The sequence below is a fragment of the Hymenobacter ruricola genome (genome assembly GCF_015694525.1).
Taxonomy (GTDB): Bacteria; Bacteroidota; Bacteroidia; order Cytophagales; family Hymenobacteraceae; genus Hymenobacter; species Hymenobacter ruricola.
The window spans coordinates 57,672-112,121 of sequence record NZ_JADQDM010000001.1 but is presented as its reverse complement, the minus strand read 5'-3'; the positions used below and the strand labels follow the sequence as shown (position 1 = coordinate 112,121).

The window sequence follows — 54,450 nt, the reverse complement described above, 5'->3', positions numbered from 1 at the left end:
CCTCGCCGTTTTTGTCGCCTTCTTCCACGCCAGTTTTGCCTTCGGCGATGAGCTTGCGGGCCTGCACGAGGTAGTTCTGCACCACTTTCTTCTGCTCGTCCACCAGGCGCTGAATGCGCGGCTTGAGCTGGTAGAACTCGTGCACGTCGCCGCGGGGCACCGGACCGGAGATGATGAGCGGCGTGCGCGCATCGTCAATCAGCACGGAGTCCACTTCGTCGACCATGGCGAAGTGGTGCTTGCGCTGCACCAGCTCCTCGGGGTCGCGCGCCATGTTGTCGCGCAGGTAGTCGAAGCCGAATTCGTTGTTGGTGCCGTAGGTGATGTCGGCTTGATACGCAGCGCGGCGCTCCGGCGTATTCGGCTGGTGTTTATCAATGCAATCCACGGTGATGCCGTGGAACTCAAATAGCGGCGCGTTCCACTCGGAGTCTCGCTTGGCCAGGTAATCGTTGACGGTAACCAAGTGCACCCCACGCTTCGACAGCGCATTCAGGAACGACGGCAGGGTCGAAACCAGCGTTTTGCCCTCACCCGTGGCCATTTCGGCAATTTTGCCCTGGTGCAGCACCACGCCGCCGATGAGCTGCACGTCGTAGTGCACCATGTCCCAGGTGATTTCGGCACCGGCCGCGGTCCACTTGTTGTACCAGGTGGCCTGGTCGCCTTCAATCACGCAGTTGGGGTGCGTGGCGGCGTATTCACGGTCGCGGGCGTTGGCGGTTACCACCAGCTGGCCGTTTTCCTTGTAGCGGCGGGCGGTTTCCTTCACGATGGCGAAGGCGTTGGGCAGCACCTCCAGCAGCACGGCTTCGAGGTCTTTGTTGCGCTGCTTTTCCAGCGCGTCAATCTGCTCAAACAGGCCTTCTTTCACGGCCACGTCGAGCTGGGGCTGGGAGTCGATTTGCTGGTGCAAACCGGCAATCTGCCCATCAATGCCGGCGAGGCGCTCGGCAATGCGGGCTCGCACCACATCGGTCTGCTCACGCAACTGGTCGTCGGTCAAGCCGGCCAGTTTGGCATATTCGGCATTAATCAGCGCCACGTAGGGCACGATTTCCTTTAAATCGCGCTCCGACTTGGAGCCAAATATTTTGGCGACGGTCTTGCCTAGGAATTCAAACATCAGGTAGTTTTTTAGCGAGTAGCGCCGTGGCGCACCCCAAATTTACGGAGCCTTCCGCTAAAACCGTCCCAAAAAGGAAATTGTGCCATGCTGGCAGCACGGACCGCGCGCAGTAACGCGGACTTTGTAGTCCGCGTCGCCGGCGAAAACCCGAACGACCACCAAACGGCGCGGGAACGCGGACTACAAAGTCCGCGCTACTACGCCGGCTAGGCAAAGTACCGCTCCAGTTCGCCTACGCAGCGGCCCAAGGCATCTTCCAGCGAAGGCAGCACCATACCTCGCTCACTCACCAGCACGCTTTGCAAGGGCCTGGCAGCGGGCAAACCAAAATCCGCCATCGGCCGCGGCACCACAAAATCGGGCGAGCGCCCGGCGTGCTCGGCGGCCATATGGGCCAGCTCGGCCCAGGTGCAGGCACCGTCGTTAGTCACGTGCCAGATGCCGTTAGCTTCATCCAGCAGCAAATCGAGCGACGCATTAACCAAATCGGGCACGTAAGTCGGCGAGATGCGGACATCATCAGCCGCCTCAAAATCCTGGCCGGAGCGCGCGGCCTGCAAGGCGAAATGCACGAAGTTGAACTCATCCCAGGCGCTGAAAAAGGCGCTGGTGCGCACCACCAGTGCCTGCGGGTGCACGGCCAACACGCGCTGCTCGGCGGCCAGCTTACTGCGGCCGTACACGTTCAACGGATTTGCCTTTGATGATTCCACGTAGGGCTCATCTTGTTGCCCATCAAATACCAAGTCCGAAGAGAAAGTGAGAAAGGGCAAATTCCGCGCGGCGCAGGCGGTGGCCAGCACGGAGGGGCCGGTGGCATTCTCGCGGAAGCAGTCGCCGGCGTTGCTTTCGGCTTCGTCGACGCGCACGTAGCCGGCGGCATTCACCACGGCCCAGGGGCGCAAGGCATCGAGGGTTTTCTCAACGCTGACCAGGCTGGTTATGTCCAGCCCGGCACGGCCCAATTCCGCCACCACGAGGCCCCGGGTGTGGCAAATGCGGCCAAAGGCGCGGCCCAACGTGCCGTGCGCACCGGCAATGAGCAAGGGCCGGATATCCTGGTCGGCGATGTGGGCGGGAACGAAATCAGGCCGCATACTTCAGTTTTTCTTTGGCGGCTGAGCGCACGGCTTTCTGGAGTTTCATGCGGCGGGGCTCGATGGATTTATCGGGGGCGGTACTGGGCTGGAATTGCAAGCGAACGGGCCGTTGCCACCAGCCCAGGCTTTGCAGCACGGGGTGGCTGAAGGGCTGGCCGTGGGCGAGGGCACGCACCTGTTTGGCCAGCAGCGTGGGCCGCAATTGCCCGCTGCGCACGTCAAACACACCGGTTTCGTAGTGGCCCGCGTCGCGGGTGAGCAGATTCACCCAATCGTAGGCCCCAAACACCGACCACACCGTGACGGCACGCACGTCGGCGCCCTGCTCGCGGGCAGCCTGGGCCGATTCCCACACGTATTGCAGCCAGCGCACCTGTTCCTCGCGGGTGCAGTTGAGGTGGGCTTCGGTGATGGCTGCGGGAATGTTGTAGCGCTGCCAGGCCTGCAGGAGCAGGCTCGTGACACCAGCCAGCTGCACGCGGCTCACGCGCACGGCCTCCACGTCGGCGTAGCGTTGGCGGGTGTTGTCGGCGCCGTGGCAGGGCCAGTAGTTTTCTACGGCCTCGTCCAGAAACCGCTCGCTGGTGAGGTAGTGGTTCAAACCCAGCACGTCGGGCGGGCAAGGGTTGGCTACCCATTCTTGCAGCTCTTCCTCGGTGGCCCCGTTTTCGGTCAGGTAGTTCCAGAAAAAGTGCGCAGGCGTGACTTTGCCGCATAAAATATCGAAGCTGAGCCAGCGCCGATGATTCTCAAAATCAGCCTGGTAGCGCATAGCGGGCGTGCTGTGAATCTGAGCCAAATCCTCCGTTTGCACCAGTTGGGCATACGGGATGACTTCCCGAATAGCCCGCATGGCTTGGCGCGTGGCATCGAGCTGGTTGAGCAGGGCGCGCACGAAAGTGCGGTCATCAGTGGTGTGGGGGTACCAGTGGCCGTAGAGGGTGCTGAAGCGGGCGGTGGTCAGCGGTTCGTTCACGGGCGTGAAGTGGGTGAGCCAGGGGTAGCGCCGGGCCACGTTGCCGGCGTGGCGGGCCAGGCCTTCTGCAAAATTGTCCTCGTGCAGGGCGGTGTAGCGCGGGCCGCTGCCGTGGTGCACCAGCCCGATGATGGGGTTGATGCCGAGCTCGCGCAGGCGGGGCAGACGCTCGTCGGCCCAGGTCCAGTCGCAGGTATCGGGGTTGTCGGGGCAGGTATGCTCCCAGAGCACGGGGTAGCGCAGGGTTTTCAGTCCCAACTCGGCCAGCGCGTCCAGGTCAGAAACGCGGTGGCGGTGGCCGCTGCGCGTCATCTGGTCCGAGTAATGGTCGCCCACGCGGCAGTGGCTGCACTCGACGCCGCCCCAAAGTTCTAGTTCTGATTGGTTCATAGCTGCGGGAATAGGTAGAACAATGGCCCGGAGTAGCGCTGAGCTTGGTCCAGGCTTTAAATCAAACTGCCACCCCAACACGTGCGTGCGGGGTGGCAGCTGAACTTAGAAATGCGGTTTTGTTACTCTTGCTTGGGCGAGCGGCTCACCAGTTTCTCCACCAGGGCGGTGCTGCCCGAAATGGCCGGGCGGGCGGGCTTGGCGGCGTTTTCCTTTTCCGTCAGCTTCTTGTAGAGCGTCAGGGCCTGGGCCACTACCTGGTCCATGTTGTAGTACTTGTAGGTGGCGAGGCGGCCCACGAAGTGCACGTTGGGCGTTTCATCGGCCAGCTTCTTGTACTTGTTGTACAGCTCGGCGTTTTCCGGCATCGGAATGGGGTAGTACGGGTCGCCTTCGGCCTGCGGGTACTCGTACACAATGGCCGTTTTGGGGTGGTCCTGGCCGGTGAGGGCCTTGAACTCCGTGATGCGGGTGTAGGGGTGCTCGTTGGGGTAGTTCACCACGGGCGCGGCCAGGTGCTTTTCCTTGTTCAGCGTCTCGTGCTTGAATTCGAGCGAGCGGTAGGGCAGCTTGCCGAATTTGTAGTCAAAATACTCGTCTACCGGGCCGGTGAAGATGATTTCCTTGTAGGGAATGAAGTCGATTACCTCGTGGTAATCGGTGTTCAGCATCACCTTGATGTTGGGGTGGTCGAGCATTTTCTCAAACATCCGGGTGTAGCCGTGCAGGGGCATGGCCTGGTAAGTGTCGGTGAAGTACCGGTCGTCGCGGTTGGTGCGGGTAGGCACGCGCGAGGTCACCGATTTGTCGAGCTGCGAGGGGTCGAGGCCCCACTGCTTGTTGGTGTAGTTCTTGAAGAATTTGTTGTAGAGCTCGCGGCCGACTTTGCTCACCACCACGTCTTCCGACGTTTTGATGACGTCCACTTTCTCGGCCATCGACTCGAAGAACTGTTCTACTTCGAAGCTGGTCAGGTTCAGGCCGTAGAGCTTGTTGATGGTGTCGAGGTTGATGGGCATCGGCACCATTTGGCCGTCGACGGAGGCCAGCACGCGGTGCTCGTAGGGGCGCCACTCGGTGAAGTTGCCGAGGTAGTCGAACACGTCCTTCGAGTTGGTGTGGAAAATGTGCGGGCCGTACTTGTGCACCAGGATGCCGTCCTCGTTGTAATGGTCGTAAGCATTGCCCGCAATGTGGCTGCGCTTGTCGATGATGAGGACCTTCTTATTGCTGCGGGTGGCCAGCCGTTCGGCGAGCACGCTGCCGGCAAAACCGGCCCCAACGATGAGGTAATCGAACATGGTGCGTAGGGTATGGAAGTTTGTTTAGAAGGGACTGCTTGAATAGAAGGCAAAAGAATTAGTTGGCCTGGGCCGGCGGCAGTGTCACTTCCGACACTTTGGTTTCGACCTGCGGCGCGCTGGCCTGAGTCGTGGTGGCCGCGTCGGGCGTTTTGGCGGCGAGGCGCTGCTGCATGAGGTCCACCATGGCCTGCCAGGTTTGGTCCCAGGAGATGGTGGCCAGGTAAGCGTCGGTGCGCTGGCGCCAGTCGGCGTCGTCGCGCTGGGTGAGGGCCGTTGAGATGGCCTTGCCGAAATCGGCGGCGTTGTCGGCAATCTGAACGAGGTTCAAATCGCCGTAGGGGCGCACCACGTCGCGAATTGGGGTGCTTACTACGGGGTTGCCGGCGGCCAGATATTCTGGAGTTTTGGTCGGCGAGATAAACTTGGTGCTCTCGTTATCGGCAAATAGCAGCGTGGCTACATCCCAACCTTTCAAATAGGAAGGCAGTTCCTTGTAGTCCTTACCGCCGAGGTAATGGACGTTGGGCGTGCGGGGCAAAACGGCCGGGTCAATCTTCACCACGGGGCCGATGATGACGAATTGCCACTCCGGGTGCTGCTGCGACAATTCACGCAGCAGCTCGATGTCCAGCCGCTCGTCCACCACGCCGAAGAAACCGATGCGCGGGTGCGCAATGCCGGCCTGGTCGGCGGGCTCGGCCAGCGGGCCACGGGCCTGGCCGAAGTGGTCCTTGTCGATGCTGCTGGGGAAGGCGTGGGCATCGGGGTGCTGCTCGCGTTTGGCTTCGTAGAGCGTATGGCCGCCGGTGAACACGAGGTCGGCTTTCTGGAAAAGCTCCTGCTCGCGCTTTTTCAGCTCCGGCGGAGCGAATTTGAACGCAGCCAATTCGTCCATGCAATCGTACACGGTGAGCACGGGCTGGAAGTGACGCGACTTGCCCAAAGCCATGGGCGTGTAGTACCAAAAAACGTATTTTGTAAGAGCTTGCTCGTTAAAAAACTGGCTTAAAACTTCAAACTGGGCTTGGTCGGCGGCGTTTTCGTCCTGGCGCAGGCGCTGGGGCAAATGCACCACCACCACTTTCAATTCATTTTGCCGCTCTTTGATTTCAACGTGCGGCTCAATGAGGTCGTCGTTGTGGTAAAAGGCATCTTCCACGTAAAACACCCGGCCGTGCTGGGCAAAGCGGGAAAGCAAATGCTGGGGCCGCTGCCACACAAAGTCCCAATGCAAATGCGCAAAGCAGACGAGGTCGGGCAAGGCGTAGGGAGCAGAAGTTTCGGCGGCTGATGCGCTGGGCCGGGCAGCGGTGGCGGAGGCACGCAAAGGCGCTTCCACCGTCGATGAAGGGGGCATGAAGAAAGCAGGAAGATTGGGTTTCGCGCCGGGCCGGAATAACAGCGGGATAGAGCGGCCGGGGCGCTTGCCAACGTATACGGGACCGCCCGGCGGAAGGATATGGTTCAGCTTAGTCGGCTAAATATTTCATCAGCAACAATAGCAACCGGCATATATCCGAACAACCCGGTGCTTAGGCGCTGGTTTGGTGACTTAGCAGGTACTGCCACTCCACGGCATCTTGCCAGCCGCTGGCCGTGCGCAGCCACGCCCGCCGCGTGCCCACCCGCCGGAACCCCGCCGCACGAAACAGCCTCATACTGGCCAAATTAGTAGCCCCAACGGTAGCATAGATTTGGTGCAGCCGCAGTACGTCGCGGGCGTATTCCTTGAGCAGTTCGAGGGCCTGCCGGGCGTAGCCGTGGCGCCGCTCGCTGGCCAGAATGGTGATGCCCACGCCGGCCCGCTGGTGCAGTGCGTCGTACTCAAAGAGGTCGACCACGCCCACCGCAACGCCGCTAATTTCAGTAGTAACCACCTGCCGCAACTGCCGCACTACGTATATATCCGTAGTGGCATGGGTGAGGTACTCACGCAGCGCCTGGCGCGACAAGGGAGCCAGCGTATCCGAGACGCCCCAGATGTCCCGGTCATTCTCCAGGGTGTAGAGAAAGTCGAGGTCGTCGGGTTCGAGGGCGCGGAGGTGGACCATGGGTGGTAACGGGGATGCTGGATTACAAGAACGTCATGCAGAGCGGAGCGGAGCGAAGCATCTTTACCGCCACCACTAACTGATTGCGTTGTGCGGTAAAGATGCTTCGCTCCGCTCTGCATGACGTTCGGGTTCGTTCTTTTCTATTCCGCTCTCCTACTCCATTTCCCCGCTGAACACCTGCACCGCCGGCCCGCTCAGCCACACGTTGGTGAAGCCGCCATCCGGCCGCTGCTCAAACGACACTTCCAGCTCGCCGCCCGGCGTGCGCAGGCGCACCGGCGACACGGCCCCCCGCTGCGAGGCGGCCAGCGCCACGGCCGTCACGCCGGTGCCGCAGGAGAAGGTTTCGTCTTCCACGCCACGCTCGTAAGTGCGCACGGGCCAGGGCAGGGCAGGGTCGGCGGGCACTTCCACGAAGTTGACGTTGGTGCCGGCGGGGTCGTAGGCCTGGTCGTAGCGGATATCATGACCGGCGGCGAAGACGTTGAACTCGGCCAGGTTCGGGTGTTCGGTGGGGTCGAGGAAGTGGACGTGGTGGGGCGAGCCGGTGTGCAGAAACACGTCGCCCTCCTCCCCTACTTCGGTTTCCTGCGGCGCGGCCACGTCTATCATGCGCAGGCGCACGGTGCCATTGGGTTCCACGCGGGCGTCGTGCGGGCCGTCTACGGCCAGGAAATGGGCCTGGTCCTGAATGACACCAAGGAACCGGGCAAAGGCTACCAGGCAGCGGCCGCCGTTGCCGCACATGGAGCTGGGGCGGCCATCGGCGTTGAAGTACACCATCTCGAAGTCGTAGCCTTCTCTCTCTCGCAGCAGCATCAACCCATCGGCCCCGATGCCGAAGCGGCGGTGGCAGAGGTGGGCAATGTGGGCCTGGTCAGTTTCATCGAATTGGCGGGCGCGGTCGTCGATGATGACAAAGTCGTTGCCGGTGCCCTGGTATTTATAGAATTGCATGGCTGGGTGCCTTCTGTTCATTTAACGGAACGTCCTGCGGAGCGCAGTCGAAGTCTCTCTACCGCAGAAGTATTCATGTACTCTTGCACGCGAGGTGCTTCGACTGCGCTCCGCAGGACGGGCTACAAAGAAACTGCCGCCACGGCTTTCCGTTTCTCAATGGCCCTGCTCTGCCAGGTCTCCGCAGCGCAGCCAGTTTTCCCAGCGCTTACGCTTCGGGGCGATTTTGCCGCGCAGGTATTTTTCCATAATCAACGCTGCGCACGGGGCGGCGGAGAGGCCGCCAAAGCCCGCGTTTTCGATATACACGGCCACCACAATTTTCGGCTTTTCGACCGGGGCAAAGCCGGCGAAGGTGGCGTGGTCGTCGCCTTCGTCGTTTTGCACGGTGCCGGTTTTGCCAGCCACGCCGATGCCCACATCGTCCAGATTGGCCAGACCGGCGGTGCCGTTGCGGCTCATGGCCGCCACCAGGCCCGGAATGAGCGCGGCAAAATGCACGCTATCGACCAAGGTCCGGTGCTGTTCCCGAAACTTGGGCAGCGGGCCGCTGCGGCCCACGCTGCGCACGAAATGCGGCGTGTAGTACCAGCCACGGTTGGCAATGATGGCCAGCATGTTGGCCGTTTGCAGACCGGTGAGGTTGATTTCGCCCTGCCCGATGCTGAGCGAGTAAATGCTGCCGTAAGTCCAGCCGCAACGGCCGCGGCGGCGGTCATAATACGCCGGCGTCGGAATGAAACCCGGCCGCTCCTGGGGCAAGTCCACGCCCAGCAGGGTGTCAAGGCCAAAAGACTTTACGTGCCGCGTCCAGGCAGCCAGGTTGAGGTGGCGTTGGGCGCAAGTGTCGACGGGCTGCACCAGCGAATCGGGCACGTGGTCGACCACGGATTGCAGCACGCGGTAGAAATAAGGGTTGCAGCTGTACTTCAGCGCCATGGTCAGGTTGCGGGCGTTGGGGTGGTCGTGCACGCAGTTGATGAGCGACTGGTCGCAGCGAAACGCGGCGTCCGGCGTGATGCCGCCCAGTTGCAGGGCCACGGCCGCATTCACCAGCTTAAACACCGAGCCGGGCGGGTTGGCCTGCATGGCGGGCCGGTTGAGCAGCGGCAGGTCGGGGTTGAGCAGCAGTTCGCTTCGGTCGCGGCCGCGCAAGGGGTTGGTGAGCGCAGCCGGGTCGTAGGTCGGGGCCGAAACGTAGCACAGGATTTCGCCGGTGGCAGGCTCCAGGGCCACAATGTAGCCCTTGCGCTCGCGCATGATGCGCTCGGCGTAGGCCTGCAGCTCGGTATCGAGGCTGAGGTGCAGGTCCTGGCCGGGATGGTAGATGGTATCGGCGGCCCAGGTGCCGTGGCGCTGGCCCAGGGCGTCCAGCAGCGGGTGGTAGGCGCCGAAAGAACCTTTCAGCAGGCCGTTGTAGTAGCTTTCCAGGCCGCCGTTGCGCAGGCGGTAGAAGCGGCCGCGGGCCAGCCGTTGCGCCTGGTACAGAAACGATTGGGCATTCGCGTAAGCATAGCCGAGCACCGGCGCGGCCACACGCACCTTGTAGTTGCGGGCGGTGTACTCGCGCACCGTGAGCTTGGGCCACTCGCCTTGGTGGCGACGCAGGATGTCGTATTCAGCTTTGGTAATATCGAGCTGAAAGGGCAGCTCGCGGCGGCGCAGGTCGCGGCTGCGGTACTCAAAGGCGCTATCGGGCCAGCCCAGCAGGCGGTTGAGGCAGGTGGAATCGAGCCGGCCCCAGCGCGGCAGCAGGAGCAGGTAGCGCGGCCCGGTGAAGGCCAGCAGCGAGTCGCGGCGGTCAAGAATCCGGCCCCGGTGCGGCGTGAAGGCATCCCGGCGCGGCATGTAGGTGTCGTGGGGCAAAATGGTGCCCACGCCCGGCACCGCCACGGGCACGCGCTGCCACCACAGCACCAGGGCCAGCCCGGCCAGCAGCAGGAGAACGAATAAGGCAGCTAACTTCTTGCGGTTGGCAGGCAGCATCCGGCAAAGCTAGTGTGCTGCTACCCGGCAAATAGGCGGGCTTCGATGAACCCGGCCCGTTACCACATAAACGGAGCCACCGAACGGAAATACGCCGGCATAGCCACGGGCCCGATTGCCGCAACCAACTACCCCAGCAGCTTGCGCAGCAGCACCACTTGCCCGGCGTGATAGAGGTAGTGCTGGGCCACGCCGTGCAGCATCTGGTAAGCCGTGTAGCTGTCGCCCTGCGGCGGCTCAAACGTGGCGCCGATGGTGCGGTCCAGTTCGGCCTCGCCAAGGGTTTTGATGAAAGCCAGCAGCTGTTCCTGGGCCGTGCGCAGTTCGGTTAAGGCTGCCTGCCAGCTGGCTTCATTCAAGTCGTTGGGCAGAGCGGGCCAGTCTTCGGCATCTCCAAGCCGCAGCGGCTTGTTGTCGGCAAGGCGGCGGCGCACGATGGCTGTCCAGCCGGCCACGTGAATCACCATTTCCCAGATGCTGTGGGCATTTTCGATGGGATGCTGAGCCGCTTGGGCAGCGGTGACGCCTTCCAGATTGGTGAGCAGCGACGGGCCGCACCACGGGTCGCCGTCGAAAGCGCGGCGGAGCTGGTCGAGCAAGCGGGGAATTTCGGGCATGAGAAACGGAGTGATGGGTGGAAAAGCAGCGAATGACTTGCTTCTGCTTACGGCCGTTCCGGCGAAAAGGCTTGCCCGGGCCACTTCGCCCAAACCCCTCGCCCCTACCTTTGCGGGCTCTATGTACGATTTCCTGACCACCTCGCCCTGGCCCGATTACGAGCTCATCGACAGCGGCAACTTTCAGAAGCTGGAGCGTTTCGGCAAGTACGTGCTGGCCCGGCCCGAGCCGCAGGCCATCTGGGACCCGCACCTGCCGCTCAAGGAATGGGAAAAGGCCGATGCCGCCTTCGCCCGCGCCCCCGGCTCCACCGAAAAAGGCCAGTGGCGCCTCAAGCCCACCATGCCCGAGCAGTGGGTCATCGCTTACGAGCGGCCCGACGGGCTGCGGCTGAAATTCCGCCTCGGCCTCTCGTCGTTCAAGCACGTGGGCCTGTTTCCGGAGCAGGACCCCAACTGGCAGTTCATCTTCAACCAGACCAAAAAGCGCCGCGCCAGGCTGCCGCGCGTGCTCAACCTCTTCGCCTACACCGGCGCCGCCACGCTGGCCGCTCGCGCCGCCGGGGCCGACGTCACCCACCTCGACTCCGTGAAGCAGGTCAACTTTTGGGCCCGCGACAACATGGACGCCAGCCAGCTCGACGGCGTGCGCTGGCTGGTGGAAGACGCCATGAAGTACGTGCGGCGCGAAGTGAAGCGCGGCAGCAAGTACCAGGGCCTCATCCTCGACCCGCCCGCCTACGGCCGCGGCCCCAACGGCGAGAAGTGGCAGCTCGAAGACGAGCTCAACGAAATGCTCAAGCTCAGCCAGCAGCTCCTCGACCCGGAGGACCATTTTTTCGTGGTGAACCTGTACTCGCTGGGCTTCTCGGCCCTGATTCTCGACAACCTGACGACGGCCATTTTTCCCGGCTCAACGACCGTGCGCGAGCTGGGCGAGATTTATTTGCACGACGCCGGCCAGCGCAAGCTGCCGCTGGGCACGTTCTGCCGCTTCGCTAACTAATTCATTGAGTCCGTCATCCTGAGCATTCTGCGAAAGCAGAGACGAAGGACCTTCTCGCGCCTGAACCATTCGTTCCAACGTGAAAAAGTCCTTCGTCTCTGCTTTAATCGCAGAATGCTCAGGATGACAGACGTTTTGTAAATACACTCACATGCACACGCCGCACGCCCATCGCCGCCTGGCGCTCATTGATTTGGGCACCAACACCTTCCACCTGCTCATCGTGGAGATGCCCACCACACCCGGCGAAAAGCCGCTCGTGCTGCTGCGCACCAAAGCCGGCGTGCGCCTCGGCGAAGGCGGCATCAGCCAGGGCATTATTTCCCCCGCAGCCTACGCGCGGGCGCTCCACACGCTGGCCGGCTTCAAGGAGGAAATTGAGCTGCACGAGGCGGAAGAAGTGCGCGCCACGGCCACCAGCGCCATGCGCGTCACCCGCAACGGGCCGGATTTGGTGCGCGACATCTTCGAGCAAACCGGCATCCGCGTCGAGGTCATTCCCGGCGAGCGGGAGGCCGAGCTCATTTGCCAGGGCGTGCGCCAGGCGGTGGATTTGGGCACCGAGCCGCACCTGATTATGGACATCGGCGGGGGCTCGGTCGAGTTCATCATCGCCAATCAGGCCACTATTTTCTGGAAGCGCAGCTTCGAAATCGGCGCCCAGCGCCTGCTGGACAAGTTTTTCCCGGACCCCAGCGGCGTGTTTCCCGCCGCGGCCGTCGCAGCCGAGCAGCAATACCTCAGCACCGTGCTGGAGCCGCTCATCGAAGCCCTGCAACAGTACCGACCAGTGAGCCTGGTGGGCGCCTCGGGCAGCTTCGACAGCCTCGCCGACATGCAACTGGGCCAGCTGCGCACCGAGTCGCAGCTGCCGCCCCACACTGAGCTGGCCCCGGGCAGCTTCCAGGAAAGCTACCGCCACCTGCTCAGCGGCAACCACGAGCAGCGCCTGGCCATCCCCGGCATCCTGCCCATGCGGGCCGACATGCTGGTGGTGGCCGCCGTGCTGATTGATTACGTGCTGGGCGTTTCGGGCATCACGCGCATTCAAACGTCGGCGTATGCCCTCAAGGAAGGCTTGTTGGCGGAAATGCTGGCCATTTAACCCTCTTACTAAATAAAAAGAACGTCATGCCGAGCGCAGCGAAGCATCTTGCCCGCAGTCACTAATTCATTCGATTTGATTGCCTTGTGCGGTAAAGATGCTTCGCTGGCGCTCGGCATGACGTTCAGTTTCCATCTTTTGCCGACTGCACCGCCTTTTATGCCCACCTTCTCCTACTCCCAGCTTTTCACCTTCACCGAAGCCATTTTCCGCAGCATCGGCTGCCCCGAAGCGGACGCTACGCTGGCCACCGAAACGCTGCTGTCGGCCGATTTGCGCGGCATCGACTCGCACGGCGTGGCCCGGCTGGTGGGCTACGTGCGCCTCTGGGAAGCCGGCCGCATCAACGCCACGCCCCGCGTGGGCGTGACCTACGAAACGCCCAGCACCGCCGTGGTGGACGGCGACGGCGGCCTGGGCCTGGTGGTGGGCCCAAGGGCCATGCGCGTGGCCATCGAAAAGGCCCGGCAAGTGGGCACCGGCTGGGTTTCGGTGAAAAATTCCAACCACTTCGGCATTGCCGGCTACCACGCCATGCTGGCCCTGGCCCACGACATGATTGGCGTGGCCATGACCAACGCCTCGCCCCTGGTAGCGCCCACGTACTCGCTGGACAGGCTACTGGGCACCAACCCCATCGCCGTGGCCGTGCCCGCCGGCGAGCAGCCCGATTTTGTGCTGGACATGGCCACCACCACCGCGGCCAACGGCAAGCTGGAAATTGCCCAACGCAAAAACCTGCCCATTCCCACCGGCTGGGCCCAGGACGCCGCCGGCCGCACCTCCACCGACGCCAACGCCGTGAAGAACGGCGGGGCGCTGCAGCCGCTGGGCGGCGAAACGGGCTCGCACAAAGGCTACGGCCTCGGCGCGGTGGTCGACATTTTTTCGGCCGTGCTTTCGGGCGCCAACTACGGGCCCTGGGTGCCGCCCTTCGTGGCCTTCCTGCAGCCTTCGGCCAACCCCGTGGGCCAGGGCCTGGGCCATTTCTTCGGCGCCATGCGCGTCGATGCGTTTCGGCCCGCCGACGAGTTCAAGGGCCACATGGACAATTGGATTTCCACCTTCCGCAGCGCGCAGGCCGTGGAAGGCAAAAAGGTCCTCATTCCCGGCGACCCGGAACGCGAAATGGCCGCCCATCGGCTGCTCGACGGCATTCCGCTGCTCGACGCGGTGGTGAAGGACCTGGAAAGCGTGGGCGCGAAGTTTGGGGTGAAGCTGTAGCTTGGCGCTTAGTTCAGCCGGGCCAGCTCGGTCCGCAACTCAGCCATCGTGACGGGATGAAAGCTAAAGCCACTCAGCGCGGAAAGGCCCACCACGCTGCGGCGGGCCGAGAGGTAGGTAATGCCTTTTTCCCGGCGCATGGCCAGTACCGTCACCACGTTTCCCACGGGCACATTTCTGAATACGAACCGGGCCGGCGTGAGCTGTTCGCCGCCCATCAGGCTCCGAATGCCCCGAAAGAGCAGCGTGACGACGGCCCCCGTCTGGCCGGTGTTGACGTTGTACGTAATGAGCGGACCGGGCCCCAGGTATCGGTCGCAGTTTATCCACCCCAGGCCCTGCGTGCTGAGTTCGTTGTAGAACCCGCGTTGGGTAATGGCCGCCCGGGAAGTGTCCGTAAACTGGGCACGCAGCCGGGCCAAATCGGCGGCGGCCCGCACCTGTTGCAACGAGTCGTAATAGCGCGGCCGCGCGGCGTACATGGAATCGGTGAAGCCGCGCTCGGCGAAGTATTTGGCCAGCAATTGGCGGCGCGTCTGGTGGGCAAAGCGGTTGGTGCGCTGGTGGGCCGTCTTGGTCAGGTCCCAGTCTTTCGCCACCACTATCACCCGGCCCGATTCGCCAAAGTAGAACTCCAGCGGGCGCGTTGCCTCGCCCGGCGTGATAGAGTCGGTCACGCCAGCGGTCGAGAACAGGGCCGGTTCCCACGGCGGCAACTGCTGCAGGGCAGCACTAATGGACTTTGCCAACTCCGCATCGGTCCTGGCCGGTATTTCGGCATGGGAAGCGCCGGTGGAGTCGAGGTCAAAATTGACGTGCACGATGCGCAGAATGCGCTCTTTGTATTCCTCCGAAGCCAGGCGCAAGGCCGTGTGCTCGGTCTTGCTCATGCGCCGGCCGCGCCGCAACCGGGCGCGCGTGGCGTCTGGGTAGTCAATGGTGGCCGCCAGGGATTTGCGAAATCCTTTTTCACCGGATACGTATTCGGGCTCCGTCGCTTCCATCCACCCCTTGCCCGTTTTCACCCGCCGCTTTTTGTATTTTCGGGCCCGCGCATTCCACCGGGCGCGTAGCTCTTTGCGGCTGGCCGGCCGGCTCGCCACGGCCACCACGGCCGGCCTGGGAGGAGGCGGCGTGCGTTGTGGCACTGGCACCTGCCAGTCGACGGCTTGGTTAGGCCCCTTCTTCACCCCTGCAAACAGCCGCATGCCCGGTTTTGGCTCTTGGGCGGGCATGCGCAGGTGCACAAACGCGCCCGGCCGCAGCCCCACCGGCCGCCCATTGGCCGTGGCAGTGAGGTACAACATGCCCCCGGTTTCCAGCAATTGCGGCCCGGCCGTGGTGCTCAGGCCGGCCAATATCATGTCGGCCGGGCGATAAAACTCCTGAAGCCTCAACTCTACCACAGCGTTGCTGTCAGCCGCTGGCAGGTCCCAGATATTGGCCGGTATGAGGAGTTGGGTGCCCTGTGCGCCCGTCAGTACAGTGTCGCGCCCGGGCTGGATGGTAAACGGTTGCGCGGCGGGCAGTCCCGTTAGCAGAAAGCGTCGCAGCTCACCCGTGGCGGCCGAATCCGCGGCCATTGCGGCTGGGCTTAGGTCCGCCGTTTCATCGGGCACATCGGTTAATACCGTAGCACCCCGCTTGGTGCGCGGGACGGGCAGCACGCCGGGCGCTGCTGCCCCTTTGGCAGCTTCTGGGCGAGTGGCGGGACCGACGACGGCCGAATCGGCGGAAACAACGGCGGATAAAGGTGTTGAGGCGCGGCTTACGCTGTCGGCTGCCACGGGAGCAGTGGCACCGGTAGCGGCTTCCTGGCTTTTGCGCTCGCGGCTACAGCCGACCGCTAGCAAACCAATTAGTACAAACAGAAGCGAGTATTTTTTCAGCATAGGCCCGAACAAAACCGCGAACGGCGCGCCAACCAAAGTTAGCGCGCCGTTCGCGTTTCATCTTAATATCTCCCTGGAGCTTAAGAAGTATGATTGGGCGTGGCGGATACCAGCGCTGCAATGGCCACGTCCTGGTTCAGGTACTGCGACGAATACCCGGCATCCGACTTGTTCAGAAACAAACACGTCCCACCGTTTACCGTGTCGATGATGGCGTCTTTCATGTCCATGGGCAGCGCGGGGCAGCCCAGGCTGCGGCCCAGGCGGCCGTTTTGCTTAATGAAATCTTCGCTTACGTAGTCGGCACCGTGCATCACGATGGAACGAGCTTCGGCGTTGGTGTTGAAGCCCTCGTCCATGCCTTCCAGCTTCAGCGAGCGGCCGTGCTTGCCCGTGTACTCGCCGGCCGTGGCGTAGAAACCCAGGCTGCTCATGTTGCTCTGGTCGGTGTTGGAGAAGTTGGTGGCTTCGTTTTCGCCGGAGTTGTGGCCGTGGGCCACGAGGGTGTGGAACAGGATTTCGTTGTTGGCCAAATCGAGCACCCACAAGCGTTTTTCGGTGCTGGGCAGGTCAAAGTCGACCACCGTCAGCAGCTGCTTGTTCTCGGCCAGCTTGCCGGCCTGGCGCAGGTTGAGGTAGCCGGTCATGGCTTTGGCGAAGGTTTCGTAGCGCAGGCCTTCCTGCGCGGCGCCGAGGGCCGCGTAGGTAGCGTGCAGCTGCTGGTCGAACCGGGCCTGGGGCGAGAAATCGGCTCTGGGCAGGCGCAATTCGCTGCTCGCGCCGCCAGCCATCGACTTGGTTACGGGGCCCGCCATGGGCGTGGCCAAAAACAACGAAGCCAGGAACGGCAGCACTCGCCGTGCGAGGCGCTGGCGCCGCAATACCTTCCGTTTGCGCTGAACTATGCTGGTCTGGTTCATGATTGCGAAAGAATAGCTGATAATGAGGCAACTCCCCGGCCCACAAAAGGCCAACGGGTCTATACCTTATACGAGAGCTTCGCCCTGAAGGGCGACTTGTAAACCATTATTGCCCCCGAATAATTCCAAACCGCTATTTTCAGCACTCGCCTTACCGCCAGCCGCGCTTGAGAAAGCGCCGCCCGGCGGCCGGACCGTCGAGCCAGCGCGAGGCCAGGCCGGGGCCGCTCAGCAGCATCAGGCTGCCCACCCGCATGGTGGCGATGATGGCCTTGAACTGCTCGGGCGGCAGGGCCGGGCAGCCGCGGCTGTAGCCCAGGTGGCCGTGCTGCTCAATGTATTTCGGGCTGGCGTAATCGGCGGCGTGCAGCACCACGTAGCGGTCGAAGGCATTGGTGTTCTGGCCCTTGTCCAACCCCTCGATGCGGCGCGAGTAGCCGTGGATGCCGTCGTAGGTGCCGGCCGTGCGGTAGAAGCCCAGGGAGGTGCAGGCCGACTTTTCCTCGTTGGAAAACCGCCGGGCGCGCAGGTGGCCGGAGCCTTCGCCGTGGGCCACGAGGCTGCGGTGCAGCACCTGGGCCTTTTGCAGGTCGATGACCCAGAGGCGCTCGGTGGTGTTGGGCAGGTCCATGTCGGCCACGGCCAGGAGGCCGGCCCGCTCAATGCGGCCGGTGGGGTGCAGCGTGAGGTAGCCCACGCAGGCTTGCTCCAGCACTTCGGGACGCAGCTGGGCGGCGGCGGGGCCGAGGGCAGCGTGCAACTGCCGGATGGCCTGGCGCAGGGTATCGGGCACGTTGGGCAACGAGGGCAGCGGCGTGAGGGCCAGCGAGTCGGTAGCAGGGTCCATGGCACTGCTGTCGCGCGTCGGCTGGGTAGTGGCTGCCGCTGCGGGCGTGGCTACCATTCGCGGCGCGGCGGTGCTTCGCAGCTCATCGGCCTGCAACTGGCACCCGGCCAGCAACAGCGCCAGTGCTGCCGATAGAATCCAGGGACTTCGCAAGCTCATTTCGAGTGTCAGGTTTCGCTTCGCTTTGTTCACCCCAATGCTGTCTTATGGAACCATTAAACGCTGGGTGGACTGGCCGCAGCGCAACAGGTACACGCCGGTTGGCAGCCCGCTCACAGGCAGCTTGACGCTGGGTGCACCCGCGGCCAAGTGCACCTCCCGCAGCAGCTGGCCGCGCACGTCCAGCAGTTGGACGCGCCGGGGCTTATCCGTTGGCGGCAGGGAAAAGGTGACTTGTTCCGACGCGGGATTGGGACACAGGCTGACGGCTGCCGGCAAGGCAGCGCCTGTGGCGGCGGTAGGCGAGCTTGGGTCGTAGATGCCGAAGCTGTTCAGGACCTTGTTTTCGTCGCCCACTGCAGTAAAAGCGCCACCGGCGTATAATTGACTGCCAAGGGCAGCCAGGGCGTACACTGCATTGTTTGCGCCGGTGCCGAGGCTGCTCCAGCTGCTGCCGTTCCACTTGGCCAGGTTTTGAGTGGCTGCCCCGCCAGCCTGGTTGAAGTAACCGCCCACGTACAGGTCGGAGCCGGCAACGGCCAGGGCCTGCACATAGCCCGGGCTCGTCAGGCCGTTGGCCGGGCCGGTGCCCAAGCTGCTCCACGTCGTGCCATCCCACCGGGCCACCTGATTGGCCGGCGCCCCGCCGGCCTGGTTGAAGTAGCCGCCCGCATAGACCGTGGGGCCTGCCACCGCCAACGCCAATACCGACCCGTTGACCCCACTGCCGACCCCGCTCCAGGTGGTGCCGTTCCAGCGCGCGATGTTGCTGACGGTGGTTGCTCCGGCCCGATTGAAGTAACCGCCCACGTACAGGTCGGGGCCTACCACGGCCAGTGCCTGCACGGCGGCGGCGAAGGGACTGCCGATACCGACGCCGTTGGCGCTACCCTGGCCCAGGCTGCTCCAGCTGGTGCCGCTCCATTTGGCAATGTAGCTGGCCGGGTTGCCCCCGGCCTGGGTGAAGCCCCCCCCGACGTACACGTCGCTGCCAATTACTGCCAGCGCATACACGAAGCCGTTGACGCCGTTGCTGGCGCCGCTGCCCAGGCTGCTCCAACTGCTGCCGTTCCACTTGGCCACGTAATTGGCCGGAACTGCGCCGACATTATAAAAGATGCCCCCCACGTACACGTCATTGCCGGCCACCGCAATGGCCCGTACCTGCATTCCGCCGGAGAAGACTCCACTGGTCAAGCTGCTCCACCCCGAACCGTTCCAACGGGCGATGCCTTCGGCAGCGATGCCGCCGGCCTGCTGGAAAAGGCCGCCCGCGTACACGGTGTTGTTGCTGGTCACGGCCAAGGAAAAAACAATGCCATCCAGCCCATTGGCAATGGGGGTGTTCGGTGCCAGGCTGTTCCAGGCGTTGCCGTCCCACCGGGCAATGTTATCGGCACGACGGCCGCCGGCGGTGATAAACTTGCCTCCCACATACACCTCGTTGCCAACGGCCAGCACGGCATATGCCACCGCGCTGAAATCCCCGCTCAGGCCCGTGCCCACGCCGCGCCACGTGGTGCCATCCCAGCGGGCCATGTAGCTGGCCACGGCACCGGCCGATTGGCTGAAAGCCCCGGAAATGTAGAGCTCAGTGCCCACGAAAGCTAGGCCCGTGACAATGCCGTTGCTGTTGCCGTTGGCAAAGCCGGCGCCGCCCACCCGGCTCCAGTTGCTGCCGTTCCATTTGGCCAGGCAATCAACCGTGACCCCACCCGCCACGGTGAAACCGCCGCCCACGTAGAGGTCGGTCCCGACCGGCAGCAAGGCCCATACGCCGCCATTGGTTAGGGTGCCAATGCCCGAACCCAGGGCACTCCAGGTAGAGCCGTCCCATTTGGCAATTCTACTGGCCGCAACTCCGCCCGCCGCGTTGAAACTGCCGCCCACGTACAGGTTGGTTCCTATCACGGCCAGGGCATCAACGTCTGGGATGCTCCCGCTCACGCCGTTGTTGAGGCCCGAGCCCAGCCCGCTCCACGCGTTGCCATCCCATTTTGCCACGCTGTTGGCCGAAACACTGCCGGCCAGGGTGAAGTTGCCGCCCACGTACAAGTCAGGCCCGAGCATGGCCAATGCCTGCACCCGCGAGGGCTGGGAGCTGTTGCTGTCAATGCCAGCCCCCAAGCCACTCCAGCTGGTGCCGTTCCATTTGGCCACGCTGCGCGCGCTTATGCCACCGGCCTGGGTAAAACGGCCGCCAACGTACAGGTCCGAACCCGCCACCACCAGGGCGTAAACCGGCCCATTGGCGCCATTGGCGGCGCCGGTGCCCAGGCTGCTCCAACTAGTACCGTCCCACTGGGCCACATTGCGCGCCACCACATTGCCGACGGACGAGAATTCGCCTCCTACGTAAATATTTGTTCCCGAGCGCACCACGGTACGCACCGTAGTGTTGGTGCCGGCCATGCCGAAACCGGACTGCCAGTATTCGTCGCCCGCACCGGTAGTCGACAGCGGCCGAAAGAAAGGCTTTCCGTTCGGCGCTGTAAACATCCGAAACTGCTGGGCATCAAACGAACCTTGGGCACCGGGCCGAAGCGTCCCGTCGGGGTTTAGGGCACTGGCCAATGAAGGAGCCGGGCCAGCCGGTGGGGCTGCTATTGCCCGCGCAGCCGCCAACAGCACTACTGAGGTTATTAGCAGCACCCACTGCCCTAAACGTGGCTTGTACATGAAGCAAACAGAAAGTAGCTTTTTATCCATCGGGCAGCGGAGAGTATGGTTTTCAAAGATAAGGCCGGCTTTGAGAAGCCCCCGTTCTCTTTCTGAGCGCATCAATCCGCAACCGCATTATCCGCAGTCGTATTAAAAGAACACGCTCACGTTCAGCTTGGCGTAAAACGGGGTGCCGGGCGTGAAATGCAGCTCGTCCACGCCCTCGGGCGTTTCGCCGGGCAGGCGGCTTTGGGTGGCGAATTGGGCCTGGTTCCAGTTCACGTCGAGCAGGTTTTCGGCGGTGGCGCCCACCTGGAAACGCGGCGTGGTGTAGCTCAGCACGGCGTCGAGCAGGAAGTAGCCGCGCGCCCGGATGCTGCCGTCGTCGTTGGCCGGGCGCGAGTCGATGTGGCGGTAGCGCAGGCTGCCGCTCAGGCCGCGCGGGGCCTTGTAGGTAAGCCCGCCAATGCTGGTGAAGGTGGGCGCCAGCGGAATGTAATTGGCCTCCGAAGGCGCTTCCAGCTGGCGGCCGTGGTTGTAGTTCAAGTCAGTGTCGAGAAATAGCCGGCGGCTGAGCTGATAGCGCAGGGCCACGTCGACGCCGTAGCGTTGGGTGGGGCCGGTGCTTTCGGTCACGCCTTCGTCGCCCACGTACACCAGCTCGTCCTGCAGGTGCAGGCTCCAGAGGGCGGCATTCACCACCAGGCTGGGCAGCGGCTTGAAGGTGCTGCCGAGCTCGTAGCCCAGCGCGCGGGGCAGCACATTGGCACTGGCGTCGCGGATGACGCCGCGCGCGTCGTTGGAGTGAAAGCCGAAGCCCGAGCGGGCGAACAGCTGCACGGCGGGCGTGAGCTGGTAGTACAGGTTCAGCTTGGGCGAGACGCGGGCGTGGCCGACGCGGCCCCGCAACGGCTCCAACTGCTCGGTATCGTCGTTGGCCAGCAGCCCGCGGAAATCGAAGGTGAAGAAATCGGCGCGCACGGCGGCGTTCACCGTGAGGCGGTCGGTGAGGCTGAGGGTTTCGTCGAGGTAGGCGTTGAGGTTTTGCTCAAACAGCCGGCCTTCGGTGGTGGTGCCGGTGAGCTGGCGCTGGGTGGCGCGGTACAGGCCGAGGTTGGAGAAGTCGTTGCGGGTGCCCACGCCCACGGTGCTGTGCAGCTGGCGGGCGCCGAGTTGGTCGTCGCGGTCGTAGGTGGCGGTGTAGCCAAAGAGGTGGCGGTCGTCGGTCTGCTCGATTTCGTCGCCATTCACTGGGTCACGCAGGAAGAAGGTAAAGTTGGAAAACAGGCCGAAATCGTACTTCGAGTAGTAAGCTTGCTGGCGCAGCACGGCGTCGTGGGGCAGCGCGGTGGTGAGGACCACGGAGGCGTTGGTGCGGCTGGTGCGGCCGCCCTCGCTGGGGTCGATGCTGCCGTAGCGCGAGATGCGGCCGTCGTTCACGGCGCGCTCCGGAATCTGCCCGCTGGCGTCCCAGCGCGAGGTGAAGTGCGAGCCCAGCAGCGTGAGCGAAGTGCGTTCCGAAAGCTGGCCGGTGTATTTGGCCAAGCCGTTGAAGCGCTTGAAATGCTGGGCGTTGTCGAAATACGAGTTGGTGAAGTTGTACTCGGCAGCCACGTAAGCGCTTTCGGGCCGCTTGCTGAGCAGATGGTGCTCGGTGCCCAGCAGGTCCAGCAGCACCAGCGCCCGGCGTGTGTCGAACTGGCCCAGCTCCAGCTTCACCTGGCTGTGCTCCAGACGGGTTTTGGTGAGAAATTCGCCCGCGCCCGCCGTGGCAAAATCGCCAAAACGAGCCGTGTAGGGGCCTTTATATACCTTGAGCTGCTCCACCGTTTCGGGGATTACGAAGTGGAAATCGGCGTAGCCCTGGCCGTGGGCGTGGCTCACCATGTTCACGGGCAGCCCGTCGATGCTCACGGCGAAATCGGTGCCGTGGTCGCAGTCGAAGCCGCGCAGAAAAATCTGCTCGGCCTTGCCGCCGCCCGCGTGCTGCGCGATGAACAGGCCCGGCACGAGGCGCAGCAGGTCCTGGGCCGAGTTCAGAGGCCGCAGCACCTGGTCGATGTGCGAAATGGCGGCCAGGCTTTGGTTGGGGTCCTGGGGCTGGCTCACGGTCACTTCGGCCAGGCTCAGGCTGGTGGCCGCCACGCGCAGGGCCAGGCGCTGGGTTTCGCCGGCGGCCAGCGTCAGGGGCAGCACCTGGGCGCGGTAGCCGAGGGCGCCCACCCGCAGCGCGTAGGTGCCCGGCGTCAGGCCTTCGAGCCGGAAGTTGCCCAGCGCGTCGGTGGCGGTGCCGCCGGGCCGGCCTTGCAGGCCCACGCTCACGCCGGCCACCGGCTGGCCCGAAAGCGAGTCGGCCACGGTGCCGCGCAGCGTGGCGGTGCTTTGGGCCGAAGCCGTTGGCACCAATCCGTAAATTGCAATTAAGCAAGCCAATAGCGCAGTAATGAACTGTTTCATCTGATGAAGAAGTAAAGCGAGCGGCCTCACCGAAGCGAAGCCGCCCGTCAGATTAGAAATTGGCTTTGCTCATGCAGTTGGCCCGGCACTGGGCGCGGTGCTGCGCCCGTTGCTGGCCGAGGTGGCCGCGCGGCGAGCCGCTCGTCGCAGCTGCTTGCGGCATCGCGCGGCCACTGCTCAGGCCCAACGGATTGGTGGCGATGCGGCCGGCGGCCGGCAGTTGCACGCGGGAAACAAGGCCCGTAGCAGTCGCTACGGATTGAAAAGAATTGACCCGGAAATTCATGGGATGGGGGAGTTGAACGCGCCCGGGCGCAGTGGCCCAGTAGCAGCGTCGGATGAAACTGGATAAGTGGTAGCGGGGCGTAACCTTGCGGCAAACGCCCGCGGTGGCCCCGTTTGGGTTCGAACCGAACGCCAACAGGACCAAAACGCAACTTATCCCCGACGGGGCGGCAACTCAATTTCGCCCCGGTATCCAACAAGCAAGGCCGTTTCACGGCCCGCCACCCGGGGTTCGGCAAATGCATAAAAGGGCCGAAAGAATACCACCGGCGCTTCGGCCAGGCAGTGCGCATCGAGGCCCTTGAAGGAATTCAGCAACTGCTGCAAGGGCAGGCGCTCGCCGGTTTTCTTAATGGTGTACTGCACGCCGTTGCAGTCGTCGAAGCAGGCCAGGCGCAGGGTGTGCTTCAACTGGCAATCCGGGCGGTGCACGTAGGCAAAAGGCCGGTCAATGGGCTTCGCCGGGCGCTCCACGAGGCCGGCTCCGACCACCAGAAGGTAGTTGGCCAGCAACAGCAGCACGAGAAACGAACGAAGCATGAGCAGAATGCAAGTGGTAGGGACCGGAACACAGTCCGGGAAAATCAGGTAAAAAAAACACGCTCCACGGTCCAGTAAGCCGCCACGAGGCCGATGACCACCGACACCGGCACCACCACCCGCTGCTTGTACCAGGATTTATCGGCGGCCCAGCGCCCCACCAGCGCCCAGCACAGCAGAATAACGGCTACCTGTCCGGCTTCAACGCCCACGTTGAAAGAAATCAAGGAGCCGAAATAGTCCTTTTGCGGCAGCCCCAGGCCCGTGAGGGCGCTGGCGAACCCCATGCCGTGCACCAGCCCAAAGCCGAACACCACCGCCACGCGCCACGGGTTGAGCCGGTCGGTGATGATGTTTTCGATGGCTACAAATAGGATGGACAACGCAATAATGGGCTCAATAATGGCCGGCAGCGGCTGAATCAGCCCGTACATGGCCAGGCCCAGCGTGATGGAGTGCGCCACCGTGAAGGCCGTGGCCTGCAGCAGCACCGGCTTGAGCCGCGGCTCCAGAATGTAGAGGCTGATGATGAACAGGATGTGGTCGAACCCCAGCGGAATGATATGCGTGAACCCTAGTTGCAGGTAGGTCCAGAATATCTCGGTGCGCGACAGTTTCGACAGGTCCGTGTTGAGGACGTGCGCGGCGGCCGGCAGCGCCAGCGCGGGCAGCAGCGCGGGCAGCAGCAGCGCGGGCAGCAGCGCGGCGCGGCGCCGCCAGGCTCGGCCCCAAAACGGTCTGGCAGTCAGTTCCATATCAGCGGGCGGCCAGCAGCTTTTTGCCCTCGGCTTCCACGTCGGGGTTGAGGTAGGGAGCGGTTTTCAGGGAGCTTTCCAGCAGGGCCTGGCCTTCGGCGGTTCGGCCCAGCTTGGTGAGGATGAGGCCGGCGCGGCCCAGCAGCACCGGGTTTTTGGAGCCCGTGCGGCGGGCCACCTGCATGTATTTCTGCGCCTCGGCGTACTGCCCGCGCTTGTAGAGCACCCAAGCCATGGTTTCGTTTACGTCGATGTTGTCGGGGCGGCGGGCGTACTCGATTTTGGCGTGTGCCAGCGCCTTGTCCAACTCGTTGGTCTTGAGGTAAGCGTACGCCAGCTCGCGGTCGGCGTAGTGGCCCATCTGCTCGTTGTCGTCGGCCTCTTTGGCGGCGCTGGCCAGCATGGAAATTGACTCCTCGGCCATTTTATTGGCCTGGTCGGGTTGCCCGTTCAGGCGGTACAAGTCCGTCAGCTCGTCGGCAAAAGCATAATCCTTCACCGTCGCGCGGGCCTGCTGGTAGTACTTGATAGCGGCGCCGTAGTCGCGGCGGGCCGCAGCCATGCGGCCCAGTCCAGCCAGCGCGTAGGAATAGGCCGGGCGGGCCGCCAGGGCCATCAGGTAGTGGCCGCGGGCTTGGGCCGTGTCGCCGCTTATTTCATACAGGTGGCCCAGGGCCACGCGCGTCCACTCGGTTTGCTCCAGGCCGATGTAGCCGGCCTTGGCAGCCATGTCCATGGCCTGAATGGCGCCGGGCACGTCGCCGTAAATCTCGCGCAGGTAGCTCACGCGGGCGTAGGCCGCCAGGTCGGGCCGCAGCTCGTTCATTTTGTCGGCCATCTTAATGGCTTCGTCGTAGTGGCCCATTTCCACGTTGGCATCCGTCAGCAGCCCGTACACGAAGCCGCTGTTCGGGTTGAGCTTCTGCGCTTGCTGGGCAAGGCCCAGGCCCTGCGCAAAATGGTGCTGCGTGAGGCAGAGCGAGGCCTTGCAGCACAGGGCCTCAAAGTTCTCGGGCTCGGCTTGCAGCACTTCTTCCAACAGTTCCATGGCGGCGCCGTCGTAATAGGGGTGGTCGCCGGTCACGCGGGCTTCCTGCATGTAGGCCTGAGCCAGCAGCAGGCGGCTCTTGTGGTCGTCAGGGTTGGTGCGCAACTTGGCCAGCAGGCCGTCAATGGCCGCTTTGGTGTTCAGCCACTCGCCGCCGGCGGCCAGGTCGCCGTGGCGCTCCTTCAGCGTGGGCATGTGCGCCACGGGCTTCTTGAACACGAAAATGGCTACGGCTAGCAGGCCGAACACCACCAATAATCCAGGGTATAGATACTTTTTCACAAAGGCAGAAAAATCAATTAACAGCAAGGTAAGCCCCGAAACCCCCTACCGACAATGAGCCGCCGCCAGCCCCTTCAGGGCCCAACGACGGCTCATTGTTCAGCAGTGTGGGAAGATTATTGGCGCTCGATGCGCACCGACTGCACCACCGTGCTGCCGTTGTACAGCGTGGCAATGTACTGGCCGGGGGCTACGCTGCGGCCCGGCTCCCAGGTGAGTTCGTTCGTGCCCTGAGCAAAGGACTTGTCCTTGGCCACGGTGGCCACCTTGCGGCCCGTGATGTCGCTGATGACCAGGCTCATGGTGCCGCGGGCGGGCAGCTCGAAGTGCAGCGTGGTGCGGTCCACGAAGGGGTTCGGGAAGGCTTGGGCCACCGTTAGGTTGGGCGACAGGCCGAGGCCGGCCGAGCGCTGGGCCAGGGCCACGCGCTGGGCGTTGGTGCCACTCCAGGGCGACTGCACGTAGGGGAATGTGGTGCGGAACGTGGTGTCGTTGGCGCTGACGCCGGCGTTGAAGGCCAGCACGCGGCCCAACTGCGTGGTAACGGGGCTGGGCGAGGTGGGCGTATAGTCATCGTACCACAGGCCAATGGCGGCCAGCACCACGCCACCCACGGCTTTCAGCTCGATGCGGGTCACGTCGTCTTCCAGGCGGCGGCCGTTGGGGAAGCCGTCCATGTTCGGAATGGCCTGCAGCGAGTTGTTGGCGTTGAAGCGGGAGTCGGTAAGGCCGAGTACGGCGGCGGCCAGCAGGCCGTCGGAGCTAAAGTCGGTCGAGGTGCGCGAGGTGGGCTGTACGGCCATGTTCAGGCGCAGCATGTCGCCGCCGGGGTTGCCGGGCGTGGCGCCCACCAGCAGGAAGTTGTTGATGAAGGGCTTGCCGGCGGCCAGCGGGTTACCGCCTTTGCCAGTGGCCAGCTGGTAGGGAATGGCGTTCGGCACGCCGGTGTGGAAGATGGGCAGCAAGTCGACCGAGCGGGGCTTGCCGGGACGCAGCAGGTACTCACCGTAGCCGCCGCTGGCCAGGGGGGCCAGGGCCGTGCCGGTCACCAGGGGCGTACCAGCTAGGGCGCTTACGCCGGCCGCGCCGTTGCGGAAGTCAAAGCCGGCGAAGCTGGCGCCGCCCAACAAGGCCTGGCCGGCCAGCGACTTCGACTGAATGCGCAAGGCATTGAGCGGCGAACCCGGACCCGAAATAACCTCCCCGTAGTACGTCTGGCCGGCGGGCTTGGGTGCGGTCGTAGCTGACGGCACGTTATCAGCCAGGTACAGGCCCAACTCGGGGTTCGACAGGTAGTCGTCGGTAATGGCGGCCTCGGCGTAGGGCGAGCCCGCATTCCAGGCGTCTTTGGCGCCAATGGGGTTGATGACTTCGTTCAGCAGCGGCATGCCGATGCGCGATACCTGCACGTAGTTGCCCGAAGTAGTAGGCGCCGCGCCCGTGGCCGACAGCACGCGGGTGGAGGGCCGGCTGGCCGAGGCCCACACGCCGATGACGTAGTTCGGGTCGAGGATGCTGGTGGTGCCGGTCAGGGCTGGGGCGCTGGCTTTCTTCAGCACCGACACCGGCACTTGCATGGCAATGGCGTGGGTGTTTTTGCGGGCCAGGCCGTCGCGGGCCGCGCCGGGCGCGCGGAGGTTGCCCAGGTCGAAAATGCCCCCCAGGTCGGCGAAGAACGGGTCGTCGGTGGGGCCGCAGAATATTTTGGTGCCGTCGGCCAGCGTCTGGATGGCGCCAGCGGTCAGCGTTTCGTAGTTATTGGTGCGTAAGTTAGCGGGCAGGCCGGCGGCGCTGCCAATGGAGCGCGGGCCGATGTTCGGCGGGGGCACCACGCCGTTGGTCACGATGGTGCTGAAAGCCCCGCCCCCCACGCTTTTTTCGCAGGTGTAGGTGGTTTTCAGGTTTTGTAAACCTAGCCGTACGTTGAAGAACGTGTTGATGTCCTGGTTGGTGCGGGTGAAGGTGAACCGGTACGTGATGTCGTCGCCGGTGTTGCCGGTCGTGCCGTTCTTGATGTGAATTTCGTAGCGCACGTTTTCGCCGAACGTGTTGTAGTTGGGGCCGCCCTGGGGCAGTTCCAGCGGAATGTAGTTGGCGATGATGGTGACGGCGGCGCTCGCGTCGTTGCCCGGAAATTCGGGGCTGCGGAAAGCGTAGAGGTCGGTGTTGTCGGCCAACGGGTCGTCGGCGATGAGCGGGGCTTCGCGGTGGCTCGAAGCCTCCAGCGTATTGTGTTGGCCACTCCAGGCCAACATCCCTCCCACCGAAGTTGCGAGCAGAGCAACGTGGAACAGGGGACGAGTAAGCAGGTTTTTCATGTAAAAGAAATGTGGGTAAAGGTGGAAAAAAGTAGCAAAGCGGAGCCTGAACACCGACTACCGTAGCAGCCGGATATTTAAGATTCCCAAATGTTTATAGACACTTGTATCACCCTTACGAGCCCAGCAATCGTTTTGGTTTGAAATAATATTAAAATCCTTAAATAAAATTCCAGTGTTCGGGTAAGCTGCCGCCCGGCTCCTGCATCATTTCCGGGCCGGGCTTGTTTAGGGGCTACTTTTGCACCCGCGCCAGCCGGCGTTATTTTTTTATTTCCTCCGGGCCCGCGCCAGCGCCGGCCTCCCTCCCTATGGCTACAGTCGCTATCAACCTTGCCACCGGCAGCCTCCAGCAAGAAGAAATCATTGTGGGCATCGACTTAGGCACCACCAACAGCCTGGTGGCCTACGTGCACCCCGAAACCCGCCAGCCCGTGGCCATCAATGACCTGGGCCGCGGCACCATCGTGCCCTCGGTGGTGCACTTCCCCGCCGAGGGCACCGAGCCCGTGGTGGGCACCGAAGCCCGCGAGTTTCTCCTCACCGACCCGCAGCGCACCATCTACTCGGTGAAGCGCCTGCTCGGCAAAAGCTACCGCGACCTCGGCGAGCACGCCGGCCAGCTGGGCTACAAGGTGATTGACGATAATTCGGAAGGCCTGGTGAAAATTCGGGTCGACGACCGGTTCTACTCGCCCATCGAGCTGTCGGCCGACATCCTGCGCGAGTTGCGCGCCCGCGCCGAGCACGCCCTCAAAACCCCCGTAAACCGCGCCGTCATCACCGTGCCGGCGTATTTCAACGACTCGCAGCGCCAGGCCACCCGCGACGCCGGCCGCCTGGCCGGCCTCGAAGTGCTGCGCATCGTGAACGAGCCTACCGCGGCGGCCTTGGCCTACGGCATCGGGCTCGACCCCGACGAAGCGAAAACCGTGGCCGTGTACGACCTCGGCGGCGGCACCTTCGACATCAGCATTCTGCGCATTCAGCAAGGCATTTTTGAGGTGCTGAGCACCAACGGCGATACCTACCTGGGCGGCGACGACCTGGACCGCGCCGTGGTGGAGCACTGGACGCGCACGTTTGACCTGCCCGCGTCTTTCCACTCCGACCCGCACCTGCAGCAGCAGTTGCGCCTGGCCGCCGAGATGGCCAAGAAATACCTGAGCCAGCACGACGACTTCACCACCCATCTCACCGACGAAGCTGGCCGGAATCTCCCCGTCACGCTCACCCGCGCGCAGTTCAACGACCTCATTCGCCCGCTGGTGGACCGCACCATCGCAGCCTGCCGCCAGGCCGTTGGCGACGCGAAACTGAGCGCCCCACTCGACGCCGTGCTGCTGGTGGGCGGCTCCACCCGCGTGCCGCTGGTGTACGAAGCGGTATCGGAATTTTTCGGCCAACCGGCCAACAACTCGCTGAACCCCGATGAAGTGGTAGCCCTAGGCGCCGCCATTCAGGCCGATATTCTGGCCGGCAACCGGCGCGATGTGCTGCTGCTCGACGTGACGCCCCTCACGCTGGGCATCGAAACGCTGGGCGGCCTGCTGGACCCCATCATCCCGCGCAACTCCAAAATCCCGACCAAAGCCGGCCGCCAGTACACCACCAGCGTCGACGGCCAGGTGAACCTCAAAATCGCCGTGTACCAGGGCGAGCGCGACCTCGTGAGCCAGAACCGCAAGCTGGGCGAGTTCGTGCTCACGGGCATTCCGGCCATGCCGGCGGGCCTGCCCAAAGTCGACGTCAACTTCCTGCTCAATGCCGACGGCATTCTGAAAGTGGAAGCCATTGAGCTGCGCTCGAACACACGCCAGCAAGTCGAAATCAAGCCTCAGTATGGCCTGACCGACGAGCAGGTGGAGCAAATGCTGATGGATTCGCTGGTGAACGCCAAGGACGACGTAGCCGCCCGCCTGCTCATCGAAGCCCGCACCGCCGCCGAGCAGCTGCTGTACCAGGTCGATAATTTCACCCGCAAAAACCGCCAGCACCTCACCGAGGAAGAGCTGACGGCTACCGCCGCTCAGGTAGAAAAAGTGCGCATTGCCCTGAGCGGCTCCGAGCGCGACCCCATCCTCAAAGCCATGGACGAACTGGACGAGCTGACCCGGCCCTACGCCGAGCGCGTGATGAACATCTCCATTCAGCAGGCCATGGCCGGGAAGAAAATCGGATAGGTTTGGGTGGTGGCTATGCTTCGGCAATTTGCCTCACCTGTGCGCTACTTCTGAGCCTGGTTTCGCCCTTGCATAGCAGCTATTTCGGTACAAGCGGGCATAAAATAATTTTGTACTTGTGCTCGAGTTCTTAAAAGCCCATTGATGAACCCGCACCTTGCGCGCCTTTTCGCCGTGTCCCGGCAGCCTGCCCGCCGCATCATCGGGCTCATGTCGGGCACTTCGCTCGATGGGCTCGACGTGGCGCTGTGCCGCTGCGAAGGCCACGGCGCCGCACTTAAGGTCACGCTGGAACAGTTTGCCTCCATTCCGTACACGCCCGAAGAGCAGCAACAATTGCGGGCCATATCGCAGCCCCAGGTTTCGCTCACGGCCCTCACCCTGGCCAATGCTGCCGTGGCCCGGCGCCACGCCGCTGCTGTGCAGACGTGCCTGTGGCAATGGCAGCTTCGGCCCGCCGACATCGACCTGCTGGCCAGCCACGGCCAAACCATCTGGCACGCCCCGCGCCACCAGCATCAGCAGGCAGGCTACCCGCACCACGCCACCCTTCAAATCGGCGACGGCGACCACCTGGCGGCCCTCACAGGCATCATCACCGTGGCCGATTTTCGGCAAAAGCACGTCGCTCACGGCTTCGAGGGCGCGCCGCTGGCCGGATTTGCCGACCAACTCCTGTTCGCCTCGCCCACCGAAAACCGCCTGCTGCTCAATCTGGGGGGCATTGCCAACTTCACCTACCTGCCGGCCGTTTCCGTCCCTGGCCCGGCCCTCACCACCGATACCGGCCCCGCCAATACGCTGCTGGACGCTGCCACCCGCCGTCATTTCCCCGGCCAGTTATACGACAGCGGCGGTCGGTTGGCCGCTATAGGCACGCCGCATCCGGCTTTGCTGGCAGCCCTGCTGGCGCATCCGTTCTTCAACGCGCCCCTGCCCAAAACCACTGGCCCCGAGCTGTTCAGTCTGGCCTACGTGGAGGCAGCTCAAGTCCAGACCCAGACCACAGAAATCAGCCCCACTGACCTGCTGGCCACCCTGGTTGAGCTCAGCGCCGCGGGCGTGGCCCAGGCCGTCCAGAAGGCCGTGCCGGACGCTGATTTGGCCCAGACGGTCGTTTACGCCAGCGGCGGGGGGCAACATAATGACACCCTCATGACCGCGTTGCAGCGCCAGCTGCCCTCGGTTCGCCTGGCTTCCATTGAGGCCTTGGGAATTTCGACCGATGCCAAGGAGGCCGTGCTGTTTGCCGTGCTAGCCAACGAAACCATTGCTGGAACTCCCACGCTGAGCCTAGGCAAAATCTGCCTTCCGTAAGTTCAGTAAGCCTACCGTTTCGCGGCCTGGCTGGCCGGTCTAAGCGGCTTGGCCGGGGCGGCAGGCCGCAGCCCAAACCCCAGTACCGTGCGCGCCGCCGTGTCCCGGAACGTTACTTCCAACAACACCGGAGGAGGTTTTACCGCCGAATCGGCCGCAAAAGAAAAGGCGTAGAACAGCCTCGACGCCCCACCGTCGCCCAGCCGCAAGCCCAGCTTGTAGAGCTCAATGGCCGAGCGGTGCTTCTGGCCGCTTTTCCACAAAGGCCGGGCCGACGCCTCAAATTGCGCAAACCCGACGGTGCGCCGCACCTCCGGCGCCAACTGCCGGTAAGCGGCCACGTAATCGGCCCGGAGCACGGCCCGCAGGAATTGCGTAGCGGCTTGGCTTTGGGCTTGTTTTGGCGGCGCAGAGCGCACGGGTTCCTGTGCGTGCGCTGCCACGGCAGCCAGTAGCGCCAGCATCATCCATGCGCTCAGCTTTGAAAATGCTTGCATGGCCCAGCATACGTGCTTTCAGCAAGCCTAGTCGTGTGCCGATGTTATGCGTGCGGGGAAAAGCCGGTCTATTCTTCCTGAGCAGGCACCAGCACGAACACGTCTTCGCCCGGCCGCTTCATGAGGTACTTCTCCCGCGCAAACTTCTCTAGGAGCGCCGGCGAGCTCATCAGCTCTGCCCGCTCTTTTTTCACCACCTCAATGTTGTCGAGGTAGTATTGCCTCTCGTTGCGCAACTCGTGCCATTTCCGATAGATGTCAAACTGCTTGCCGAGGTCGTTGGCGTCAAACACCAGCATCCACACCAGGAAACCCATTCCCGTGAGGAAATAGAAGCTGCGCACCACGCGTAGCACCGGACTGACAAAGGACGGTAGTTGCATCAGGTAAAGATAGCAGAACGGCCGGTTTCGCTTGCGCAAAACCGGCCGTTACAGTTCAAATCAACCAAGTTTACATCTTCTTGCCGGGGAAGTAAGCCACTTCGCCCAGTTCCTCCTCAATGCGGAGCAGCTGGTTGTACTTGGCCATCCGGTCCGAGCGCGAAGCCGAGCCCGTCTTAATCTGGCCGGTATTCAGCGCCACGGCCAGGTCGGCAATGGTGTTGTCTTCTGTCTCGCCCGAGCGGTGGCTCATGATGCTCTTGTAGCCATTGCGGCGACCCAGGTTGATGGCGTCAATGGTTTCCGTCAGCGTGCCAATCTGGTTTACCTTGATGAGGATGGCGTTGGCAATGCTCTCGTCGATACCGCGCTGCAGGCGGTTCACGTTGGTCACGAACAGGTCATCGCCCACCAGTTGGGTCTGTTTGCCAATGCGCTCAGTCAGCGCTTTCCAGCCGGTCCAGTCGTCCTCGTCCATTCCGTCTTCCAGGCTGATAATGGGGTACTTCTTCATCCAGTCGGCCCAGTAATCCACCATTTGGCTCGAAGTCAGTTTGTCGCCGGTGCTTTTCTTGAAGTGGTACACGCCGTCCTCATAGAACTCCGACACAGCCGCGTCCATGGCAATAAATACGTCCTCGCCAGGCCGATAACCCGCCGTTTCGATGGCCTGCAGCACAATTTGAATGGCTTCCTCGTTCGACTTGATGTTCGGTGCAAAACCGCCTTCGTCGCCTACGTTGGTGCTAAAACCCTGCTTTTTCAGCACATTCTTCAGGTGATGGAAAATCTCCGTGCCCCAGCGCAACGCTTCCGAAAACGACGAAGCACCCGTGGGCATAATCATGAACTCCTGAAAGTCGATGGAGTTGTCGGCGTGCGAGCCGCCGTTCAGGATGTTCATCATCGGTACCGGCAGCGTAGTGGCCCCCACCCCGCCCACGTAGCGATAGAGCGGCATGTTGGCATCCAGGGCAGCGGCCCGCGCGGCGGCCAAGCTCACCCCCAGAATAGCGTTAGCGCCCAGGTTCGCTTTATTGGACGTGCCGTCCATCTCCAGCATAATCTTGTCGAGCAAGGCCTGCTCGTACACCGAGAAGCCCACCAATTCTTCTGCAATGCGCGAATTCACGTTCTCCACGGCTTTGAGCACGCCCTTGCCCATGTACATCGACTTGTCGTCGTCGCGCAGTTCCACGGCCTCGTGCTTGCCCGTGCTGGCACCAGACGGCACCGCCGCGCGGCCCATCACGCCGGAGTCCAGGGTTACATCTACTTCTACCGTCGGATTGCCGCGTGAATCGAAAATCTGACGGGCGTGAATTTGCGAAATGAAGCTCATAGCGTCTCGGTGTTAAATCAGTTTATGGTGCCACAAACCTACGCTACCCGGCCGGCATAAGCGCAATCAGGCCCAGTCGAAACAAAAAAGGGGACGCGCCACGCGGCGCATCCCCTTTTCATTGTCTGCCAACTCGACTTACGCTTGCTCGCCGCCCGTGGGGGCTGCGCCGTGCGTTTCGTCGTTGTTCTGCGCTTCCTCACGGCTCTCGCCGTTGTGCACCGTTTCAGTAGCCGTGTCAGCCGGAGCCGACTGCTCAACTACGGCAGCGGGAGCAACAGCTTCGCCGGTTACTTCGGTAGCCGAAGTAGCAGCGTCGCCAGCAGCTTTCTTGCCACCACGACGCGAACGACGGGTAGTGCCAGCAGCAGCCTTATCGGCAGCAGCCTGCTTCGACTCAATCAGGGTCTCGTTGAAGTCCACCAGCTCGATGATGCACATCTCAGCGTTGTCGCCCAGACGGGTATCGCTCAGCTTCAGGATGCGGGTATAGCCACCAGGACGGTTAGCAATTTTGCCCGAAATGTTGCCAAATAGCTCTTTAATCGACTCTTTGTCCTGCAGAGCGGCGAACACCATGCGGCGCGAGTGCGTGGTGTCTTCCTTCGATTTGGTCAGCATCGGCTCCACGTACTTGCGCAGGGCTTTGGCTTTGGCCACAGTCGTCGTCAGACGCTTGTGCAGGATGAGCGACGAAGCCATGTTCGACAACATGGCGTGGCGGTGGGCGGTAGTCCGGCCCAGGTGGTTGATTTTTCTTCCGTGACGCATTGGTCGTTTGAAAAAATGTGTGCTTGCGGGCGGCGACCACGGCGGGCCTCAAGGCCTCATTAGAACCGCTGCCCCTGGGGCACACTGGTTAATTGATTGATGAGTTAATTTTTCGATGTGCTGATAAAAGAAGATGTGCCAACCTGCCAGAAAATTCCAGCACATCAGCACATCCAATAATCAACTACTAGTCTTCGTCCAGGCGATACTTGCCCAGGTCCATCCCAAACTCCAAACCACGCTCTTCCACGAGGTTTTCCAGTTCGGTCAGGCTCTTCTTGCCGAAGTTGCGGAACTTCATCATGTCGGCAATTTCGAGTTGCACCAACTCGCCCATCGTCTTGATGTCGGCAGCCTTGAGGCAATTCTTGGCGCGTACGCTGAGCTCCATGTCCTCCAGCGGAGTCTTGAGCATCTTGCGCATCTGCATGGTTTCCTCATCAATCGGCTCGTCTTCGGTCACACGCGGACCTTCGAGGGTCATCGTGTTATCCGAGAACAGCATGAAGTGCTGAATGAGAATGTTGGCCGCACCTTTCAGTGCTTCCTCCGGGTGAATCGAACCGTCGGTCTGAATCTCGATAACGAGCTTCTCATAGTCCGTTTTCTGCTCCACGCGAGTGTTCTCGATGCTGTACTTCACGTTCTTAATAGGCGTGTAGATAGCGTCGATGGCAATCTGACCGAAAACCTGGTCAGCTGGCTTGTTCTCGTCGGCGGGCACATAGCCACGGCCACGGGCAATCGTCAGCTCCAACTCCAGCTCCACGCTGGGGTCGAGGTGGGCAATCACGTGGTCGGGGTTCAGTACTTCGAAACCGCTGGCGAACTTGGCAATATCAGCGCCCGAGAAGGTATCCTGGCCTTTCACGCGCACCGTAATTTTATCCGAGATGGCGTCGCTCACCTTCTTGAAGCGAACCATTTTCAGGTTCAGGATGATTTCGGACATGTCCTCAATCACCCCTTCGATGGTCGAAAACTCGTGCAGCACGCTGTTGGTGCGCACCGACGTGATGGCGAAACCCTCCAGCGACGACAACAGAATGCGACGCAGCGCATTGCCGATGGTGACGCCGTAGCCCTTCTCGAGCGGCTTAAATTCAAACGTCCCGGTGAAGTCGTCGGATTTCTCCATCACCACTTTCTCCGGCATCTGAAAAGCTAAGATTGACATATGTGGGGCGTAAAAAATTTGAAAAAAATTGGTGAAGTATAAGCACAAGTGCGGCCCGACAAACTGCCGGGCCGCTACCAGTAGCGTTATTTACTTCGAATACAGTTCGACGATGAGCTGCTCGGTGATTTTCTCCGGAATCAGCTCACGGGCGGGGGCGTTGAGGAACTTGCCAGCCAACTCCTTGCCGTCCCACTCCAGCCACGAAAACTGGCGCGAGTTGCGAACCGACAGGCTCGTGGTGATGGCTTCCAGCGACTTCGACTTCTCACGCACGGCCACAATGTCGCCGGGACGGAGGTGGTACGAAGGAATGTTCACCACTTCACCGTTCACGGTGATGTGCTTGTGACCAACGAGCTGGCGGGCAGCGCGACGCGTCGAGGCAATGCCCAAACGGTACACGGCGTTGTCCAGACGGGCTTCCAGCAGGGCGAGCAGGTTGTCACCGGTGATGCCGGGCAGGGCTGCAGCTTTGTGGAACAGGTTTTCGAATTGCTTCTCCAACATGCCGTACATGTACTTCACCTTCTGCTTCTCCATCAGCTGGACAGCGTACTCCGACTGCTTCTTGCGACGGCCGCGGCCGTGCTGGCCCGGAGGATAGGCTTTTTTGTTGAGCGCTTTGCTCGGGCCGAAAATCGGCTCGTTGAAGCGACGGGCAATTTTTGAGGTAGGGCCGGTATAACGTGCCATTGTAATCTAATTTCTGAAGTGGAAAACTAAACGCGACGACGCTTGGGGGGGCGGCAGCCGTTGTGCGGCAGCGGCGTTACGTCGCGGATGGTGGTCACCTCAATGCCCACGTTGCCGAGGGCGCGGATGGCCGACTCACGGCCCGAGCCTGGACCTTTAACGAATACTTCGGCTTTGCGCATGCCCAGGTCGTGGGCCACTTTGCCGCAGTCGCTCATCGCCATTTGAGCGGCGTAGGGCGTGTTTTTCTTCGAACCACGGAAGCCCATCTTGCCGGCCGAAGCCCACGAAATAACTTGACCGTTGTTGTTGGTGATGGAGATGATGATGTTGTTGAACGAGGCACGAATGTGTACCTGGCCCACCTGCTCCACCACGACAACGCGCTTCTTGGCTTTGTCTTTTCTTTTTTGTGCCATTTGGTTATCGCAAAAAATGCGGGAGGTGTTGGCGCTGGCTGCGCAAGTGCATTACTCGCAGCCGCCAGCGCCGATTCCCGTGTGAATTTATTTGGTTGCCTTCTTCTTGCCGGCCACCGTTTTGCGCTTGCCCTTGCGGGTACGCGAGTTGTTCTTGGTGCGCTGACCACGAACTGGCAGACCTTTGCGGTGACGCAGGCCACGGTAGCAGCCGATGTCCATCAAACGCTTGATGTTTGTTGTTACTTCCGAGCGCAGCACGCCTTCGGTCTTGTGCTCAGCGGCAATGATGGCGCGGACGGCACCCGACTCTTCGTCGGTCCAGTCCTTCACCTTCTTGTTGACGTCGACGCCAGCTTTTACCAGAATCTTGCTGGCGTTGCTCCGGCCAATGCCGAAAATGTAAGTCAGCGAAATTTCGCCGCGCTTGTTGTCCGGGATATCAACCCCTGCGATACGAGCCATTGTGTGTGGTTATGTGTTTGCGGACAGAAACCCGGCAACTACTTGGAAGGCGGGCCGAAGGCTAATAACCAACGACCCAGTACCCAAGGTTCCGGGGTTCTAAAAATTGAATTAACCCTGACGCTGCTTAAAGCGCGGGTTCTTCTTGTTGATGACGTAGAGCTTGCCATTACGGCGGACCAGTTTGCAGTCCACGCTACGCTTTTTCACCGAGGTTTTTACTTTCATGACCTGTGAAGGGAAACGGGTTTATTTATAACGATACTTAATCCGGCCCTTCGACAAGTCGTAGGGCGACATTTCCAGTTTCACCTTGTCGCCGGGCAGAATCTTGATGTAGTGCATCCGCATCTTGCCCGAAATGTGGGCAATCAGCTGGTGACCGTTCTCCAATTCCACGCGGAACATGGCGTTAGAAAGGGCTTCCAGGATGGTTCCGTCCTGCTCAATCGAGGCTTGTTTTGCCATAAGGGCTACTGCTGCAATGCTTTTTCGATGTATTCAAAGGAGGTGAGAATCTCCGCCTTTTCTTTTCTAACTACTACGGTGTGCTCGAAGTGCGCCGAGGGCTTGCGGTCCTTGGTGCGGATGGTCCAGCCATCCGCCTCTTGCACCACGTCCTTCTTGCCCAGATTTACCATTGGCTCAATGGCCAACACCATCCCCGTTTGCAAGAGCGGCCCGGAACCCCGCTTGCCGTAGTTCGGCACCTCAGGCTTCTCATGCAGCTTGGCACCCACCCCGTGCCCAACCAACTCACGCACCACCCCGTAGCCCAACGGGCTCACGTGGTTTTGGATGGCGTAGCTGATATCGCCCACGCGGTTGCCGCTCACGGCTTGTTCGATGCCTTTGTACAGAGATGCTTTGGTTTCCCGCAGCAAGGCCAGCACTTCCGGCGCCACTTCCCCGATTGGGTAAGTGTAAGCACTATCTGAATGAAAGCCATTCAGAAAAACTCCGCAGTCTACCGTCAGAATATCGCCGCTTTTCAGCGGCTCGTTGGTAGCAAACCCATGCACCACCACCGAGTTCGGGGAAAGGCACAGGCTAAAGGGAAACTTGTTGTAACCTTTGAAAGATGGAACTCCGCCATGGTCCCGAATGAACTCCTCTGCGCGCTTATCAAGCTGCCGCGTCGTCACTCCTTCCTTCACCAAGCTCGCGACTTCGCCGTGAGCCTTGGCCAGCACTTGCGCACTGGCTCGCATGAGGTCAATTTCCTCTTCAGTTTTATATTGGATGCTGCCAGTAGCCATTGCTGCTTACGAAGCTATCGAAATGGGCTGGGCCGTGCGACCGCGCAGCTTACCCGATTTCATCATGCCGTCGTAGTGCTGCATCAACAAGTAGCTCTGCACCTGGTTCACCGTGTCGAGCACCACACCCACCATGATGATGAGCGACGTGCCGCCATAGAAAGCCGAGAACGGACGGGTTACACCCAGCAACAAAGCGAGCGCGGGGAAGATGGCGATGAGGGCCAGCGCCACAGCACCCGGCAGGGTGATGCGCGTCAGGATTTCATCGATGTATTCCGAGGTATCGCGGCCGGGTTTCACGCCGGGCACGAAACCACCGCTCCGCTTCAGGTCATCGGCAATCTGGTTAGGATTGACGCTGATGGCCGTGTAGAAATAGGTGAAGATGATAATCAGCAGGCCGAAGGTCAGGTTGTACTGCCACGAAGTGTAGTCCGAAAACTTCACGCCGATGTAGCTGGCCGTATCGCTCTGGTTCTGCCATACCGACGCCACGATGGCGGGTACAAACATCAACGACTGGGCGAAGATGATGGGCATTACACCGGCGGCATTCACCTTGAGGGGAATGAACTGACGCTGGGCGTCCAGCTGCGTAGTGCCACCCACTTGCTTAGCGTACTGCACCGCGATGCGGCGAACAGCCTGCGTAAGCACGATAACCGCCATTACTACGAGGAACAGCACCACCATTTCCAGCAGGAAGATGAGGGACTTGTTCACGCCTTTGGCAGCCGCTTCACCGATGATGGCACCGGGGAGACGCGACACGATACCAATCATGATAATCATGGAGATACCGTTGCCGATACCTTTGTCCGTGATTTTCTCGCCCAACCACATGCAGAATAACGTGCCGGCCGTGATGATAATCATGGTCGAGACGGTGAAGAACGTGCCGGGATTGATGATGGCTTCGGCGTTAATCGTGGCAATGAAGCCAACCGATTGGGCCAACACAATCGGAATCGTGAGAATCCGGGTGTACTGGTTAATTTTCTTACGTCCCGACTCGCCTTCCTTCTGGAGTTTCTGGAAGTAGGGCACGGCGATAGTGAGCAGCTGCAGCACGATAGACGCCGAGATGTACGGCATGATGCCCAGCGCGAAAATCGACGCGTGGCTGAATGCGCCGCCGAGCAGCGTATCCAGAATGCCAAACAAGCCTTGGGCGCCGGTCTTGAGCTGCGTGGGGTCAACGCCCGGCAACACCACGTAAACGCCTAGGCGATAGATGGCAATGAAGAAAAGCGTATTGAGGATTCGCGTACGCAAATCCTCAATCGCAAAAATGTTTTTTATCGACTCGATAAACTTATTCATTGCCGAAGGTAGCTATTAGAGCGTTACCGCTTTGCCGCCAGCTTTCTCGATGGCTTCAACAGCCGATTTCGAGAAGGCGTGAGCATGAACTTCCACAGCAGTGGCGATTTCGCCGCGGCCGAGAACTTTAATTTTGGCGTTTTTCGAAACCAGACCGGCGGCCACGAAGTAAGCGGCATCCAGGGTGGTGGCGCTGTTCTTCTCGAGAAGGCCAGCGAGCACATCGAGGTTGATGGCTTTGTACTCGACGCGGTTGATGTTCGTGAAGCCAAACTTGGGCACACGGCGCTGGAGGGGCATCTGGCCACCTTCGAAGCCGGACTTGCGCTTGTAGCCCGAACGCGACTTGGCGCCTTTGTGACCACGGGTCGACGTGCCACCGCGCGTGGAGCCTTCGCCCCGGCCAATCCGCTTCTCGTTTTTAGTCGAGCCGTAGGCAGGCGATAAATTGCTGAGATTAAGCATGACGATAATAGTCTTACAGTTCGGTTACTTGGAGCAGGTGCTGCACGCTCTTCACCATGCCCAGGATGGACGGGTTCGATTCGTGGGTAGCGGTGCTGTTGAGTTTGTTCAGGCCGAGGGACTGAACGGTGCGCTTCTGACGCTCGGGGCGGTCAATGGCGCTGCGCACGAGCTTTACTTGAATTTGTGCCATGTCAATTAACCGTTAAAAACGCGGGCCAAAGAAATACCACGGGCTTGAGCGATTTGCAACGGGTCGCGCATTTTGGCGAGGGCTGCAAACGTTGCTTTCACCACGTTGTGAGGGTTCGACGAGCCTTTCGACTTCGCCAGCACATCCTTGATACCGGCGCTCTCGAACACGGCGCGCATTGCACCGCCGGCGATTACACCCGTACCAGCCGCGGCGGGCTGGATGAGCACGAAACCACCGCCGTAGCGGCCTTCCATGAGGTGAGGAACGGTGTGCTTGTACATCGGCACTTTCACCACGTTCTTCTTGGCGTCGTCAATGCCTTTGGCAATGGCGTCGGTTACTTCGTTGGCTTTGCCGAGGCCGTAGCCTACGTTGCCGTTGCCGTCGCCTACTACCACGATGGCAGAGAAGCTAAAGCGGCGACCGCCTTTCACCACCTTCGCTACGCGGTTGATGGCTACTACTTTTTCTTTGAAGTCGGAGTCAGCACCCATGCGGGAGTTGTCCTTGTTCCGGTCGCGGTCGTTGCTGCGCTGACGGTCTCCGCCAGGACGATTGTTGTCGCGTTCTTGCGCCATGATAGTTTAGAAATTGAGGCCGCCTTCGCGAGCACCTTCAGCCAATGATTTTACGCGACCGTGGTAGAGGTAACCCGAGCGGTCGAACACCACTTTCGTGATGCCTTTCTCCAGGGCAACCGCGGCTACCTGACGGCCTACGGCAGCGGCCAGGGCCACACCGTTGCCACCTTCGGCGGTTACTTTTTTCGACGTAGCGGCAGCGAGGGTGCGGCCGGTCGTGTCGTCGATAATCTGAGCATAAATGCCCGTGTTGCTGCGGAACACCGACAGGCGCGGACGCTCCGTGGTACCGGACACTTTCGTGCGGATGATGCGCTGAATCCGCTTGCGGCGAGTTGCTTTATCAAATGCCATGATGCGAACTTATTTAGAGGCCGTTTTACCAGCTTTGCGACGGATAATCTCGCCCACGAAGCGCACACCTTTGCCTTTGTAGGGCTCCACTTTGCGCAGCGAACGAATTTTGGCGGCCACCTGGCCCAGCAGCTGATTGTCGATGCTGTTGAGCGTCACAATCGGGTTCTTACCCTTTTCGGTTACGGCCGTAGCGGATACTTCGCCGGGGAGGGCGATGTACACGTTGTGCGAGTAGCCGAGGGCCAGTTCCAGCGTGCTGCCTACGAGCGAGGCTTTGTAGCCTACGCCTACCAGCTCGAGCTGCTTGGTGAAGCCGGTGCTCACACCGGTTACCATGTTGTTGATGAGCGAGCGGTAGAGGCCGTGCATGGCCTTGTGGCGCTTCTGCTCGGTGGGACGGGTTACGGTGAGGGTACCGTCCTCGATAGCAACGGCGATGTCGCGGTCTACTTGCGTAGTGAGCGAGCCCTTGGGGCCTTTCACCGTCACCGCGTTGTCTTTGTCGACCGAAATAGCGACCCCGGCGGGGACGGAAATCGGCAGTTTACCAATACGTGACATAATTGAATTTGCTAAAGCGGTTCCGGACTAGTACACGTAGCACAGCACCTCGCCGCCCACGTTCTCGGTTTTGCACTCTTTCTCCGTCATCACGCCTTTCGAGGTCGAGATGATGGCCACACCTAGGCCGCTGAGGACGCGGGGCAGGTTGTCGGCGGCCACGTACTGACGCAAGCCGGGCGTTGAAACGCGTTGCAGCTTGGTGATGGCGGGGGCCTTCGTGGTGGGGTTGTACTTCAGAGCAATTTTGATGGTGCCCTGAACCGACGAATCATCAAAACGGTACGACTGGATGTACCCTTTGTGGTACAGCACTTTCGTGATTTCCTTTTTGATGTTGCTGGCCGGGATTTCTACCACCCGGTGGTTCGCCTTGATGGCGTTGCGTACCCGGGTCAGGTAGTCGGCAATGGGGTCAGTGTTCATTATTAATTAAATACGTCCGCTTTTTTCGGAGCGCAAAGATAAGAAAATTTCGCCGGGTGCCCAACGGGACCAACGAAATTTCGGTTAAGACTACTTGGCACGCCCGGCGACGGCACGGCCAATGGTTTCTTTTGGCAACCTGCCAAATGGTTTCGAGGCAAGCCTCAGGTTTTGGGAGTGCAAAGGTAGCAGGCTTTCAGGGGCTTTTGCAAGCCTGCTCACAAAATTCCTTGTGGCAAGCAGTCTGTCGCTGTCATCTTCCCGCCACGTTGGGATACAGTTCGGGCACGGGGTCGCTTTGCACGAAGGCCTTGGTCCGCACGTTCAGCATGCTCAGACGGCCCCGGTAGCCGGCGCCTTGGTCGATGTTCCAGACGTTGTTGGTTTGGCAGGGCACTTTCTTATAGGCCCAGGTGGAGGTATGGCCGATGAAGCATTCGTGGTAGCCGGTCGCGGTTTGGTTGCCGTCCCACAGGTCCCGGTTCCAGATGAGGTCGTAGGGGTCTTGCTCGGCGATGGGCCGGTGGGGGGTGTAGCCGCCGTGCACGTAGAGGTTGTTGGCCTCGTCTTCGAAGTAGGGGCGCTGCTCACCGAAGAACTGGTGGAAATGCCGGGAGCGCTCGGAGGCGGGCAGTCGCTGGTAGGCATCGAACGTGGCGCGGCCGCCTTGCTTGTACCAATAGGGGTTTACTTCTTCGAGCGGCAGTTGCGTGGCCAGCCACTCGGCCGCCCACCAGTCGTGGTTGCCTTGCAGCCAGATGCTGTGGGGGATGCCCAGCAACCGCTCGACGCAGGCCGGCGTGTCGGGCCACCCGTCGGCTACGTCGCCGAGCTGGATGAGGCGGTCGATGCCGGGGCGGAAGGGGCTGCGTTCCAATACCTGGTCGAGGGCGCGGGCGGCGCCGTGTATGTCGCCGATAACGTAGGTTTCCATGGTTTCGAGTGAACTACTGTGGCGGAGCTATAACTAAAATTAACCGGCTACCCCTTATTGCCAGGACCCCTCCCCTATTGTTCCGCTTTTCTTGACTACTATTGACCCGCCTCTGGGCAATGTCGCCCGCGGTTTATCTATCCCTATTCCTCATGGCAAAAACGTCCACCAAGCTCTTCAGCCGCAAGTTCCGCAACTGGCTGCTGCACCTCGTCATTTCCCGCCAGGATTTGAAGTCCATCACCGGCTACACCTTGCAAGCCCTTCAGAACGACGGCGCGCAGTGGCAGGCCAAAATCGACCTGCTTCAGCCGCTCTACGACAGCTTCGACACCGGCCTCCTGGGGCAGGCCGGGGCCAGCGCCGGCCGCGGCGCCCAAACCCTGCTGGCCGAAACCGCCTTTGGCCTCGTGAAGCAGTTCATGAAGCGGGCCTACAAGGTCAACTTCGCGGCAATGGAAGAAACCGCGCCCGAGCTGTTCAAGCAGTTCTTCCCCGAAGGCCGCTCCCAGTTTTCGGGGGCCTCGCGCCAAACCATGGGCACCGCCTTCGCCACCTTCGTCAAAACCCTGTCGCAGCACAAAGACGACGTGCCCCAGGGGGCGGCCCTGTTTAAAGACGCCCAAACCCTGAACGCTCAGTACGCCCTCGCCCGCCAAGAGCAGGACAAGCGCAAGAAGCAAGTCAAAACCGCCGGCACCGACCTCGACGCCGACGAAACCGACCTCCTCACCGAACTCTTCGGCGTGTACGCCGCCCTGCTGGCCCACTACTACAAAACGCCCGAACGCGTCGCCGAATACTTCGATTTCTCGGTGCTGCCCCCCTCCTACCGCTCCTCCGATGAGGACGCCGCCGCTTCCGCGTAGGCCCACGAAGCGTTCTACGGGCCCCTCCGGATTTCCACAGGTGCCCGTAAAACGTTCTACAGAGTCCCTGGAAATGCAGAAGTGCCCGAGGAACGTTTTTCGGAGCCCCTGGAAATTCGGAGGGTCCTGAAAAACGTTCTACGGGCACCTATGGAAATCCGGAGGCCTCTGTAGAACAGCAAAAGGCATAATGCCCAAACCGGGATGCTTCGTTTGGCGGAGCATCCCGGTTTGGGCATTATGCTGATAAAGCATTGAGACACCCATAGCCGGCAGGTGCGGCAGCTAGGCCGCAACACTACGTTTTGCCCCGCCACCCGCCGTCCCAGCAGCTAGGGAAAGGGGGGTGGCTGGCAGAGGCCGGCCGGCTATCTTCGCGGCAAGCGCAGGTAGTCCCCGGCCACAGCGGTTTGCCCTAAAAAGGCGAACCCCCGGCTGCGCTAACAGTCGAGGGTTCAGAAGCGGGGTTTTGATGCAACCCTCAACTTCATCTCCAAATGAAAAGGGACAGCGTGAAAAAACTACTGCGAGACTGGTGGAAGCCGGTTTTGCTGGGGTTTCTGAGCGGGGCAGGTAAGGCCATTGGCTTCCTCCTGCTCTCTCATCTACTCGGGTAGTTGGTAAGGAGTCGGGCCGGGTGCTCGGCTCCTTATTTTTTGTGTGGTAAAGGTAATACCAAAGTGCCGGTATAACGCACCAGCCGCCCTGCGGGTTCGCCCCTCCCCGCCGCCTCAGCAGCATGAGAAACGGGAGTGGCTGGGTAGCTCATTATGCTCATCCCTCCCCCACCCGCCCGGCGCGCTTCTGAAGAAACTTGGAGGGGCGGGAGGCTCGGCATAATCACATGCGCAAAGAAGGTCCAAATGTATCTACTACTAGTTCTGTACTCTGGTCTTTAGCTTTCAAATACACAATCGTCTTTTTAAACTGCATCTGATTTAATACCATCACGTTTTCGTCTAAGTATTCTACCCTGACCTTACCAAGCCCTACGACATTTAGTGTGCTGTCGTCAATTATCGCCCACTTTGGGGAATAATCATAACTCGCAAACTTCACCCTTATTTTAGACTTGCCATCAGTCATATTTTCACTATACCTATCACAACGTCCACTCAAATCAAACCTCAACCCCATGTATTTTTTAACTGGGTATGGCATCACTTCCGCCCAATACTTTGCATTACCTGCGGTCAGGTATTGTATGGTCTGATTCTCTCGCTTCTTTACGCAAGCCGAAATAGTAGGTGCTAAAAATAACAACAGTATAAAGGGGCGCATTTTTGACATACATATGAGCATAAGCGCTTATTAAATTAGAAATAGCAAATGTCTGAAATCGCAATACCCCAAAACAAAAATAGGCGCCCCCACCAAAGTGGAAGCGCCTATTTTATTGCTTAGCGAAAAGCCTAAACTGGACTACCAGCTCGACTTGGTCACACCGGGAATCTTCCCGGCGAGAGCCATTTCGCGGAAACGCACGCGGCTGATGCCAAACTTGCGCATGTAGCCGCGGGGGCGGCCGTCAATCATGTCGCGGTTGTGCAGGCGCACGGGCGAAGCGTTTTTGGGCAGCTTGTCGAGACCTTCGTAGTCGCCGGCAGCTTTCAGAGCCTTGCGCTTCTCAGCGTAGCGGGCCACGGTGGCAATGCGCTTGCGCTCCCGTGCTTTGATGGATTCTTTAGCCATGAGTTCGGAAGATTAAGCGTCTTTTTTAGCGTTGGCGAAAGGCATACCGAACGCCTTCAGCAGCTCGTAGCTCTGCTCATCGTTCTCGGCGGTGGTCACGAACGTGATGTCCATGCCCGAGATACCTTTGATTTTGTCAATCGAGATTTCGGGGAAGATGATTTGCTCCTTCACGCCGAGCGTGTAGTTGCCACGACCATCAAACCCTTTGTCGTTGATGCCTTTGAAGTCACGTACGCGGGGCAGGGCCACCGTCAGCAGGCGGTCCATGAACTCGTACATGCGCTCGCCGCGCAGGGTCACTTTGGCACCGATGGGCATGCCTTCACGGAGCTTAAAATTCGACACCGAACGCTTGGCAATGGTCGGAACGGCTTTCTGACCGGTGATGGTCGTCAGCTCTTCCACGCCGTTGTCGACCAATTTCTTGTCAGCAACAGCCGCACCAATGCCGCGGTTGATGCAGATTTTGGTGATGCGCGGTACCTGCATGATGCTCTTGAACTGGAATTTCTCCTGGAGCGCGGGTACGACGTCTTTTTGATAAATGTCTTTGAGACGGGCCATGATGAAGGGGGCTGCTTAAGCCGTTTTGGCAGAGGCACGCTTGGCTTTGGCAGGAGCAGCAGCCGGAGCTGCGGCCGCGGCGGCACCTTTACGTACCCGCTCACCGGTGGTGGGGTTGATAGCCTGCACGTTGCTCACGTGCATGGGCGCCTCCATCTTGGTGATGCCGCCCTGGGGCGATTTGGCGCTCGGCTTGTTGTGTTTCGTCACCAGGTTCAGGCCCTCAACGGTTACGCGCTGAGTCACCCGGTTCACCGACTTGATAACGCCGGTTTTGCCCTTTTCGTCGCCAGCAATCACCTTCACGGTATCGCCCGACTTTACGTGCAGCTGCACGGGGTCTGCTTTTCTGATAGCCATGGCTTAGAGTACTTCGGGGGCTAGGGATACGATTTTCATGAACTGACGCTCACGCAGCTCGCGGGCCACGGGGCCGAAGATGCGCGTGCCGCGGGGCTCGTCGTTGTTGTTGAGCAACACGGCGGCGTTGTCGTCGAAGCGGATGTACGAACCGTCTTTGCGGCGCACTTCCTTCTTCACACGTACTACCACGGCCTTGCTCACGGTGCCTTTCTTGGCGTTGCCCGAAGGGATAGCCGACTTGATGGCTACCACAATCTTGTCGCCAACGCTGGCGTATTTCTTGCCCGTGCCACCCAGAACGCGGATGCAGAGGACTTCCTTGGCGCCGCTGTTGTCGGCCACCGTCAGGCGGGATTCTTGCTGTATCATCGGACTGAATTATTTAGCGCGTTCAACAATTTCAACCAGGCGCCACCGCTTGGTCTTGCTCAGCGGACGGGTGCTCATGATGCGCACCGTGTCGCCTTCGCCGCACTCGTTTTTCTCGTCGTGGGCGTGGAATTTCGTGGTTTTGGTCACGAACTTGCCGTACTTGGGGTGCTTTTGTTTCTGCACCACAGCCACGGTAATGGACTTGTCCATCTTCGAGCTCGTTACCGTGCCGGTGATTTCCTTGCGCATGTTGCGCGAGTCTTCAGCTACGGCTTGGTCTTGGGTTGTTACGTCGGTTGCCATCGGAATTAAGCGGGGTTAGAGGCCTGCTCGTTGTTCCGACGAGTCTGCTCGGTGAGCAAGCGGGCGACGTTTTTACGGTTGGCCTTGAGGCGGGCGGGGTTTTCCAGGGGCGAAATCGCGTGGGCGAAACGCAGCTGCTGGCCCTGAGCCTGCTCGGTTTTGATTTGCTCTTTCAGCGCTTCAGCGGAAAGGCCTTTGAGGTCGGTCTTGTTCTTCATGACTTAAGCAGCGTCCGTATAGTCGCGGCGAACCACGAATGAAGTTTTTACGGGGAGCTTCTGAGCCGCCAGACGCAGCGATTCTTTAGCTACTTCCAGCGACACACCGTCCGACTCGAACATGATTTGGCCGGGCTTCACGCAGGCTACCCAATACTCGGGCGAGCCTTTGCCTTTACCCATGCGCACCTCAGCGGGCTTCTTGGTAATCGGCTTGTCGGGGAAAATGCGAATCCATACTTGCCCTTCGCGTTTCATGGCGCGGGTCATGGCGATACGAGCAGCCTCAATTTGGCGAGCCGTAATCCAAGACACTTCCAGCGACTTGATAGCGAACGAACCGAAGTCTATGGAGCTGCCGCGGTAGGCGAGGCCTGTTACGCGACCCTTTTGCATCTTGCGATACTTGGTCCTTTTCGGTTGTAACATTTTATTGAAATTTAAAAGAGATTCTAGGGATGTAGAGACGCGATACTTCGCGTCTCCGGTTCCGCGCCGTCAGGCTAAAGCGGAAAAATCGTTCTAGCGTAGAGACGCGAAGTGTCGCGTCTCTACACCGAACAATGATTTAGCGACGCGGGCCGCGAGCGGCACCGCCGGCAGCACCACCGCCTTGGGCGGGGCCGTTGCGACGGGGACCGGCGTTGTCGCCAGCGCCACGGGGGGCGCGGTCGCCACCACCAGCGTTGCCACGACCGGCACCACCGTCACGACGCGGGCCACGGTCGCCTTCGCGACGCTCGCCGCGGGGGCCACGGTCGTCACGACGACCACCGCCACCTTCGCCGCCACCGGGGTTGGTGAGCTGCTGGTTGGGCGAGAGGTCGGGCTTGCCGAACACCTCACCGCGCATTACCCACACCTTGATGCCGATTTTGCCATACACGGTCTGAGCTTCCGACAAAGCGTAGTCGATGTCGGCGCGCAGCGTGTGCAGCGGCGTACGACCTTCTTTGTACTGCTCCGAACGGGCAATCTCCGCACCGCCGAGACGGCCACCGCACTGAATCTTGATGCCTTCGGCACCAACACGCATGGCAGCCTGAATCGACATTTTCATGGCGCGACGGAAGGAGATACGAGCGGCCAGCTGCTGGGCGATGCTCTCACCTACCAGTTTGGCATCCAACTCCGGACGCTTGATTTCGAAGATGTTGATTTGAACGTCTTTGCTGGTGATTTGCTTCAGCTCGTCCTTAATCTTGTCTACTTCCTGACCGCCTTTACCGATTACCACACCCGGACGAGCCGTGTTGATGGTGATGGTGATGCGCTTCAGGGTGCGCTCAATCACAATGCGGCTGATGCCACCTTTCTGAATGCGCGCGTTGATGTACTTGCGGATTTTCTCGTCCTCCACCAGTTTCTCGGCGAAGTCCTTGCCGCCGTACCAGTTGGAGTCCCAGCCTTTGATAACTCCCAAGCGGAAGCCAACCGGATTTACTTTCTGTCCCATACTAAATTAGGATTTGGCGTCGGCCTTAGGATTTTCGGTGGTGCCAACTTCTTTGGCGTGCTTGGAGCCAAGCTTTTCAACTTTTGTGTCGATTTTCAACGTCACGTGGTTGCTGCGCTTGCGGATGCGGTGGCCACGGCCCTGGGGGGCGGGGCGCAGGCGCTTCAGCTGGCGTCCTTCGTCCACGAAGATTTCGCTGATGTAGAGGTTTGCGTCTTCAATCCGCTCTTCTTCGTTGTGCTGCTGCCAGTTGGCCAAGGCCGAAAGGAGCAGTTTCTCAATCTTCTCGGCGCCGATGTTGGCTTCGAAGCGCAACAGGCCGAGGGCCTGGGTCACTTTCTTGCCGCGCACGAGGTCGGCCACCAGTCGCATCTTACGAGGCGAGGTCGGCACATTGCGGAGTTTTGCTACTGCTTCCATCTTAGCGCTTGCCTTTATCTTTTTTGGCGACGTGACCACGGAAGTTACGCGTCGGGGCAAATTCGCCCAACTTGTGCCCTACCATGTTCTCGGTCACATACACCGGGATGAACTTATTGCCGTTGTGAACAGCGAATGTGTGGCCAACGAAATCCGGGGAAATCATCGAGCGGCGCGACCAAGTCTTCACCACCGATTTCTTACCAGCCGTTTCGAGTGCCGTGACTTTCTTTTCCAGCCGGAAGTCAATGTACGGCCCTTTTTTGAGTGAACGTGCCATATATTACTTCTTGCCTTTGCGGCTCACAATCAGGTTCTCCGAATACTTGTTCTTGTTACGGGTCTTCTGGCCCTTAGCCAAAATGCCGTTACGGCTACGCGGGTGACCACCCGACGATTTGCCTTCGCCACCACCCATGGGGTGGTCGACAGGGTTCATTACCACACCACGAACGCGCGGACGACGACCAGCCCACCGGTTACGGCCGGCTTTGCCCATCACGGTGTTCATGTGGTCACCGTTCGACACGGTACCAACGGTGGCCATGCAGGTAACGAGCACCATGCGCATCTCGCCGGAAGGCAATTTCAGCGTGGCGTACTTCTCTTCGCGGGCTACGATTTGGGCGTAGGTACCGGCCGAGCGAGCCATTGCAGCGCCCTGGCCGGGCTGCAATTCGATGTTGTGGAGGATGGTACCGAGGGGAATCTCGCGCAGCGGCAAGGTATTGCCTACTTCGGGAGCGACGCCGGGGCCCGACACAATCTTCGCGCCTACCGTCATGCCGGCGGGAGCGATGATGTAACGCTTCTCACCATCGGCATAGTTTACCAAGGCGATGCGCGCAGTGCGGTTGGGGTCGTACTCGATGGACTTCACGACGGCCGGAACACCGGCTTTGTCGCGCTTGAAGTCCACGATGCGGTACTGGGTTTTATGACCACCGCCGATGTAGCGGTTGGACATTTTACCGGAAGAGTTCCGGCCACCCGATTTGGAGAGGGAAGTCATCAGCGACTTCTCCGGGGTCGACGTCGTAATCTCGTCGAACGCCGGCGCAACGCGGAAGCGCTGCCCTGGGGTTGTTGGTCTGAGTTTTTTAAGTGCCATTACTAGCTAGTTGTGCTTTTGCGGCGGAAGAATCTTTTGTTGGCGAAAGGCCTACAGGTTGCCGTAGAAGTCGATTACATCGCCTTCTTTCACGGTAACAATGGCTTTCTTGCCGTGGGCACGACGACCGGAAACCTGGCCGCCTTTGGTGCCTTTCGACTTCATTTTGCCAATGGTGCGCATCGTGTTGATGTCGGTAATCGTCACGCCGTACAGCGTTTCGATGTCCTTCTTGATTTGCACTTTGTTGGCGGTGCGCTCCACTTCGAAGGTGTAGCGACCTTTCTCGTTGAGGCCGGTGGCCTTTTCGGTAACGATGGGGCGTTTCAGGGTGCTCATTATTCGGCGGTGCTATAGAGTTCAACCAATGAAGCCATGCCGTCTTCCGAAATCAGGAGCGTGTCCGTGTTCAGCAAGTCGTGGGTATTGAGGCCGATGGGCGTCGACACTTTCACTTTCTGCAGGTTGCGGGCGCTGAGGATGACGTTCTTGTTCACCTCGCCGGTTACAAGCATGGTCTTTTTGCCGTTGGTCAGCTTGAGGCCGTCCAGGATGGCAACGAAGTCCTTGGTGCGGGGAGCCGTCATGGCAATGTTCTCCACAACGGAGATTTTGCCATCCTTCGCCAGGCTCGACAGAGCCGACAAACGAGCTACGCGCTTGGTCTTCTTGTTCAGCTTGAAGCTGTAGTCGCGGGGCTGCGGACCGAACATCCGGCCACCACCAACGAACACACCCGACTTCATGCTGCCGGCGCGGGCACCGCCCGTACCTTTTTGTTTCTTCAGCTTCTTCGTGGTGCCGTGCACCTCGTTGCGCTGCTTGGACTTGTGCGTGCCCTGGCGCTGGTTGGCCAGGTACTGCTTCACGTCCAGGTACATCACGTGCTCGTTTACTTCGAGACCGAAGATGGCGTCAGACAGGGTCACTTTGCGGCCGGTGTCTTCGCCTTTGAGGTTATATACTGCGAGTTCCATCGTACTAGTCTATTTCTCGATTACCACGTAAGAATTCTTCGCGCCGGGAATCGAGCCGCTCACCAGAATCAGGTTCTTGTCGCCTACTACGCGCATCACCTTCAGGTTCTGCACTTTCACGCGGTCGTTGCCCATGCGGCCACCCATGCGCATTCCTTTGAATACGCGCGAAGGCCACGAGCAAGCACCGATAGAACCGGGGTGACGCAGGCGGTTGTGCTGGCCGTGGGTCTGGCCACCAACACCCTGGAAGTTGTAACGCTTTACAACGCCCTGGAAACCCTTGCCTTTGGAAGTGCCTACTACGTCCACAAACTCGCCTTCCTCGAAGAGGGTAGCATCGATGGTGGCGCCAGCGGCGTAGGTCGATTCGGCGTCGAGGCGGAATTCAACCAGTTTTTTCTTGGGGGTCGTACCGGCTTTTTTGAAGTGACCAACCAAGGCTTTGGTGGTATTCTTCTCTTTTTTCTCGCCGTACCCAATTTGAATGGCGGTGTAACCGTCATTCGCGATAGTCTTAACCTGCGTCACTACGCACGGACCCGCTTCAATGAGCGTGCAGGGAATGTTTTTCCCGTCCGGAGTGAAGAGGCTTGTCATACCGATTTTTTTACCGATGATGCCAGGCATTCTGTTAATGATTAAATGACACAAAAAGAAAACGACCGAGTGCCGTTTTCGCTAAGGGAGTGCAAAGATAGGAAAAAAGGCTCGGGAATCACAACCGAGCGTAGAAATATTTTCGCAGTGAGGCTGTTAGCTCCGGCAGAAGGCGTGTTTTGCCGGGCGAGTTAGGCCGGACGCCAAGTGGGGTCGTTGTCGTCGCTGGGCAAAGAGCCTTGCAAGGCCAGAAGCAGGAAGAAGACTACGAAGGCTAGGCCAATCTGCGTTTCCAGCGTGTATTCGACTAAGAAGGAAAGCGCAATGCTGACGTATTGGGCTAACAGTAGTGGAGCGTGCTTCCGGCGGGCCCACCACGCTGGATAGAACATGCCAACCAGGAAAACCACAAATCCCAAGGTGCCGAAAGCGGCAAGGTTGTAGAGGTATTGGTTGTGGGGCATGATGTAGAATTCAGAGGTCATTTCAGGATATAGCTTGACGTAGCGCTTTGCCATCTCCCCTTCCAAATCGGCTTTCCCCACCCCTACCCATTTATTATCCTGCCACACAGCCAGAGCAGATTTATAGGAATACACCCGAGCAGCAATAGAGAAGTTTTTGCCTTCGGAAGCATCAGTTTGCTTCACCTTCCCAACGTCCTCCTGCGTGTTGTAAACCTTGTTGCGAAACGTGGGAAAAGCCAGGTAGCTCAGCAAGGGTAGCATTAATAGAACAGCTCCTAACGCACCGGCTTGCTTCCACCGGCGCTTGCGGAGCACCAACCACAGAATTGCCAGTCCACCTAAAGCGTAAAAAGTCATTTCCCCGCTACGCACAGCCAGCAAGTGCAGGAAAAGAGCAAGGGCGACAATTGCTCCAATAAGCCACGCTCGCCACTTAGGTTGCACTGCACCATGCGCAAGCAGCAGAGTTCCAGCCGCAATGGCCAATGCGATGATGAGACTAAAGCGAATGTGGTCCGGCTCAGTCGGCATCACCTTCGAATGCAGATACATCTCATTGACGGTACTGGTATGCAGCAGATAGTTGATAGTAGCTCCAAGAGCTGCAACAAGGGTCGCAGTAATGAGTAGCAACCACAGCCATCGCAAATATCGGCTTGGCAATGCCGGCAGCAGCCAGAACCCAAGTACCAATGCGAGAAACGGCAGTTGCAGAACTATGTCACGGCCGTATTCGCCTATGTTTGACGCATCTGTATTTAAGCCCTGGAAAAGGTGTAATAGGAATACCAGAAACAGGCTGCCAAATACTGGCCATGCTTGGCTGTTCGCTATATGACGGTATGTAATGGCGTAGATAAGCCCCGTAAGCGCAATGCCGGCCATCCCGATACTGGGTAGAATCCGAAACCAGTGGGCAATGAAAATTCCGACGATGATGCAACTACAGAAAAACAATGCGGCTAAGTGCAGGCGGGCAACAGAGAAAACAGATTGCATGTAGTCAGAAAAATGGCCCCGCAAGTTCCAAAGAAAAAGCCCTACCGCGACGAATCACGGCAGGGCTTTAACTCAATTAAGACTGAAATTGACTTCTCAGACTTTGATTTCTACGTCAACGCCGCTGGGCAGTTCCAGCTTCATGAGGGCATCAACGGTCTTCGATGAGGTTGAGAAGATGTCCACTAGGCGCTTGTAGGTGCAGAGCTGGAATTGCTCCCGGCTCTTCTTGTTCACGTGGGGCGAGCGTAGCACGGTGAATTTCTCCTTCTGCGTGGGCAACGGAATGGGGCCGCTCACGATAGCACCGGTGGCCTTCACAGCCTTCACGATTTTCTCGGAGGATTTGTCGACCAGGTTGTGGTCGTAGCTTTTCAGCTTGATGCGAATTTTCTGGTTCATTGTGTTGGGTAGGAGCCGATTGCTCCAGTTAGAAAAGCTTATTTACCTCCTTTGGTTTTGGCAACGATGGCGTCAGCCAGGTTGGTGGGCACCTGCTCGTAGTGCGAGAACGTGAGCGAAGCCGAGGCACGGCCCGACGAAATCGTACGGAGCGCAGTTACGTAGCCGAACAGTTCCGACAGCGGAACATCGGCCTTGATAACCTGAGCACCAGCCTTGGTGTCCATGCCTTTCATCAGACCACGACGACGGTTCAAGTCACCGGTT

At 60.5% G+C, this 54,450-nt stretch carries 62 protein-coding genes (2 of these 62 running past the window's edge); 6 read left to right on the top strand and 56 right to left on the bottom strand.

Annotated elements, in window-relative coordinates; all coding sequences use genetic code 11:
- From secA to I2H31_RS00525, 9 genes are all read right to left on the bottom strand, one after another.
- Window positions 1-1,126: the 5' end (the start) of a preprotein translocase subunit SecA gene (gene secA / locus I2H31_RS00565; RefSeq protein ID WP_196291050.1), read on the bottom strand. The gene continues 2,276 nt to the left of window position 1, outside the view; only the first 1,126 of its 3,402 coding nucleotides appear in the window; its start codon is at window positions 1,124-1,126; its stop codon lies beyond the left edge, outside the window.
- Window positions 1,127-1,335: 209 nt separating this feature from the next.
- Window positions 1,336-2,226: an SDR family oxidoreductase gene (locus tag I2H31_RS00560; protein WP_196291049.1), complete on the bottom strand. Its 891-nt coding sequence runs from the start codon at window positions 2,224-2,226 to the stop codon at window positions 1,336-1,338.
- Window positions 2,216-3,595, bottom strand: a complete 1,380-nt coding sequence (locus tag I2H31_RS00555) for a family 1 glycosylhydrolase (RefSeq protein ID WP_196291048.1) — start codon at window positions 3,593-3,595, stop codon at window positions 2,216-2,218. Before I2H31_RS00555 ends, I2H31_RS00560 begins: the two co-directional genes overlap by 11 nt.
- A gap of 122 nt (window positions 3,596-3,717) precedes the next feature.
- The gene (gene glf, locus I2H31_RS00550; RefSeq protein WP_196291047.1) at window positions 3,718-4,896 is read right to left on the bottom strand and encodes a UDP-galactopyranose mutase; all 1,179 of its coding nucleotides are present in this window, start codon (window positions 4,894-4,896) and stop codon (window positions 3,718-3,720) included.
- A gap of 58 nt (window positions 4,897-4,954) precedes the next feature.
- Window positions 4,955-6,256, bottom strand: coding sequence for a glycosyltransferase family 1 protein (locus tag I2H31_RS00545; protein WP_196291046.1), 1,302 nt, complete (start codon window positions 6,254-6,256; stop codon window positions 4,955-4,957).
- A gap of 175 nt (window positions 6,257-6,431) precedes the next feature.
- On the bottom strand, window positions 6,432-6,950 hold the full coding sequence (locus tag I2H31_RS00540; RefSeq protein ID WP_196291045.1) for a GNAT family N-acetyltransferase: 519 nt from the start codon (window positions 6,948-6,950) through the stop codon (window positions 6,432-6,434).
- A 156-nt stretch (window positions 6,951-7,106) separates the two neighbouring features.
- Entirely contained in the window at window positions 7,107-7,910 is an 804-nt protein-coding gene (dapF, locus tag I2H31_RS00535; protein WP_196291044.1) for a diaminopimelate epimerase, read from the bottom strand.
- A 156-nt stretch (window positions 7,911-8,066) separates the two neighbouring features.
- Window positions 8,067-9,896, bottom strand: coding sequence for a peptidoglycan D,D-transpeptidase FtsI family protein (locus I2H31_RS00530; RefSeq protein WP_196291043.1), 1,830 nt, complete (start codon window positions 9,894-9,896; stop codon window positions 8,067-8,069).
- A gap of 128 nt (window positions 9,897-10,024) precedes the next feature.
- Window positions 10,025-10,513: a DinB family protein gene (locus I2H31_RS00525; protein ID WP_196291042.1), complete on the bottom strand. Its 489-nt coding sequence runs from the start codon at window positions 10,511-10,513 to the stop codon at window positions 10,025-10,027.
- Window positions 10,514-10,634: 121 nt separating this feature from the next.
- On the opposite strand from I2H31_RS00525, the gene I2H31_RS00520 reads away from it, so the two are divergent.
- From I2H31_RS00520 to I2H31_RS00510, 3 genes are all read left to right on the top strand, one after another.
- The gene (locus I2H31_RS00520; RefSeq protein WP_196291041.1) at window positions 10,635-11,519 is read left to right on the top strand and encodes a class I SAM-dependent methyltransferase; all 885 of its coding nucleotides are present in this window, start codon (window positions 10,635-10,637) and stop codon (window positions 11,517-11,519) included.
- Between the two features lie 151 nt (window positions 11,520-11,670).
- Window positions 11,671-12,624, top strand: a complete 954-nt coding sequence (locus I2H31_RS00515; RefSeq protein WP_196291040.1) for a Ppx/GppA phosphatase family protein — start codon at window positions 11,671-11,673, stop codon at window positions 12,622-12,624.
- A 159-nt stretch (window positions 12,625-12,783) separates the two neighbouring features.
- On the top strand, window positions 12,784-13,848 hold the full coding sequence (locus I2H31_RS00510; protein ID WP_196291039.1) for an Ldh family oxidoreductase: 1,065 nt from the start codon (window positions 12,784-12,786) through the stop codon (window positions 13,846-13,848).
- Window positions 13,849-13,856: 8 nt separating this feature from the next.
- Here I2H31_RS00510 and I2H31_RS00505 read toward each other — a convergent pair whose 3' ends face one another.
- The 10 genes from I2H31_RS00505 to I2H31_RS00460 form a co-directional block, all read right to left on the bottom strand.
- The gene (locus I2H31_RS00505; protein WP_196291038.1) at window positions 13,857-15,431 is read right to left on the bottom strand and encodes a hypothetical protein; all 1,575 of its coding nucleotides are present in this window, start codon (window positions 15,429-15,431) and stop codon (window positions 13,857-13,859) included.
- Between the two features lie 389 nt (window positions 15,432-15,820).
- Window positions 15,821-16,594: a murein L,D-transpeptidase catalytic domain family protein gene (locus tag I2H31_RS00500; RefSeq protein ID WP_317192151.1), complete on the bottom strand. Its 774-nt coding sequence runs from the start codon at window positions 16,592-16,594 to the stop codon at window positions 15,821-15,823.
- Between the two features lie 217 nt (window positions 16,595-16,811).
- Window positions 16,812-17,666 (bottom strand): murein L,D-transpeptidase catalytic domain family protein, encoded by an 855-nt coding sequence (locus I2H31_RS00495; protein WP_196291036.1) that lies wholly within the window; start codon window positions 17,664-17,666, stop codon window positions 16,812-16,814.
- 45 nt (window positions 17,667-17,711) lie between these two features.
- Window positions 17,712-20,165: a T9SS type A sorting domain-containing protein gene (locus tag I2H31_RS00490; RefSeq protein ID WP_196291035.1), complete on the bottom strand. Its 2,454-nt coding sequence runs from the start codon at window positions 20,163-20,165 to the stop codon at window positions 17,712-17,714.
- A gap of 312 nt (window positions 20,166-20,477) precedes the next feature.
- Window positions 20,478-22,784: a TonB-dependent receptor gene (locus I2H31_RS00485; protein WP_196291034.1), complete on the bottom strand. Its 2,307-nt coding sequence runs from the start codon at window positions 22,782-22,784 to the stop codon at window positions 20,478-20,480.
- Between the two features lie 52 nt (window positions 22,785-22,836).
- Window positions 22,837-23,070 (bottom strand): hypothetical protein, encoded by a 234-nt coding sequence (locus I2H31_RS00480; protein WP_196291033.1) that lies wholly within the window; start codon window positions 23,068-23,070, stop codon window positions 22,837-22,839.
- Between the two features lie 152 nt (window positions 23,071-23,222).
- Window positions 23,223-23,609 (bottom strand): hypothetical protein, encoded by a 387-nt coding sequence (locus I2H31_RS00475; RefSeq protein ID WP_196291032.1) that lies wholly within the window; start codon window positions 23,607-23,609, stop codon window positions 23,223-23,225.
- Between the two features lie 44 nt (window positions 23,610-23,653).
- Window positions 23,654-24,364 (bottom strand): HupE/UreJ family protein, encoded by a 711-nt coding sequence (locus tag I2H31_RS00470; protein ID WP_196291031.1) that lies wholly within the window; start codon window positions 24,362-24,364, stop codon window positions 23,654-23,656.
- A gap of 1 nt (window position 24,365) precedes the next feature.
- On the bottom strand, window positions 24,366-25,694 hold the full coding sequence (locus I2H31_RS25570) for a tetratricopeptide repeat protein (protein ID WP_196291030.1): 1,329 nt from the start codon (window positions 25,692-25,694) through the stop codon (window positions 24,366-24,368).
- Between the two features lie 116 nt (window positions 25,695-25,810).
- Window positions 25,811-28,012 carry a DUF4331 family protein gene (locus I2H31_RS00460; protein WP_196291029.1) on the bottom strand — a complete coding sequence of 734 codons (2,202 nt, stop codon included), beginning with the start codon at window positions 28,010-28,012 and terminating at the stop codon, window positions 25,811-25,813.
- 311 nt (window positions 28,013-28,323) lie between these two features.
- On the opposite strand from I2H31_RS00460, the gene hscA reads away from it, so the two are divergent.
- Together hscA and I2H31_RS00450 are read left to right on the top strand one after the other, a co-directional pair.
- Window positions 28,324-30,195, top strand: coding sequence for a Fe-S protein assembly chaperone HscA (hscA, locus tag I2H31_RS00455; protein ID WP_196291028.1), 1,872 nt, complete (start codon window positions 28,324-28,326; stop codon window positions 30,193-30,195).
- A gap of 174 nt (window positions 30,196-30,369) precedes the next feature.
- Entirely contained in the window at window positions 30,370-31,512 is a 1,143-nt protein-coding gene (locus tag I2H31_RS00450; protein WP_317192150.1) for an anhydro-N-acetylmuramic acid kinase, read from the top strand.
- An 11-nt stretch (window positions 31,513-31,523) separates the two neighbouring features.
- Here I2H31_RS00450 and I2H31_RS00445 read toward each other — a convergent pair whose 3' ends face one another.
- From I2H31_RS00445 to I2H31_RS00355, 19 genes are all read right to left on the bottom strand, one after another.
- Window positions 31,524-32,009, bottom strand: a complete 486-nt coding sequence (locus I2H31_RS00445; RefSeq protein WP_196291026.1) for a hypothetical protein — start codon at window positions 32,007-32,009, stop codon at window positions 31,524-31,526.
- Between the two features lie 68 nt (window positions 32,010-32,077).
- Window positions 32,078-32,392, bottom strand: a complete 315-nt coding sequence (locus I2H31_RS00440) for an FtsB family cell division protein (protein ID WP_196291025.1) — start codon at window positions 32,390-32,392, stop codon at window positions 32,078-32,080.
- 70 nt (window positions 32,393-32,462) lie between these two features.
- Window positions 32,463-33,734, bottom strand: a complete 1,272-nt coding sequence (gene eno, locus I2H31_RS00435) for a phosphopyruvate hydratase (protein ID WP_196291024.1) — start codon at window positions 33,732-33,734, stop codon at window positions 32,463-32,465.
- 138 nt (window positions 33,735-33,872) lie between these two features.
- Window positions 33,873-34,505 (bottom strand): 50S ribosomal protein L17, encoded by a 633-nt coding sequence (gene rplQ, locus I2H31_RS00430; RefSeq protein ID WP_196291023.1) that lies wholly within the window; start codon window positions 34,503-34,505, stop codon window positions 33,873-33,875.
- A gap of 187 nt (window positions 34,506-34,692) precedes the next feature.
- A complete protein-coding gene (locus I2H31_RS00425; protein ID WP_196291022.1) occupies window positions 34,693-35,682 on the bottom strand; it encodes a DNA-directed RNA polymerase subunit alpha in 990 nt (329 codons plus the stop codon).
- Window positions 35,683-35,772: 90 nt separating this feature from the next.
- A complete protein-coding gene (gene rpsD / locus I2H31_RS00420; protein WP_196291021.1) occupies window positions 35,773-36,378 on the bottom strand; it encodes a 30S ribosomal protein S4 in 606 nt (201 codons plus the stop codon).
- 26 nt (window positions 36,379-36,404) lie between these two features.
- Window positions 36,405-36,797, bottom strand: a complete 393-nt coding sequence (rpsK, locus tag I2H31_RS00415) for a 30S ribosomal protein S11 (protein ID WP_035567868.1) — start codon at window positions 36,795-36,797, stop codon at window positions 36,405-36,407.
- An 87-nt stretch (window positions 36,798-36,884) separates the two neighbouring features.
- Window positions 36,885-37,262 (bottom strand): 30S ribosomal protein S13, encoded by a 378-nt coding sequence (rpsM, locus tag I2H31_RS00410; protein WP_196291020.1) that lies wholly within the window; start codon window positions 37,260-37,262, stop codon window positions 36,885-36,887.
- 111 nt (window positions 37,263-37,373) lie between these two features.
- Complete coding sequence (gene rpmJ / locus I2H31_RS00405; protein WP_046246595.1) at window positions 37,374-37,490, bottom strand: 50S ribosomal protein L36; 117 nt, start codon at window positions 37,488-37,490, stop codon at window positions 37,374-37,376.
- 21 nt (window positions 37,491-37,511) lie between these two features.
- Window positions 37,512-37,730: a translation initiation factor IF-1 gene (infA, locus tag I2H31_RS00400; RefSeq protein WP_035567874.1), complete on the bottom strand. Its 219-nt coding sequence runs from the start codon at window positions 37,728-37,730 to the stop codon at window positions 37,512-37,514.
- A gap of 5 nt (window positions 37,731-37,735) precedes the next feature.
- Window positions 37,736-38,521, bottom strand: coding sequence for a type I methionyl aminopeptidase (gene map, locus I2H31_RS00395; protein ID WP_196291019.1), 786 nt, complete (start codon window positions 38,519-38,521; stop codon window positions 37,736-37,738).
- 6 nt (window positions 38,522-38,527) lie between these two features.
- Window positions 38,528-39,847 carry a preprotein translocase subunit SecY gene (gene secY, locus I2H31_RS00390; protein ID WP_196286032.1) on the bottom strand — a complete coding sequence of 440 codons (1,320 nt, stop codon included), beginning with the start codon at window positions 39,845-39,847 and terminating at the stop codon, window positions 38,528-38,530.
- 15 nt (window positions 39,848-39,862) lie between these two features.
- A complete protein-coding gene (gene rplO, locus I2H31_RS00385) occupies window positions 39,863-40,312 on the bottom strand; it encodes a 50S ribosomal protein L15 (RefSeq protein ID WP_196291018.1) in 450 nt (149 codons plus the stop codon).
- 13 nt (window positions 40,313-40,325) lie between these two features.
- Window positions 40,326-40,505 carry a 50S ribosomal protein L30 gene (gene rpmD, locus I2H31_RS00380; RefSeq protein ID WP_190925707.1) on the bottom strand — a complete coding sequence of 60 codons (180 nt, stop codon included), beginning with the start codon at window positions 40,503-40,505 and terminating at the stop codon, window positions 40,326-40,328.
- A gap of 5 nt (window positions 40,506-40,510) precedes the next feature.
- On the bottom strand, window positions 40,511-41,002 hold the full coding sequence (rpsE, locus tag I2H31_RS00375; RefSeq protein ID WP_035567955.1) for a 30S ribosomal protein S5: 492 nt from the start codon (window positions 41,000-41,002) through the stop codon (window positions 40,511-40,513).
- A gap of 90 nt (window positions 41,003-41,092) precedes the next feature.
- Window positions 41,093-41,443, bottom strand: a complete 351-nt coding sequence (gene rplR, locus I2H31_RS00370; protein WP_196291017.1) for a 50S ribosomal protein L18 — start codon at window positions 41,441-41,443, stop codon at window positions 41,093-41,095.
- A 9-nt stretch (window positions 41,444-41,452) separates the two neighbouring features.
- A complete protein-coding gene (rplF, locus tag I2H31_RS00365; protein WP_196291016.1) occupies window positions 41,453-42,007 on the bottom strand; it encodes a 50S ribosomal protein L6 in 555 nt (184 codons plus the stop codon).
- A 27-nt stretch (window positions 42,008-42,034) separates the two neighbouring features.
- Window positions 42,035-42,433: a 30S ribosomal protein S8 gene (rpsH, locus tag I2H31_RS00360; RefSeq protein ID WP_068191741.1), complete on the bottom strand. Its 399-nt coding sequence runs from the start codon at window positions 42,431-42,433 to the stop codon at window positions 42,035-42,037.
- Between the two features lie 253 nt (window positions 42,434-42,686).
- Window positions 42,687-43,367, bottom strand: coding sequence for a metallophosphoesterase (locus I2H31_RS00355; RefSeq protein WP_196291015.1), 681 nt, complete (start codon window positions 43,365-43,367; stop codon window positions 42,687-42,689).
- Between the two features lie 152 nt (window positions 43,368-43,519).
- Here I2H31_RS00355 and I2H31_RS00350 point away from each other — a divergent pair, with 152 nt between their 5' ends.
- Window positions 43,520-44,236: a hypothetical protein gene (locus I2H31_RS00350; protein WP_196291014.1), complete on the top strand. Its 717-nt coding sequence runs from the start codon at window positions 43,520-43,522 to the stop codon at window positions 44,234-44,236.
- Window positions 44,237-45,076: 840 nt separating this feature from the next.
- On the opposite strand, the gene I2H31_RS00345 is transcribed toward I2H31_RS00350, so the two are convergent.
- The 18 genes from I2H31_RS00345 to fusA all read right to left on the bottom strand — a co-directional run.
- Complete coding sequence (locus I2H31_RS00345; protein WP_196291013.1) at window positions 45,077-45,517, bottom strand: hypothetical protein; 441 nt, start codon at window positions 45,515-45,517, stop codon at window positions 45,077-45,079.
- Window positions 45,518-45,658: 141 nt separating this feature from the next.
- Window positions 45,659-45,928, bottom strand: coding sequence for a 30S ribosomal protein S14 (gene rpsN, locus I2H31_RS00340; RefSeq protein WP_035567891.1), 270 nt, complete (start codon window positions 45,926-45,928; stop codon window positions 45,659-45,661).
- 12 nt (window positions 45,929-45,940) lie between these two features.
- Complete coding sequence (gene rplE / locus I2H31_RS00335; protein ID WP_196291012.1) at window positions 45,941-46,495, bottom strand: 50S ribosomal protein L5; 555 nt, start codon at window positions 46,493-46,495, stop codon at window positions 45,941-45,943.
- Window positions 46,496-46,510: 15 nt separating this feature from the next.
- Window positions 46,511-46,855, bottom strand: coding sequence for a 50S ribosomal protein L24 (gene rplX / locus I2H31_RS00330; RefSeq protein ID WP_196291011.1), 345 nt, complete (start codon window positions 46,853-46,855; stop codon window positions 46,511-46,513).
- A 3-nt stretch (window positions 46,856-46,858) separates the two neighbouring features.
- The gene (rplN, locus tag I2H31_RS00325; protein WP_035567895.1) at window positions 46,859-47,227 is read right to left on the bottom strand and encodes a 50S ribosomal protein L14; all 369 of its coding nucleotides are present in this window, start codon (window positions 47,225-47,227) and stop codon (window positions 46,859-46,861) included.
- A gap of 9 nt (window positions 47,228-47,236) precedes the next feature.
- Window positions 47,237-47,533 (bottom strand): 30S ribosomal protein S17, encoded by a 297-nt coding sequence (gene rpsQ / locus I2H31_RS00320; RefSeq protein ID WP_196286022.1) that lies wholly within the window; start codon window positions 47,531-47,533, stop codon window positions 47,237-47,239.
- Between the two features lie 5 nt (window positions 47,534-47,538).
- Window positions 47,539-47,751, bottom strand: coding sequence for a 50S ribosomal protein L29 (gene rpmC, locus I2H31_RS00315; protein WP_196291010.1), 213 nt, complete (start codon window positions 47,749-47,751; stop codon window positions 47,539-47,541).
- A gap of 3 nt (window positions 47,752-47,754) precedes the next feature.
- The gene (rplP, locus tag I2H31_RS00310) at window positions 47,755-48,180 is read right to left on the bottom strand and encodes a 50S ribosomal protein L16 (protein WP_046246580.1); all 426 of its coding nucleotides are present in this window, start codon (window positions 48,178-48,180) and stop codon (window positions 47,755-47,757) included.
- Between the two features lie 139 nt (window positions 48,181-48,319).
- Window positions 48,320-49,207, bottom strand: coding sequence for a 30S ribosomal protein S3 (gene rpsC, locus I2H31_RS00305; RefSeq protein ID WP_196291009.1), 888 nt, complete (start codon window positions 49,205-49,207; stop codon window positions 48,320-48,322).
- A gap of 6 nt (window positions 49,208-49,213) precedes the next feature.
- Window positions 49,214-49,627, bottom strand: coding sequence for a 50S ribosomal protein L22 (gene rplV / locus I2H31_RS00300; RefSeq protein WP_196291008.1), 414 nt, complete (start codon window positions 49,625-49,627; stop codon window positions 49,214-49,216).
- 1 nt (window position 49,628) lies between these two features.
- Entirely contained in the window at window positions 49,629-49,907 is a 279-nt protein-coding gene (rpsS, locus tag I2H31_RS00295; RefSeq protein ID WP_068191730.1) for a 30S ribosomal protein S19, read from the bottom strand.
- Window positions 49,908-49,910: 3 nt separating this feature from the next.
- On the bottom strand, window positions 49,911-50,738 hold the full coding sequence (gene rplB, locus I2H31_RS00290; protein ID WP_196291007.1) for a 50S ribosomal protein L2: 828 nt from the start codon (window positions 50,736-50,738) through the stop codon (window positions 49,911-49,913).
- A 51-nt stretch (window positions 50,739-50,789) separates the two neighbouring features.
- Entirely contained in the window at window positions 50,790-51,077 is a 288-nt protein-coding gene (gene rplW, locus I2H31_RS00285) for a 50S ribosomal protein L23 (RefSeq protein WP_035567908.1), read from the bottom strand.
- Window positions 51,077-51,715: a 50S ribosomal protein L4 gene (gene rplD, locus I2H31_RS00280; RefSeq protein ID WP_196291006.1), complete on the bottom strand. Its 639-nt coding sequence runs from the start codon at window positions 51,713-51,715 to the stop codon at window positions 51,077-51,079. Before rplD ends, rplW begins: the two co-directional genes overlap by 1 nt.
- A 9-nt stretch (window positions 51,716-51,724) precedes the next feature.
- Window positions 51,725-52,345 (bottom strand): 50S ribosomal protein L3, encoded by a 621-nt coding sequence (gene rplC, locus I2H31_RS00275; RefSeq protein ID WP_196291005.1) that lies wholly within the window; start codon window positions 52,343-52,345, stop codon window positions 51,725-51,727.
- A gap of 161 nt (window positions 52,346-52,506) precedes the next feature.
- Window positions 52,507-53,781 carry an O-antigen ligase family protein gene (locus tag I2H31_RS00270; protein ID WP_196291004.1) on the bottom strand — a complete coding sequence of 425 codons (1,275 nt, stop codon included), beginning with the start codon at window positions 53,779-53,781 and terminating at the stop codon, window positions 52,507-52,509.
- Window positions 53,782-53,877: 96 nt separating this feature from the next.
- On the bottom strand, window positions 53,878-54,183 hold the full coding sequence (rpsJ, locus tag I2H31_RS00265; RefSeq protein WP_190925673.1) for a 30S ribosomal protein S10: 306 nt from the start codon (window positions 54,181-54,183) through the stop codon (window positions 53,878-53,880).
- A 38-nt stretch (window positions 54,184-54,221) separates the two neighbouring features.
- A protein-coding gene (fusA, locus tag I2H31_RS00260; protein WP_196291003.1) for an elongation factor G crosses the window boundary here: on the bottom strand, window positions 54,222-54,450 show its final stretch. Its footprint extends 1,910 nt past the window's final position; 229 of the gene's 2,139 nt are visible here — the last part of the coding sequence; its start codon lies off the right edge, out of view; its stop codon occupies window positions 54,222-54,224.

Coding starts and splice junctions, on each gene's coding strand:
- rplO (WP_196291018.1), bottom strand. CDS start 40,312: ATGCTTAATCTCAGCAATTTATCGCCTGCCTACGGCTCGACTAAAAAC.
- rplD (WP_196291006.1), bottom strand. CDS start 51,715: ATGGAACTCGCAGTATATAACCTCAAAGGCGAAGACACCGGCCGCAAA.
- I2H31_RS00445 (WP_196291026.1), bottom strand. CDS start 32,009: ATGCAAGCATTTTCAAAGCTGAGCGCATGGATGATGCTGGCGCTACTG.
- rplV (WP_196291008.1), bottom strand. CDS start 49,627: ATGGAAGCAGTAGCAAAACTCCGCAATGTGCCGACCTCGCCTCGTAAG.
- rpsQ (WP_196286022.1), bottom strand. CDS start 47,533: ATGGCAACCGACGTAACAACCCAAGACCAAGCCGTAGCTGAAGACTCG.
- rplR (WP_196291017.1), bottom strand. CDS start 41,443: ATGGCATTTGATAAAGCAACTCGCCGCAAGCGGATTCAGCGCATCATC.
- I2H31_RS00540 (WP_196291045.1), bottom strand. CDS start 6,950: ATGGTCCACCTCCGCGCCCTCGAACCCGACGACCTCGACTTTCTCTAC.
- rpsD (WP_196291021.1), bottom strand. CDS start 36,378: ATGGCACGTTATACCGGCCCTACCTCAAAAATTGCCCGTCGCTTCAAC.
- I2H31_RS00505 (WP_196291038.1), bottom strand. CDS start 15,431: ATGGCCGCGGATTCGGCCGCCACGGGTGAGCTGCGACGCTTTCTGCTA.
- infA (WP_035567874.1), bottom strand. CDS start 37,730: ATGGCAAAACAAGCCTCGATTGAGCAGGACGGAACCATCCTGGAAGCC.
- rpmJ (WP_046246595.1), bottom strand. CDS start 37,490: ATGAAAGTAAAAACCTCGGTGAAAAAGCGTAGCGTGGACTGCAAACTG.
- rplC (WP_196291005.1), bottom strand. CDS start 52,345: ATGCCTGGCATCATCGGTAAAAAAATCGGTATGACAAGCCTCTTCACT.
- I2H31_RS00460 (WP_196291029.1), bottom strand. CDS start 28,012: ATGAAAAACCTGCTTACTCGTCCCCTGTTCCACGTTGCTCTGCTCGCA.
- I2H31_RS00555 (WP_196291048.1), bottom strand. CDS start 3,595: ATGAACCAATCAGAACTAGAACTTTGGGGCGGCGTCGAGTGCAGCCAC.
- rplQ (WP_196291023.1), bottom strand. CDS start 34,505: ATGCGTCACGGAAGAAAAATCAACCACCTGGGCCGGACTACCGCCCAC.
- rpsS (WP_068191730.1), bottom strand. CDS start 49,907: ATGGCACGTTCACTCAAAAAAGGGCCGTACATTGACTTCCGGCTGGAA.
- glf (WP_196291047.1), bottom strand. CDS start 4,896: ATGTTCGATTACCTCATCGTTGGGGCCGGTTTTGCCGGCAGCGTGCTC.
- rplX (WP_196291011.1), bottom strand. CDS start 46,855: ATGGCTATCAGAAAAGCAGACCCCGTGCAGCTGCACGTAAAGTCGGGC.
- I2H31_RS00345 (WP_196291013.1), bottom strand. CDS start 45,517: ATGCGCCCCTTTATACTGTTGTTATTTTTAGCACCTACTATTTCGGCT.
- I2H31_RS00530 (WP_196291043.1), bottom strand. CDS start 9,896: ATGCTGCCTGCCAACCGCAAGAAGTTAGCTGCCTTATTCGTTCTCCTG.
- I2H31_RS00355 (WP_196291015.1), bottom strand. CDS start 43,367: ATGGAAACCTACGTTATCGGCGACATACACGGCGCCGCCCGCGCCCTC.
- I2H31_RS00425 (WP_196291022.1), bottom strand. CDS start 35,682: ATGTCAATCTTAGCTTTTCAGATGCCGGAGAAAGTGGTGATGGAGAAA.
- I2H31_RS00560 (WP_196291049.1), bottom strand. CDS start 2,226: ATGCGGCCTGATTTCGTTCCCGCCCACATCGCCGACCAGGATATCCGG.
- eno (WP_196291024.1), bottom strand. CDS start 33,734: ATGAGCTTCATTTCGCAAATTCACGCCCGTCAGATTTTCGATTCACGC.
- rpsC (WP_196291009.1), bottom strand. CDS start 49,207: ATGGGACAGAAAGTAAATCCGGTTGGCTTCCGCTTGGGAGTTATCAAA.
- I2H31_RS00470 (WP_196291031.1), bottom strand. CDS start 24,364: ATGGAACTGACTGCCAGACCGTTTTGGGGCCGAGCCTGGCGGCGCCGC.
- rpsN (WP_035567891.1), bottom strand. CDS start 45,928: ATGGCTAAAGAATCCATCAAAGCACGGGAGCGCAAGCGCATTGCCACC.
- rpmC (WP_196291010.1), bottom strand. CDS start 47,751: ATGAAGAACAAGACCGACCTCAAAGGCCTTTCCGCTGAAGCGCTGAAA.
- rpsK (WP_035567868.1), bottom strand. CDS start 36,797: ATGGCACAAAAAAGAAAAGACAAAGCCAAGAAGCGCGTTGTCGTGGTG.
- I2H31_RS00515 (WP_196291040.1), top strand. CDS start 11,671: ATGCACACGCCGCACGCCCATCGCCGCCTGGCGCTCATTGATTTGGGC.
- I2H31_RS00440 (WP_196291025.1), bottom strand. CDS start 32,392: ATGCAACTACCGTCCTTTGTCAGTCCGGTGCTACGCGTGGTGCGCAGC.
- I2H31_RS00545 (WP_196291046.1), bottom strand. CDS start 6,256: ATGCCCCCTTCATCGACGGTGGAAGCGCCTTTGCGTGCCTCCGCCACC.
- secY (WP_196286032.1), bottom strand. CDS start 39,847: ATGAATAAGTTTATCGAGTCGATAAAAAACATTTTTGCGATTGAGGAT.
- dapF (WP_196291044.1), bottom strand. CDS start 7,910: ATGCAATTCTATAAATACCAGGGCACCGGCAACGACTTTGTCATCATC.
- I2H31_RS00510 (WP_196291039.1), top strand. CDS start 12,784: ATGCCCACCTTCTCCTACTCCCAGCTTTTCACCTTCACCGAAGCCATT.
- I2H31_RS00475 (WP_196291032.1), bottom strand. CDS start 23,609: ATGCTTCGTTCGTTTCTCGTGCTGCTGTTGCTGGCCAACTACCTTCTG.
- I2H31_RS00495 (WP_196291036.1), bottom strand. CDS start 17,666: ATGAGCTTGCGAAGTCCCTGGATTCTATCGGCAGCACTGGCGCTGTTG.
- I2H31_RS00350 (WP_196291014.1), top strand. CDS start 43,520: ATGGCAAAAACGTCCACCAAGCTCTTCAGCCGCAAGTTCCGCAACTGG.
- rpsM (WP_196291020.1), bottom strand. CDS start 37,262: ATGGCTCGTATCGCAGGGGTTGATATCCCGGACAACAAGCGCGGCGAA.
- rplE (WP_196291012.1), bottom strand. CDS start 46,495: ATGGCCCGTCTCAAAGACATTTATCAAAAAGACGTCGTACCCGCGCTC.
- map (WP_196291019.1), bottom strand. CDS start 38,521: ATGGCTACTGGCAGCATCCAATATAAAACTGAAGAGGAAATTGACCTC.
- rplN (WP_035567895.1), bottom strand. CDS start 47,227: ATGATACAGCAAGAATCCCGCCTGACGGTGGCCGACAACAGCGGCGCC.
- rpsE (WP_035567955.1), bottom strand. CDS start 41,002: ATGGGTGCTGACTCCGACTTCAAAGAAAAAGTAGTAGCCATCAACCGC.
- I2H31_RS00485 (WP_196291034.1), bottom strand. CDS start 22,784: ATGAAACAGTTCATTACTGCGCTATTGGCTTGCTTAATTGCAATTTAC.
- I2H31_RS00520 (WP_196291041.1), top strand. CDS start 10,635: ATGTACGATTTCCTGACCACCTCGCCCTGGCCCGATTACGAGCTCATC.
- rpmD (WP_190925707.1), bottom strand. CDS start 40,505: ATGGCACAAATTCAAGTAAAGCTCGTGCGCAGCGCCATTGACCGCCCC.
- I2H31_RS00490 (WP_196291035.1), bottom strand. CDS start 20,165: ATGTTTACAGCGCCGAACGGAAAGCCTTTCTTTCGGCCGCTGTCGACT.
- rplB (WP_196291007.1), bottom strand. CDS start 50,738: ATGGCACTTAAAAAACTCAGACCAACAACCCCAGGGCAGCGCTTCCGC.
- rpsJ (WP_190925673.1), bottom strand. CDS start 54,183: ATGAACCAGAAAATTCGCATCAAGCTGAAAAGCTACGACCACAACCTG.
- rpsH (WP_068191741.1), bottom strand. CDS start 42,433: ATGAACACTGACCCCATTGCCGACTACCTGACCCGGGTACGCAACGCC.
- hscA (WP_196291028.1), top strand. CDS start 28,324: ATGGCTACAGTCGCTATCAACCTTGCCACCGGCAGCCTCCAGCAAGAA.
- rplP (WP_046246580.1), bottom strand. CDS start 48,180: ATGTTACAACCGAAAAGGACCAAGTATCGCAAGATGCAAAAGGGTCGC.
- rplW (WP_035567908.1), bottom strand. CDS start 51,077: ATGAGCACCCTGAAACGCCCCATCGTTACCGAAAAGGCCACCGGCCTC.
- rplF (WP_196291016.1), bottom strand. CDS start 42,007: ATGTCACGTATTGGTAAACTGCCGATTTCCGTCCCCGCCGGGGTCGCT.
- I2H31_RS00480 (WP_196291033.1), bottom strand. CDS start 23,070: ATGAATTTCCGGGTCAATTCTTTTCAATCCGTAGCGACTGCTACGGGC.
- I2H31_RS00270 (WP_196291004.1), bottom strand. CDS start 53,781: ATGCAATCTGTTTTCTCTGTTGCCCGCCTGCACTTAGCCGCATTGTTT.
- I2H31_RS00525 (WP_196291042.1), bottom strand. CDS start 10,513: ATGCCCGAAATTCCCCGCTTGCTCGACCAGCTCCGCCGCGCTTTCGAC.